We start from the raw sequence: 55,817 nt of genomic DNA, 5'->3' as shown, positions 1-55,817 counted from the left end.
TTGTTGCCTTGTTGGGTGCGCCCGATCTCGTCGCCGGCAGTGATCATGGGAACGCCGAAAGACAGGAGCAAGGTGGCCATCAGGTTGCGGACGGACAGGGCGCGGGCGGCGACGATTGCCTCGTTCTCGCTCCTTCCCTCCACGCCGTGGTTGTAGCTCCGGTTGTCTCCGTGGCCGTCGCGGTTCTGCTCCCCGTTGGCCTCGTTGTGTTTGCGGTCGTAGCTGACCAGGTCCTTGAGGGTGAAACCGTCGTGGGCGGTGATGAAGTTGACGCTGGCCAGGCGGGTGCGGCCCGATGATGCGAAGAGGTTGGCGGAGCCGGCCATGAGCTCAGCCAACGACGCCACCGAGCCGCCTTGGCCGCCGGCCTCGATCGCGGCCCGGTCAGACAGCCAGAAGCTACGGACTCCGTCACGGAAGTGGTCATTCCAGTCCGACCATCCGTGCGGGAACCGCCCCGTCTGCCACCCTCCATAGCCAACATCCCAAGGCTCGGCGATCAGCTTGACCGCTGAGAGTACGGGGTCCTCGGCAATCGCCTGCAGGAAAGGGTGCTGGGGATCGAAGGTGTTACTGGCATCCCGGCACAGCGTCACCGCGAGGTCGAAGCGGAACCCGTCCACATGGAAATCGTTCACCCAGTAACGCAAGGAATCCAGGGCGAGATCAACCACTACGGGATCACTGAAATCCAAGGTGTTGCCGCATCCGGTGGTGTCCAGGTAGCGCCCATGGGCGTCGTGCCGGTAGTAACGTTTCTCTGCCAAACCCCGGAAGCTCAGCGGCGGTCCGTCGGGCCCCGCTTCGGCCGTGTGGTTATACACGACGTCGAGAATGACTTCGATCCCCGCCGCATGGAGCAGTTTGATCATGCCCTTGAGCTCATCCTGCACCGCGTGGGGCCCGGCATTGCGAGCCGCCTCTGTGGCGTAGTCAGCGTGGGGAGCAAAGAAGGCAGCCGTGTTGTAGCCCCAGTAATTGGTCATGCCCAAGTCCTGGAGGTGGGACTCATCCAAGTGGAAATGAATGGGCAGAAGCTGGACGGCCGTGATGCCCAGTTCAGTGAGGTGCTGGATCATCACAGGATGCGCCATGCCCGCGTAGGTCCCGCGGAGGTGCTCAGGGATGTCCGGGTGCAGCATGGTTTGGCCACGAACGTGTGCCTCATAGATCACCGAGGTGCGCATGGGCGTTCGTGGCGGGCGGTCGTCGCCCCAATCAAAGCCTGTATCCACGTGGACGCTTGTGAGGAACTCGCCCCGCTGGTCTACGGCGCGGCCGTAAGGATCGAGCAGCAGTGGCTGGCCGCCGTCGTCGTCCAGGTCCACAGCCGGGATGGACAGCGGAAGCCCGCCCTCACCGGGGGCCTCACGGAAGCCATAGCGGGTGCCCGGCGGCATGCCGTTGACGAGGCTGAAGTGGACGCCGTTCTCAACGTTGGACAGAATGTGGGACTGCCACGGTTCGCCGGGTGCTTGGAACACCACCTCCACGCGGTCCAGATCCGGTGCGAAGACGGCCACGTTCACCGAATCGTTGGGTGCGGTTTGGGCGTCGAAAACTCCGGGCTGGGGCGCGCTCAGTCCGAGGGGCCTGGGCTGCGACGCATCCAGGGCAGCTGCTGTGTCAAAAATCGGCATAACCATTGCTTGCAAGTTTAGTTCCACGCAAAGTATGTACCGCGCGGGCCCGCCATGTGACGACGTTCAGCATCTCGATTTCATTACTTGCCCTAATATGGCGGGATTTGAACAGCCGCTCACGTGCTGGAACGCTCCCTCGGGGCGTGCTCGTTTGAGGTCTCAGGCCCCGATTGTGTCGCGACCCGCCGCCTCCGGGCCACCCGCTTGGCATACTGGGACGGAGACAACTGGAGGTTTTATCGTGCGAGTAGCACTTGCCCAAGTCATCACCGGCCGGGATCTGGCCGACAACCTGCGGCTCCTGGAGGAGAACGCCCGCCGGGCCAAGGACGGCGGCGCCGAATTGGTGGTTTTCCCCGAGGCGATGATGCGCGCGTTCGGAAATTCGCTGCTGGACATCGCTGAGCCCTTGGACGGGCCGTGGGCCAGCCGGGTGCGATCCCTCGCCGAGGAACTTCAGCTGGTGATCGTGGCCGGCATGTTCACCCCGGGCAGCCCCTCCGAGTCCGGATCCCCGCGGGTGCGGAACACGCTTCTGGCCACGGGACCTGGCGTGGAAACGAGCTACGACAAAATCCACCTCTTTGATGCGTTTGGTTTCGCGGAATCGGACACCGTTGAGGCGGGTACGGATCCGGTAACGTTCGACGCCGGTGGCCTCACCTTTGCTTTGGCTACCTGCTACGACATCCGTTTCCCCGCCTTGTTCACGGCCAATGCCCAGCGCGGAGCCGTGGTGAATATCGTGTCCGCGTCCTGGGGTTCCGGGCCGGGCAAGGCCGATCAGTGGCAGCTCCTCGCCCGCGCCCGCGCCGTGGACACCACCACGTTCGTGCTCGCCTGCGGCCAAGGCGATCCTGCCACCCAAGGTGTAGAGGCCAAAGGTGCCGCACCCACGGGCGTGGGGTACTCCGCCGTCGTCTCCCCGTTCGGCCAGGTACTGGAAGCCCTCACCGGCGAGCCGGGCCTCATTTTCTACGACCTCGATCCTGCTGTGGTGGAAGACGCCCGCCAAAAACTCCCGGTCCTTGCCAACCGCCGCGACATCTAACGCTCTCTCACATCCCCAGCCCTTCCAGCCATCCCTCTCTCACATCCCCAGCCCTCCCAGCCATCCCTCTCTCACATCCCCAGCCCTTCCAGCCATCCCTCTCTCACATCCCCAGCCCTTCCAGCCATCCCTCTCGGTGAGGCGATCGAGGTCGCGGAAAGCGCCCTAGGAAACTGGCTCTCGCGGGCCCGGAAGCGTTCTTCTGGCGGTCCGGCGCTGGCCCCGGTGCCCGTTCGTGGGCCCTTGGCATGGGAGTAGCATCAGTAGGCGCTGGCCGAGAGCGTGCGGATGAAAGCCGAGGTTGAGTTCCTGGGAAAGTAGAGGACTTCCAAGAGCGACGTGAGAGAGCGACCCGCCCAAACCCGAGGGACATGAGAGAGCGTCCGGCCCAAACCCGAGGAATGTGCGAGAGCGACCCGCCCAAACCCGAGGAATGTGCGAGAGCGACCCGCCCAAACCCGAGGGACATGAGAGAGCGACCCGCCCAAACCCGAGGGACATGAGAGAGCGACCCGCCCAAACCCGAGGGATGTGAGAGAGCGTCGGGACACCGTGCTGGGCATGCGAAAAGGCGCCGCAAGGGCCATCCGGAAGCGTGCGTCTAAGCGAAGAACGAGCGAGCACGCGGAGGATGGCGCTTGCGGCGCCTTCATGAGGACTGCTTGGCGCTTGCGGCGCCTTGGCAAGGGTTACTTAACGGCCCGCTGCCTCGACACTTCGTACAGCGAGATTCCAACGGCCATGGAGGCATTGAGCGACTCCATGGCGGAGTCGATGGGGATCGAGACGATCTGGTCGCAGTTTTCGCGGACGAGCCTGCTCAGGCCCTTGCCTTCGGAACCGACCACGATGCAGACGGGCTCGGTTGCAACAGTAAGGTCAGGCAGTGAGACATCGCCGTCGCCGTCCAGGCCTAGGACGTAGATGCCCATGTTCTTGAACTGCTTGAGTGCGTTGTTGAGGTTCGCGGCACGGGCTACCGGGACGCGGACAGCAGCACCGGCACTGGTCTTCCATGCGGACGCCGTGACGCCGACGGAGCGACGCTCGGGGACGATGACGCCGTGGCCGCTGAACGCGGAGACGGAGCGGATGATCGCGCCGAGGTTGCGGGGGTCGGTGATGCCGTCCAGTGCAACGAAGATGGGGGCGTTGGAGATGTGCCCCTTCTTCCACTTGGCGAGGGTTTCCTCGGCGAGGTCGTAAGCGTCCTCGTATTCGTACGGCGGGATTTGCAGTACGAGACCCTGGTGAACGGCGTCCTCGGTCATGCGGTCCAGCTCAACCTTGCCCGTTTCGAGCAGCGGAATACCGCGCTCGGCAGCGAGTTTGAGGGATTCCTTGACGCGGTCGTCCATCTCGATGCGGATGGCGACGTGCAAAGCCTTGGCCGGGATCCCGGCGCGGAGAGCCTCGACCACCGAGTTACGGCCCGTCACCAGCTCTTCAGTTGCACGGCCCTTGGGACCCGAGCGGGCGCCGGCGCCACCGGGACGGGTGCCCGATCCGCGCTTGGCAGCGGAGCGCTCAGCCAGCTGTTTGTTCTTGTATGCCTTGTGGTAGGTGCGTTCCTCCGCCTTGGGCGTGGGACCCTTGCCCTCCAGGGCCTTGCGGCCGTGGCCACCGGTTCCGGTGGTGGGGCCCTTCTTCTGCTTGACCGACCGGCGACCATTATTGGCCATGAGATTCCATCCTTGATTTTGTGAGTAAGTCTGGAATCAAGTCTACTGACCCGATGCAATTCGGCCGTCGCGCCGGTTTGTCAGTCGCGCTTGAGGCTCCAGGTGGCGCCGTCCGCACCATCTTCGACGACGACGCCGGCGGCGGCGAGTGTGTCGCGGATTGCGTCGGACGCGGCCCAGTCCTTGTTGGCCCGGGCGGCGGCTCGGGCTTCGAGTTGAGCTTCGATCAGCACTTCCAAGGCGGCGTGCTCGCGTCCTTGGACAGCTTCCGGACGCTTGACTGAATCCAGGCCGAGCACCTCGGTCATGGAAAGAACACTGTAGAGGGCCGCTTTGGCGCCTTCAAGGTCACCGGAAGCCAGGGCGGTGTTGCCGGCCCGCACAGTTTCGTGCAGCACACCCAGGGCTTGGGGAACGTTGAGGTCGTCGTCCATGGCTGCGATGAAAGCCGCGGGCATGTTGGCCTGCGGGGAAACGTCTGGCGCGCCCGTGCCCACCTTTGAAGACGCCTTGTGGATGAAGCCGTCAATGCGCTCGACGGCGGCGGCGGCCTCCTGCAGCGAGGTGGGCCGGTAGTCGAGGATGGAGCGGTAATGTGCCTGGCCGAGGTAGTAGCGAACCACGCGGGGTGAGGCGAGTTCGAGCATCTCGGCCGGGCTCACCGTATTGCCGATGGATTTGGACATCTTTTCACCCTCGTAGGTGACCATGCCGTTGTGCATCCAGAAGTTGGCGAACTCGTCGCCGGCGGCCTGGGATTGGGCCATCTCGTTCTCGTGGTGCGGGAAGCGAAGGTCCAGTCCCCCACCGTGGATATCGAACCGTGGGCCCAGGTACTTGGTGACCATGGCGGAGCACTCGAGGTGCCATCCGGGACGACCGGCGCCCCATGGGGACTCCCACTTGGCAGTGACGGGCTCACCGTCTTTGAAACCCTTCCACAACGCGAAGTCGCGCGGATCGCGCTTGCCGCGAGGGTCGGCGTCGGGCGCGCCCTGCATGTCGTCAATATTCTGCCGCGTCAGCGAGCCGTATTTGCTCCAAGAGCGGACGTCGAAGTAGACGTCGCCGGAATCGTCAAGTGCGGGGTAGGCATGGCCGCGATCGATGAGCCGCTGGATGAGCGTATGCATTTCCGGGATGTGGCCAGTGGCACGGGGCTCGTACGTGGGCCGTTGGACGCCCAGGGACTCGTAGGCATTCTCGAATTCCTGCTCGTAGCGGTACGCCAGGGCCCACCACTCTTCGGCTTGGCGCGCTGACGGTTCCGCGTCCCAGTCCGGCCCGAAGGATTGGGCGGACTTGGCCAGTATCTTGTCGTCGATGTCCGTGACGTTGCGCACCACGGTAACCCGGAGGCCGCGGAATTCGAGCCAGCGGGTCAGTTGGTCGAAGGCGATGGCCGACCTGACGTGGCCCACATGCGGCATTCCTTGGACAGTGGCCCCGCAGTAGTACACGCTGGCCTTGCCGTCTTCGAGGGGAACGAAGTCGCGGACTTCGGCGGAGGCGGTGTCATAGAAGCGCAGGGTCACCGCTCCAGATTAGCCGATGACGCGGCGTGACCTGCCTACTTGCAATATTCGCCGATCTTGTTGAACTGCACCTTGAGCTTCTCCTGCTGGTCTTGGGTGGCTGCCCCGAGCGATGAACCCGCTGCTTCGTCCATGATCGCGGCCATTTCCTTGATGGGATTTCCGATCTCCGGAGCGAGTTTGTCCGCGATCTCGTGATAGTGGGCGGCGATTTGCTTGGACTGCTGCTGCTGGTTGCCTTCGGGCTTGAAGGTGTCGTTGTTCAGGAATTCGCAGCTGGCTGTTACATCCATCTTTGGCGTCCCTCCGCAACCGCTCAGCAGGAGAGACGCGGCCAAGCCTGCAGACACCACAGCGGAACGCACGACGCCGGCGCCCGGCTTAACCATGAGGCGCACCTTTCGCGGGACCCGGCTCGGCTGCCGCCACCTCATGTCCGGAAACCGGGTAAACGAGGGCTGTGGCAACAGCGGAAATTCCTTCGCCCCGGCCCGTGAATCCCAGTCCGTCGCTGGTAGTGGCCGTGACGCTGACCGGCGCACCTGCGGCCTCGCTGAGGACCCGCTGGGATTCTTCCCGGCGCGGCCCGAATTTGGGGCGGTTAGCCACGAATTGCACTGCGACGTTGCCGATCTCGAAGCCTGCGGCGCGCACAATGCGTGCCGCTTCACTGAGGAGCTTGACGCCGGAGGCTCCGGCGAACTCAGGACGGTCCGTGCCGAAGTGCGTGCCCAGGTCACCGATTCCGCATGCGGAGAAGAGTGCGTCGGCGGCGGCGTGGGCGACGCAATCGCCGTCGGAATGCCCTGAAAGTCCTTGCTCGCCTTCCCAGAAGAGCCCGCCCAGCCACAGCGGCTGCGGGTGGTCTTCGGGGGCGAACGCGTGGACGTCTATGCCAACGCCGGTACGGGGAAGCACCATGTTCTGGTTCTGTGTCATCAGCCTTCCACCCAACGAATTCCCAGGGGACCTTCCAACAAGCCTTCGGCAATGATCAGATCCAGGGGCGTGGTGATCTTGAGTGACTGGCTGGCCCCACGGACAGCGTGGACGGGAACGCCCAGGAGCTCCACCAGCATGGCGTCGTCGGTGACAGCTGCGGATTGCTTGTCGTCGAACAGCCCGGCCGCTTCGTGTGCCCTGCGCAGGACGGCCAGTTCGAAGCCCTGCGGGGTCTGTACGGCCCGGAGCTGTTCGCGGGGAGCTGTTCCCGTGACCACTTCCGGGGCGATGGACGCGTCTGAGCCGTTCGTCTCGGCAACGGTCTTGATGGTGTCTACCACCGGCATGGTGGGAATGACGGCCTTAGCGCCGGAGGCCAAGGCGTCGGAGACGCGCTGGAAAACCCGTTCCGGGGTCAGGGCGCGGGCGGCGTCATGGACCAGAACAAGTTCCGTTCCGTCCTCCAAAGCAGCCATGGCGGCCCGGACGGAATCCGCGCGGGAGGAACCGCCGTCGACAACCGAAATCTCGGGGCCGCCGTCCACCAGGTCAATAGTGAACTCGGAGATCGACTCGCGCAGGGCGGTGTCCCCTTTGGGCACGGCGACGCAGATCTGGCGCGCAACATCAGAGGCAACCACACCGCGAAGGGCATGCATCAAAATGGTTTCGCCACCCAGCGGAACCTGGGCTTTGGGCATGCCGTAGCCGAGGCGTTCACCGGAGCCGGCAGCAACCACGATCACGGCCGTGACGGCGCGCTTGGAAGGAGTACTCATGCGCCCAAGGTTATGCGGAATGTGCATGGAATACCCACATGTCGGGTCATTCCTCGCTACTGGAGCCACAGCGTGGCAAAAAGAAACCCGGCGGCGCATTCGCACCACCGGGCTCAATTTTCTTAGGAAGCCAAGACCTCGTCGAGAACGCTTGCGGCCTTCTCTTCGTCTGTCTTCTCAGCCAGGGCCAGTTCTGAAATCAGAATCTGCCGCGCCTTGGCCAGCATCCGCTTCTCACCTGCGGAAAGGCCGCGATCGTGATCACGACGCCAAAGATCGCGAACGACCTCTGCCACCTTGATGACATCGCCCGAAGCAAGCTTCTCCAGGTTCGCCTTGTAACGACGCGACCAGTTGGTAGGCTCTTCAGTGAACTCGGCGCGGAGAACGTCAAATACGTGCTCCAAGCCTTCTTTGCCCACTACGTCCCGGACCCCAACAAGGTCAACGTTCTCTGCTGGAACTTCAATGGTCAGATCACCCTGAGCCACCTTGAGCTTGAGATACATCTTCTCTTCGCCCTTGATGGTGCGCATCTTGATTTCCTCAATTTTTGCTGCACCGTGGTGAGGGTAAACTACTGTCTCGCCGACCTCAAAAACCATGTGGACTTTCCCCTTTCCCGCAGATTAGTCTATCACGATTAAGGCATACGACTGGCATCACACAGGCCCTCCTGCCGCGCCAATAAAGGGAATAAGGCCTTAAACGACTTCCTCCAAGGTCTTGACGTATTCGGGGAAAGATGCTCATGGCAATCAAAGTGCGAGCAAGATCTCTTCCGTTGATGGCGCCACATAGCCTTCCCGAATCCTTATTTTGGCGGGTTTGCCGATAGGCTATGGCTGAAAAGTGTTCCAATGACTCTTGAGGAGTAGGTGTCGTGCGCAATACTGCGATGAACCCTGTCCAGCGCGGCAAGCTGGCAATTGCGGCGGCTGCAATCGGCGTCGGTCTTCTGTCCGTCACCGGCTGTGGATTCGTCAACGCCCAGCAGACTACCCACCAATACTCGGCATCGGACGGGATCAAAGCTGATCTCGGTCCCCTGCAGTTGCGCAACATCCTGATTGTTGCGTCGGGCGAGAACGAGCCCGGCCGCGTCATCGGCGCCGTCTTCAACACCTCCGGCACCGACGCCACCCTCACCATGAGCGGTGCCAACGGAGCCCAGACCGAAATCCCGGTCAAGGCCAACGCGGAGACGTACCTGAATGACACCGCGGATGCAGCGATCCTCAGCACCGCGGGTGTCATCCCCGGCGGCCTGACCCCGATCACCATCCGCAGTGGATCCGACTCCGCTACGGTCAACGTCCCCGTGGTTGACGGCACCCTGCCCGAGTACGCCAAGTACCTGCCCACCACGCCGACCCCGACGGCAACGCCGACGTCCACAGCTACGTCCTCGGAGGCCCCGGCCGCCGGACACTAGCAGGCAGGAAGCCACAAGCGACACAAACAAGGAAGGGTCCCGCCTCGGCGGGACCCTTCCTTGTTTGTTTGTGCGCAGCGCCGGTGCAGCGATCTTTACGGCTCGAACTTGTAGCCCAGGCCGCGCACAGTTACCAGGTATCGGGGAGCGGAGGGATCCGGCTCGATCTTGCTACGGAGCCGCTTCACATGGACGTCCAATGTCTTGGTGTCACCCACGTAGTCCGAGCCCCACACACGGTCGATCAACTGGCCACGCGTCAGTACCCGGCCTGAGTTGCGGAGCAGCATCTCCAACAGCTCGAACTCCTTAAGCGGCAGGGAAACCTGCTCACCGTTGACGCTCACCACGTGGCGTTCGATGTCCATGCGGACAGGACCGGCCTGCACCGTGGACGTGATGAGCTCCTCCGGCTCGCCCTGCCGGCGAAGCACCGCTCGGACTCGGGCCACGAGCTCGCGGGAGGAATACGGCTTGGTGACGTAGTCGTCCGCGCCGAGCTCCAGCCCAACAACCTTGTCGATCTCGGAGTCTTTGGCCGTCAGCATGATGACGGGGACACTGGAACGTTGCCGGAGCTGCCGGCACACTTCCGTCCCCGGCGTTCCCGGCAACTGCAAGTCCAGAAGGACGAGGTCGGCACCGTTCCGGTCAAATTCCACCAAGGCGTCGCTGCCGTTATCCACTACCTCGACGTCGAAACCCTCTTTGCCCAGAAGATAGGACAAGGGGTCGCTGAAGGACTCTTCGTCCTCCACTATCAAAATCCGGCTCAAGCGCTGGCTCCTTGCTCTTGGGCGCCGCTGGCGCCCCTATGGTGATTCACGTGATGGGGTTGTTCAATCGCGTGATGAGGCTCGACGGCGGTGGTCGCCGGAAGTTCGGAAGACGCGGCTGCCGTGGCAGCGGAAGTCTGGAGGCCGGCGTCGTCGTCCTGGCCTTCCATCTCCGGCAAGCGAATAGTAAACGTTGACCCTTGGCCGGGCTGGGACCACACGGTCACCTCGCCGCCGTGGTTGGACACCACGTGCTTGACGATGCTGAGCCCGAGGCCCGTGCCACCGGTGTGGCGGGATCGCGCCGCGTCCACGCGGTAGAAACGCTCGAACACGCGTTCCTGGTCCTCGGCGGTGAGGCCTTCGCCTTGGTCCGTGACCGAGATGGCGACGACGCCCTCGCGGGTCCGGACGCCGACACCAACCCTCGTGTTTTCGGGGGAATAGCGGATGGCGTTGTCGATCAGGTTGCGGAGCGCGGTCACCAGGAGATCGCGGTCACCGAAAACAAGCGAGTCGGAGTGTCCACCCACCACTATCTGGATGTTCTTGCTCTCTGCAGGCAGTTGCGAGCGGTCCACCGCTTCTGTGATCACGGTATTGATGTCCACGGCGTGCCCCTGCTGGGCGACGTTGGCGCCCTGCAGCCGGGAAAGTTCAATGATGTCCTGGACCAGGGCTGCCAAGCGGCCGGACTCCTTGTGCATGCGCTTAGCGAAGCGGCGCACTGCTTCCTCGTCATCGGGCGACGCTTCGAGGGCCTCGGCCAGGAGCGATATGGCGCCGACGGGGGTCTTGAGCTCGTGGGACACGTTGGCCACGAAGTCGTTGCGGATCTCCTCGGTGCGGGTGATCTCGGTACGGTCGTCGGCCAGCAACACGATGTATTCCCAACCGAGCATGGCTGCCCGGACCTGGACCACAATAGTGCCCTTGCCCAACGGACCACGCGGGAGCTCGTACTGCTCTTCAAGGATCACGCCATCGCGGCGGACCTTCGCGGTCATGTCCAGGAGTTGCTTGTGCACCACCGTGTGCCCGCGCACCAGGCCGTACGCGTACGCTGCGGGACTTGCACGGACTACGCCGTCGATCGCGTCCACTACTACAAAGGCACGCCCGACGACGGACAGCACTTCCGCGGCACCCTCAGGAAGCAGGGGTTCGCTGACGTCCAGGTCCACGATGCTCCGTTGCCGCTCGCTGATCCTGAAAGCGAGCATGCCAAAGACGCCCAACGACAGGCCTACGAGGCCAGCGACGACACCTATGAGCAATGGATCCACGTGTCCAGCTTATGCTGTGGAAACACGGCAATGCTGTGATCCGGCGCCAAACGCGGACGGTTCAACTAACGTTCATCTAAAGGAGCCAAACAGTTCACTGGTCCCTGACACAGTTACTGGTTGGACTGTCAATGGTTTTGAAATCCGACCCCCACCATGGGAACAGGATTTCCAAGGAAAGGACGCCTTAGTGCGCAAGGTTTTTCAGGAGGAGCTCACCCAGGTAGGTGACGACCTCATCGAGATCTCCAAGCTGGTTCACGAAGCAATCACGAAGGCTACTACGTCCTTCGAAGGCGCCGACGTGGATCTTGCCCAGGACGTCATTGCGGCAGATGCCCGCATCGACTTCCTGCAGAACAGCCTCGACGAGCGTGCCATCGACATCCTTGCCTTGCAGGGTCCTGTCGCGAGCGACCTCCGCATGATTGTGGGTTCGCTGCGCATGAGTGCGTCGCTGGAACGCATGGGTGACCTGGCCCGCCACGTTGCCCAGCTGGCGCGCCTGCGCTACCCGGCCACCGTGATCCCGTCGTCGCTGACCCAGACCTTCAAGGCCATGGCCCAGCACGACATCGAGATCACCGCCAAGGTCATTGAACTGCTGGAGACCCGCGATCTTGAGGTAGCCCGCGACATCCTCAAGATCAACATCGCCGTGGACGACCTCCACCTCAGCGTCTTCAAGGCCATCGCCTCCCCCGAATGGACTGAAAGCCCGTCCACCACCGTAGACGTCGCCCTGGCCAGCCGCTACTTCGAACGCTTCGCCGATCACGGCGTTTCGGTCGCGCGCAAGGTCACCTACTTGGTGACCGGCGAATGGCAGCCCGAGGGCTTCTAACACTGGAGCATTAACGACGACGGCCGGTCACCTGAGGTGACCGGCCGTCGTCGTCGTTAACTACAACGTCATTTCTTGCCCTGGTTGGCCACCGCGAGGATGGCCTGGGCTGCTGCGTCGGGATCCAGGTAGGTTCCGCCCGGGTTGATGGGCTGGAAGTCCTCATCCAGTTCGTAGACCAGCGGGATGCCCGTGGGGATGTTCAGCCCGGCAATGGCGTCATCGCTGATGCCATCCAGGTGCTTCACCAGGGCGCGCAGGGAGTTGCCGTGGGCGGTAACCAGAACGGTCTTGCCGGCCTTGAGGTCTTCCTTGATGTCCGATTCCCAGTAAGGGAGCAGGCGGACCAGAACGTCCTTGAGGCATTCGGTGCGCGGCAGTGCGTCGCCGAGGTCCTTGTAGCGGACGTCGTGTGCCTGCGAGAATTCGCTGTCGTCCGACAGGGGCGGCGGCGGGGTGTCGTAGCTGCGGCGCCATTCCATGAACTGCTCTTCGCCGAATTCGGCAAGGGTCTGGGCCTTGTCCTTGCCCTGCAGGGCGCCGTAGTGGCGCTCGTTCAGGCGCCAGTCGCGTTTGACGGGGATCCACCCGCGGTCGGCCTTGTCCAAGGCCATGTTGGCCGTGTTGATGGCACGCTTCAGGAGCGAGGTGTAGAGGACGTCCGGGAGGATCTCGTTCTCAACCAGGAGCTCTCCACCGCGCACTGCTTCTTCGCGGCCTTGATCGTTCAGGTCAACGTCCACCCAACCGGTGAACAGGTTCTTGGCGTTCCATTCGCTGTGGCCATGGCGCAGCAGAATCAGCTTGTAAGTCATGGTTTTCATCCTAGCCGAGCAGTTACGTGCCCTGCCCGTCGTTACGTCCGGCAACGAGCCCCGCGGACCGATGCTGGCAAGGATAAAGTGGGGGCCGTGGTGCAAAAAGCGGAACGGGTGGGCTCTCCCCGTAGTCGGGGCGGAAAGCCGGTTGGCAACGTCACTCGCGGCACCACGAACCCCAATCGCATGCGCCGCTTGGACCGCTGGTTGGCGGGACCCCAAGCGTGGCGGCTGCGCGCCGCCGTCGACCCGCTTGTGGTGGACCTTGGCTATGGCGCCTCGCCCACCACCGCCGTCGAGCTTTTTGAACGGCTTCAAGCCGTACGGCCCGATGTGCGGGTCTGCGGGATCGAGATTGAGCCGGAGCGCGTGCGGACCGCCAAAGCCCTTGAACGGCCCGGGCTGAGCTTCCACGTTGGCGGTTTCGAAATCCCGGTTCCGGGTGAACCGGTGTTGGTGCGGGCCTTCAACGTGCTGCGGCAGTACGAGGAAGCGGACGTCGCAGGGATCTGGAAACTGGTGCAGTCCCGGCTGGCGCCCGGCGGGTTGTTCATTGATGGCACATGCGACGAGATAGGGCGCCGTGTGACGTGGGTGGCGTTGGATAAAGAACGTCCGTTGAGCCTGAGTTTTTCCGTGCGGTTCGGCAGTTTTGAGTTGCCGTCCGAGGTAGCGGAGCGGCTGCCCAAGGCCCTGATTCACCGAAATGTCCCGGGCGAAGCGATCCACGCGTTCCTGCAAGCCATGGACAAGGCATGGTTGGAAGCGGCACCTCTGGCGTCGTTCGGAAACCGGCAACGCTGGACGGGTATGTGCCGTTTACTGCACGACGCCGGGTGGCCGCTTCAGGACGGTCCGGCACGGTGGCGCTTGGGTGAAGTGACGGTGGCGTGGGACGCCGTGGCTCCCCGCTAAGGCCGATCCAGAGGAACCGCGCCGGCTACCAGGGGCCGTATGGACCGACGTTGCGGTTGCCGCCGCTGCCGGCCTCGCGCAGAGCGGGGCGGACGTCGGCCAGGTAGACGCACGCTGCGGTGACGGCGGCGATCCCGAACAACCCCAGGCTGCTGCCGCCTGCCAGAACGGTCAAGCCGCCAATCGCAAGTGCCACTCCGGTGAGGGCCAGCCAAAAGGTCTTGGTGCGCTTGGAGGCAGCTACGAAGAGCGTCGGCTTGTGGCGCAGGCAGTCCGCAAAGGCCCACAGTTCCAGGGCAAGGGCCACCAAGCCAAGGATCCAGTAAACCCCGGTGGTAACGTACGCGATCAAAATTTTTCCGTCCACGCTCTTTAGCCTAGCCGTCCAGCGACTTCAGCGCTTGCTCAAGGTCGGACCAGAGGTCTTCCACGTTCTCGATTCCAACGCTCAACCGGACCAGGTTCTCCGGAACGCTGAGCGGCTCAGCCGTGTGCCGGCGTCGGCGTTCAATCAGCGACTCAACCCCGCCCAAAGACGTGGCGGGAAGCCAGAGCTGCAAGGCGCGGACCAAATGGTCTGCTGCGTCGGCACCGCCGCGCTGTTCATCGCCGGCGATCTGGATGCACAGGATGGAGCCAAAGCCCTTCATCTGCACCTTGGCGCGCTCGTGGCCCGGATCCGTGGCGAGGCCGGGATAGCGGATAGCTTCGACGCGGGGGTGGACGCGGAGGCGTTCGGCGAGCGTAGCCGCGGACGCCTGGGAACGCTCGATCCGCAACGCCAGGGTGCGGAGGCCGCGAAGTGCCAGCCAGGCCTCGAACGGTCCGGCGATGCCGCCGTGGATGATCCGGTGGTGGAGCAGGGTGGCGCGCAGTTCCGGGTTGGACGTCACCAAGGCGCCCAGGACAACGTCCGAATGGCCGGCAAGGTACTTGGTCACGGAGTGAAGGACGACGTCGGAACCCAGGCTGAGGGGCTGCTGCACCAAAGGCGTGGAGAAAGTATTGTCCGTGACCACGATCGCGCCGGCCGCGTGTGCGGCGTCAGTAAGCGCGCGGACGTCGGCGATGCCGAGCATGGGGTTGGTGGGGCTTTCCAGCCAGAGCAGGTCCGCCTTCTTGCCGCTTTCAGGGCTGATGAGGGCCTTCACGGCTTCCGTGTCCGTGATGTCTACCGTGCGAAGTTCCAGGAAACCCTTCTCCGCCAGCTCGGTGGCCATGACCAGTGAACCTGCGTAGCTGTGCGAGGGCATGACCACCACACCACCCGCGGGAACAAGGGACAGCGCTGAGCTGACCGCTGCCAGACCTGAGGCGTAGAGCAGGCCGGGCAGGGTGGCGCCTTCAAGTTTGGCCAGCGCATCCTCGAAGGGATCCCAGGTGGGGTTGGCGTAGCGTCCGTAACCGCGATCTCCATCGCCCAACGAACCAGTTCCGAAGTATGTGGAGGACAAGACGATGGGCGGATTCACGGGCTCGTCGTGGGCGCGCTCGGGGCGGCCGGCCGCAACTACAACGGTTTCCGGAGACAAATCGGCGGCGTGCTGATCGGAAAGGCTCATGGTTTCAGCGTAGTCGCGGGCAATGCTGTGGATGAAAGCCGTCTCGCATGCCGGTGATCGGTAGGCTAGACGAGTGAGTATTAAGAGTCCAGGCCTTTTCATCGCCTTCGAAGGCGGGGACGGAGCGGGCAAGTCCACCCAGGCCGCCCGGCTCTCCGACGCCCTCGAGTCACAGGGCCTTTCCGTGCTGCGCACCCGCGAACCAGGCGGCACACCCATCGGCGAGAAATTGCGCTCCTTGGTCCTGGACCACGGACACGGCACCATCGATCCCCGCACGGAAGCCCTCATGTTCGCCGCTGCCCGCGCAGCCCATGCCAGCCAAGTGATCCGGCCCGCGCTGGCTGGCGGAACAGTGGTCATCACCGACCGCTACATCGATTCATCCGTCGCCTATCAGGGTGCCGGCCGCGGCCTCGGCGCCGAAGGCGTTTTGTCACTCAATGAGTGGGCCACCGAAGGCCTGCATCCGGACCTGACGGTACTGCTCGACGTCGACCCCTCCGACGGCCGCCAACGCCGGACCGCCGGGGACGCCACCGAGGACAGGCTGGAGTCCGAGCCTGACCACTTCCATTCCGCCATCCGCCACGCATTCCTGGACCTCGCGGCGGCTGCACCGTCCAGCTATCTGGTGCTGGCTGCCAGTGCCGACATTGAAACATTGGCAGCACAGATCCTGGAACGAGTGGAGACGTTGTTGGGTGACCGGATTTCGGGCGAAACCGCTGCGGGCGAAGCCGTTTCGGGCGACCGCCCGTGAGCGTCTGGGACGACCTCCAAGGGCAAGCGCCCGTCGTCGCGCAACTAAGGCAAGCGGCGCAGGGCGAAACCGGCCTCACCCATGCGTGGCTTTTCACCGGTCCCCCGGGATCCGGCCGTTCCAACGCAGCCAAGGCATTCGCCGCCGCCTTGAACTGCGAGCAGGACGACGTCACCATGCGCGGCTGCGGCGAGTGCGCGGCGTGCCACACGATCCTCGGTGAAACGCACTCGGACGTGACATTCGTGCGCACCGAAAAGGTCACCATCACCATCGACGAAGCACGCGAACTCGTGTCCAAGGCCGGCGACCGGCCAGCCACGGGACGGTGGCGCATCATCGTGGTGGAGGACGCGGACCGCATGGCCGAGCGCACCACCAACGTCTTGCTGAAAGCCATCGAGGAACCCACTCCCAGGACCATCTGGATGCTGTGTGCCCCCTCACCTGCCGACGTACTGGTCACCATCCGGTCGCGATGCCGTCCTGTGAGCCTGCGGCTGCCGCCGGCCTCCGACGTCGCCGAGCTTTTGGTGAGGCGCGACGGCGTCGAACGCCAACTCGCGGACCGTGCGGCGCGCGCGGCTCAGAGCCATATCGGGATCGCCCGGCGGTTGGCCCGCGACGCCGAGGCGCGGCAACGTCGGATGGATACCGTTCGCATCCCGCTTGGCCTTCGCGGCGTCACTGCTGCCGTGATGATGGCCGAAAAGCTGGTCAAGATCGCCACCGACGAGGCCAACAGCTCCAACGACGAACGCGACGCCGCGGAGAAAATCGCACTGCTGGCAAGCTTGGGCGCTCCCGAATCCGGCACCCTCCCACCATCCATGCGCAGCCAAGTCAGGCAGCTTGAGGATGACCAGAAACGGCGTGCCAAGCGCTCCATCACCGACTCACTGGACCGCACGCTGACGGATCTGCTGTCCTTTTACCGGGACGTCCTCATCATCCAGTTGGGGAACGCAGTGGAACTGGTCAACGTTGAACTCAAGAGCGAATTGGAAGAATACGCGGCCCATTCAACCCCGGAAACCACCTTGGCCCGGATGGACGCCATCAACAAAGCCCGTGTCCGAATCACCACCACCAACGTGGCGCCGCTGTTGGCGGTCGAGTCCATGGCCACGAGCCTCATTCAGCAATAGGAGAATGCATGAAGTCCGCACCCCGCCGGTCCGCCGGTACCCCTTCACGGGACCGGTCTGCCCACGTTGATGCGGGTGGTGGATCGGCAATCCGGGGTGTTGCAATGCCAGTAAGGCGTGGCCGCGGAGTCGCTGCGCTCTGCGTTGCTCTGGCATCCATGCTGGTGCTCAGCGCGTGCACGCTCCTCCCAACACCACAGGCCAAGCCGTCCACCAGCACCGTGGATCCGTCCATCGCCGCATCAGCGCCTGAGGGCCTGGAGAAGTACTACTCGCAGTCTGTTGAATGGAGCCCGTGCGAGGACGGTCTGCACTGCGGCAAGGTCCAGGTGCCTAAGGACTACGCAAACCCGGCATCCGGGGACATCGCGCTTTCCGTCATTAAGCTGCCCAGCACGGGCAACAAGCAAGGTTCCGTGCTGATAAATCCCGGCGGACCTGGCGGCTCCGGCGTGGATTTCGTCAAGGACGCCGGCAGCACCCACTTCACCGAGAAGTTGCGGGCCAATTACGATGTTGTTGGCTTTGATCCCCGTGGAGTGGGCCGTTCCGCTCCGGTGACCTGCATGACCGACGCCGAACGTGACGCCGCCCGCGAAAAGGTGTTCCGCAAGAACACTGACGAAGGATTGGCTGCGGCGCTTGCCTTCAACAAATCATTCGCTGATCAGTGCGCCCAGCAGACCGGTGATGTTTTGGGACTCATCGATACCGTGAGCGCTGCCAAGGACCTGGACATCCTGCGCGCGGTAGCGAACGATGCCAAGCTCAACTACTTGGGCTTCTCCTACGGCACGCTCCTGGGTTCAACCTATGCATCGCTCTTCCCGGACAACGTGGGCCGCATGGTCCTTGACGGCGCAGTGGACCCGGCCAACAGCAACGAGGAACTGACGGCCGGCCAGGCACGTGCTTTCGAAAAGGCCCTCCGCACGTACGTGGCCAACTGCCAGGGACAGCAAAACTGCCCCCTCAGCGGCTCCGTGGACAACGGTGTCCAGGAAATCCGGGACCTCATCAATGCCGTAGACCAGAATCCCCAGACAGCCAAGGACGGCCGCTTGGTGACGGTCAATGACGTCGTCAACGGGCTCATCCTGCCCCTGTACAACGACCTCAGCTGGCCGGCCCTGACCCAAGCGCTGGAGACAGCTTTCTCCGGTGACGTCTCGCAGATGATGCGGCTTGCCGATCTGGGCGCCGACCGCGAACCCAACGGCACGTACAGCTCCAACTCCGCTTTCGCGTTCCAGGCCATCAACTGCCTGGACTACCCGATGGTTACAGACACTGCCGGCATGCGGGCCGAGGAAGTCCGCCTCATACAGGACTCCCCCACGTTCGGTGCATTCTTCGCGTACGGCGGCGTCACCTGCAAGGACTGGCCGTACGCCAACACCCGCACCCCGGCACCAGTGGACTACAACGGATCTGCACCCATTGTGGTGGTCGGTACCACCGGCGATCCCGCCACCCCGCTCGAATGGTCCCAGTCCCTGCGCAAGCAACTGGAAAATGCGTCACTCGTCACCTGGGAAGGTGAGGGGCACACAGCATACGGCCGCGCGAACACGTGCGTCAGCACCGCCGTCGACGACTACTTTGTTGACGGCAAGCTGCCGCAGGACGGGCTCAAATGCTAGAGGTGCCTGGCTTCCCGCTTCTCCACCAACAGCGGGAGCTGCTTGATGGAATCAACGACGACGGTGGCTCCGGCCGCGCGTAGCGTTGCCTCAGAATGCGAACCGGTCAGGACGCCCGCCACGAGGGACGCGCCGGAACGGACGCCAGAGAGCATGTCCGAGCTGGTGTCGCCCACCACCGCCACCTCGCGCACATCGTCCAGATCCAATGCGAGCACGGCCGTCAGGATCATGTCCGGGTAAGGCCGTCCACGTCCGGCGTCGGCCGGGCACAGACTGAGGTCCGCCAGGCCCATCCATCCCAGGGATTCCAGCACCATGTTTTGCGTGTGACGGCCGAATCCCGTGGCCAGGCAGATCTGCATGCCGGACTCGCGCATCCACAAAATGGCGTCCTCCGCTCCGGCAATCGCGCGGACACCCCCGTCTTCAATGAGCTCGTCATAGCTGTTCTCGAAAACCTTATTGGCGCTTTCGGCCACAGCGGAGTCCTCGAAAAGGTGGCTGAAAACGGTCATTTTAGAGAAGCCCATGGTGTCCCGGGCGTAGCCGAGCATGCTCTCGAACCGGCTGCTGCCCGGTTCGATGCCGTGTTCCGCAAGCGCCCGGGACATGGCCCGCTCCGTGCGGCCATCGTCGGTGATGGTGGTCCCCACCATATCCACGACGGCGAGCCTCAGCCGGTTCGGTGTGTGGCTGGCGTCCCTGGTCAATGCGTCCCCGGTCATGGAGCGGCTCCTTCGGCTTGTGTGCATGGCGGCTGGATCTCACCACAGCTAGTTCCCCAGCTTCCGGCTGCCGGGAAACCACCGTCTGAACCCGGCCCGACGGGCGGGTGAACATCCCCGCAACGGCCTCCCGCCCCCCTCGTTTTGACCCGAGCGCGCTGCCTCTATTACAGTTATGTCTTGCGTGATCGCCCGGGAAACCGGTGATGGACGCGGTGCTTCCTTAGCTCAGTCGGTAGAGCGTTTCACTCGTAATGAAAAGGTCATCAGTTCGATTCTGATAGGAAGCTCGGTAAAGAACCCCCGGAAATCTTGGATTTCCGGGGGTTCTTGTTTTCCCTGACCTGGCCGTGGACCATCAGGGAACTCTCCAGCGCACAGATGGTCGCATGACGGCCTTCAGAAGCGTGCCCGCCTCTGGATGGCGGAAGCGAGGGACCGCAGCTGACGGTTGCGGTCGAGGTCGCCGGTGCGGGTTGCCAAATACACGGTGTTCAGGGGTGCGAACTCGGGAGTATGCAGAGTGGTGAGGGCGCCGGTGGAGAGATCGTCTTCAACAAGGTAACTGGGCAATACAGACATCCCCGCGCCAGCCAGGATGGCTGCTCGCACGCCTCGAAGATCGGGCACGATGCAGCTTGTTCGGAGGTCATCGGGGCGACGATCGAACACGGTCCGCCAGTAGCGCCGAACGATGGGCAGGTTCTCCGCGTAAGCCACAACCGGGATAGCGGACAACTCCACATCGGCGGGGTCAACGCCCGTGATGCTCGCTTTCCAGAGCGGAGCAGCCACCAGGACAAATTCCTCATCGAAGAGTGGAATCCCCGTGACCCCTTGGACTCGTGGGCGGACAGCACTCACCACGATATCGAGGTCGCCGGACCGCAATTCATCGAGCAAGCCGTCCACCAAACCGAACCTGATTCGCAGCTTGGCCCCTATGGCCTCTGTGAGCTCCGGGGTGTGGGGCAGGAGCAAGGTGGTTATGAACTCCGCAGGACCACCCAAGTGGATTGACCCGTTGGCACCGGACGAAGAGGACATGAAGGCGAGGTCGTCCAAAGCGTCAATGTGCGGGCCAACGTCCCGGGCCAAACCCTCGGCCTTGGGGGTCGGCGCGACGCCCGTAGGACTTCGCTCAAAGAGGCGCAGTCCCAGGTTCTGTTCGAGGGAATGAACATGGGTGGAGGCTGTGGGCTGCGAAATGCCGAGCAACCTTGCTGCCTCGGTCAGGGACCCCACGCGGTAGACGGTGAGGAAGGTCCGCAAATGCTCAAGGTTGTGAGTGGCCATCGGTGCAATCCTCGCATGGGGCGGTCCAAGGTTTCCCGATGGGGGGCCACAGCTTTTCCTATGCAGGCCAAGTGCGCCGGCGGGGCACCATCGAATAACTATTTCACGAAAGGAAATCCCATGGCCCGCATCCTCATGGTCGTATCAGCAGCAGACTCCCTTGAACTCGCCGACGGCACCCAACACCCCACGGGCGTCTGGGCCGAGGAACTCGTGGTGGCCCACCGCGCCCTCAAAGCCACCGGCGCAGAAATTACTATCGCCAGCCCCGGCGGAAAGAAGCCCACCGTGGACCCTGGCTCGTTGAACCCGGAAATCGTGGGCGACGAGGAAAAGGTCCAGGACTTCAAGCAGTACCTTGAGGACATCGCAGGCGAACTTGAGACGCCAGAGCCCTTGGCCTCCGTCAATGTGGCCCAATTCGACGCTGTCGTCCTGCCGGGTGGGCACGGCCCTATGGTGGATCTGGCCACGGACGCGAACCTGGGTGCCTTGCTTATCGCGGCTGACCAAGACGGAACAATCATCGCTCCCTTCTGCCACGGACCCGCTGGCCTGCTCAGCGCCACCACCGCGGACGGGAACTTCGCCTTTGCCGGCCGCCAGCTGACGGTGTTCACGGATGAAGAAGAGCTCACGGGCGGGACCGGCGAGAACACCCCGTGGCTGGTTGCCACCACCCTCGCGGAGCGCGGTGCCATCGTGAAAGCGGCCCCGGCCTGGAGCAGCTACGTTGTCCGCGACCGTAACCTCATCAGCGGCCAGAACCCGCAATCCAGCGAGGCCGTCGCCGCAGCCGTGGTCGCGGCGCTCGCCGAGTAGACCTTCGACAGGAGAAGCAAAACGACGGCGACGCAACCGGTCAGGGGCGTCGCCGTCGTCACGCATCGGAGAATGCCGCGCCGTAGATGCCAGAGCAGAGAGCAGCAGTTCAGGCCTATCCCCACAACCAAACAATCGGAATACTGAGACTGTGAAAGAGCGGTCAGATCGAACGGTCGAGCGTCTCCAGAATTGGCTAAAGGCGTTGGCAGCTGTAGGCGCGGCCGTAAACCGAGGCGTCTCCCTCGACGAGTTGCTGAACATGGTGGCCAGAACATCCAGTGAACTGATGGGCTACGACTTTTGCTCGGTTACAGTCCCAGACCAATCCAACTCCGTGCTGCTGATCAAGGGTTCACATGGACTAACCGACGAATATATCCAGGACGTCAACGCCCTCCACCCGATCCGCTTGCGGGGTATGTCGTTGCCTTCACCATCCACTCAAGCCTTCACATTGGGCATCCCCGTAAGCGTCGAAGACACGGCGACGAACCCGTCGTTTGTTCCTTGGGCCGCGGCGGCACGTCACCAGGGTTTCACTTCCATGATTGCCGTACCTTTGAACGCCCCGGGCGGAACCCTCGGGACTCTGAACTGCTTCACTCGCCTTCCACACGCGTTCGAGAATGACGAAGTTTCGTTACTGACTGTTTTAGCCGATCAAGCTGCTGTCGCAATGAACACGGCTCAGCTCAGGGCGGATCAAGCACGCACAATTGCCGAGCAGAAGTCCCTCAATGAGTCGCTGGAGAAGCAATATGAGCTGCAACGCAAAGTGGCTGAGGTTCACAATCGCCTCACGTCGCTGACGCTAGAGGGAGGTGGCATTGCCGAAGTGGGCAATGCACTTGCCGAGCTGCTCGAACGGCCTGTGGTCATTCAGAGTGATCAGGGCAATGCGGTTTGCGGTTCTGAGTATGGAGCCAACGACTTCTTGGACGGAGTGGCTGGAGAAGCTGAGCAAGTCCAAGGCGAATCACCAAACAGCGACGCCATCAGCGGGCCGTCGGATATCCGGTTGCCGCTCCACAATGGGTCCACGGTTTCTGCCGTTCGAGCGCCAGTTGTCATCAAAGAAGAGGTTGTGGCCTGGATCTGGACAACTGGCCCATTGACCAAAATGGCGCCATTACACCGGCGCGCGATCGAGCACGCCGCAACCGTCATGGCATTGGAATTCCTTTACACTCGCAGTGGGGCCGCATCGGTGTGGTACCGAACAGGGGAACTTCTCTCACACATAATCAGGGGCCCGCGCCCTTCCACGTCCGTTCTCCTCGCGGAGACCCAGCGACTGGGGTATGACCTGTTGCAACCTCATGCCTTGATTGCTGCCCCACACGATCAGGTTCCAGAGGACGAGGTTCTACGACGACTCGCTGGCAAGGTAAACCGTTGGAATCATGACAACGTGCCAAAGCCCCTGGTTGGTTTACATAAGGACTACGTCGTCGCCCTGTGGCCTTTGGGGAGGCGGCCCTTGGAATCCGTTCGCGACATCGCCGAACAGATCCGTCAGAGTCTGACGGAAGCCGAGACCAGCCAGCTTGTCGCGCTGACGGGCCCGGTGACTGATCCGAACGCGTACGAAGAAGCGTTTTCCATAGCCCGCGGCGCAGTCGAACTCGCCAGACTCAAGGGAACGCCGAGCCAGACCCTGCTTCTGACCGATCTCGGGATAGCGGGGCTCTTTCTGCAGACGCAGGACTCGGCGGGCCTCCGTTCGTTCTGCGACCGAATCCTGGGACCGTTGCATCGTTATGACGCAACCAATGGGGCAGCACTCCTGCAGACCCTGACCGTTCTGATGAACAACAACCTCGACGCTCAAATGACTGCCGAACACCTGACCGTAAACACGACCACGATCACTCAACGACGAAATCTCATAGAGCAACTGGTGGGATTGGACTTGTCGAACGTGACCGCGTTGACACAGGTTTCTGCGGCGCTCCAGCTTGAGGAAATCATTGCGGTAATCCCCTCCCCCGGACACGGGTAGGCTTCCGGCACCCAACTGTGGTTTTGCCTTACCGGATTTGGACAGCCGTGGACAGCTGAGGCAGTGCCCGCACGAGCGAAGCGAGTTCTGCGGTTTCCTCGGCCGTTGCCAACGCCTGTTCAAGCGCGATGTCGTGAGCGGGGCGGGCTGAAATGAGCAGCTCGCTCCCCTCGCTTGTGAGCTCGGTGTAGATACCGCGTCTGTCGTCTGAGCACAGAATCCGCTGAAGTAGCCCTCGGCCCTCCAGCCGATTCACGAGGCGCGTCGTTGCGCTGGGCGAGAGCGCAGTTGCCCGCGCCAATTGCTGCATTCTCATATGCCAGCCATCCTGCCTGGCAAGTGCGTCGAGAACCGTATATTCGACCACGGACAAGCCTGCCTCTGCCTGGAGTGCCTGCTCGAGTTCACCCTCAATGAGGCCGTGCAAAGCGGCCAGCGTTCGCCAACCTCGGGCCCGTACTTCCAGGGCGTCATCTTCGATGCTCACGGGACAACCTTTCGTTCGCGCCGTCCATGCGACGGCAAAAGTAGTTGCTTGCGCACTGTATCTTCTTGTGCAAGGATATTAGCAAGCGTCTGCAACTAACAGCTTACGCGCACTATCCTCTTCCGTATAGTATTTTTAGGAGATTCTTATGCCCATTGGGCTAATAGCCTTGGCCTTGGGAGGCTTTGGTATCGGGCTTACAGAGTTCGTCATCATGGGACTTCTACCCGAGGTCGCATCAGATTTCGCCGTGAGCGAGGCGACCGCGGGCTGGTTGATATCTGGATACGCCCTGGCCGTGGTGGTTGGGGCATTGCTGCTAACCCTGGCAATGTCACGCATGGACCGGAAGGCGGCCCTTGCCTTACTCCTCGGAGTCTTCGTCATAGGAAACGTCCTGTCGGCACTGGCCCCGGACTACTGGACCATGATGGCTGGACGGATCATTGCAGCCCTCGCGCACGGAGCCTTCTTTGGTATCGGATCGGTGGTAGCGGCGGGCATGGTGGACCGCGCCAAGAAGGCCGCTGCCATTGCCATCATGTTCACCGGCCTGACCGCTGCCAACGTCCTGGGAGTGCCATTCGGCACCATGCTGGGACAAGCAGCGGGCTGGCGCTCCACTTTCTGGGCCATCAGCGTCATCGGCATTCTTGCCCTGATTGGAATCCTGACCCTGGTGCCGCGCACCACAAACATCGATTCCACTCCATCCTCAGGTCTTCGCGGCGAACTCAGCGCGTTCAAGTCGGGCCAGGTTTGGCTGTCCATCGCCGTCACCATCCTGGGATACGGCGGAATGTTCGGAGCCTTTACTTACATTGCCTTCACGCTGACCGAGATCTCGCACTTCCCAGCCGCAACCGTACCTTGGCTGCTGATCCTCTTCGGCGTTGGACTCTTCGTGGGTAACGCCCTTGGAGGAAAGGCCGCTGACCGCAACGTCGACCGGACCTTGCTGGTTGTCCTGTCCGTGCTGCTGGTAGTTCTGGTGGCGTTCGCTTTGACCGCGGACAACCAGCCCCTCGCAATCATGTCATTGGTACTCATGGGCGGCTTCGGCTTTGCCACCGTCCCCGGGCTGCAGATGCGCGTCATGACGTACGCAAAGAGCGCCCCCACCTTAGCGTCCGGGGCCAACATCGGCGCATTCAACGTGGGCAACGCCCTGGGAGCCTGGCTAGGCGGCGTCACCATTACGGCAGGCCTGGGCTACACATCCCCCATTTGGGCAGGTGCTGCCATCACACTTCTTGGCCTCATCGTCATGGTGTTCGCTGCAACGGCCGCCCGTCGCGCCGCTCAGCGAATGACGCAGTCCGGCGATGAGCAGTCCATGGTGCAGCCAACATCCGAGAAGCAGCCCCTCGCAGGATCTCCGCTCTAGCCCCGAACGAAAGACGGTCATGACCTTGGCAACAGCCCCGTTAACCTCTCCATCACCTGCCTTGGCGACCCTCAGTCGGAGCGGCTTGAGTATCGGCGTCGAGTTTCCCTTGGACAACGACTTTGCCCGGCAAGGCCGGGCAAAGTCCTCCACTCAGTTCGGCATTCCGGACCTGACCCACCATCGACGCCGGGCCGAACTGGCGGATCAGTTGGGCTTCAGGGCCCTCTGGCTTCGCGACGTCCCCCTTTGGGTTCCGGCTTTTGGTGACGCCGGCCAGGTGTTTGATCCGTTCCCCTATCTCGGGTATCTGGCCGGGGTAACAGATTCGATTCTGTTGGGAACGGCCGCAGTGGTCCTGCCGCTGCGGCATCCACTGCACGTGGCCAAGATGGCTGCCTCCATCGATCAGTTGTCTGGAGGCCGCCTTATACTCGGGGTTGCTTCGGGCGACCGGCCCATCGAATATCCAGCGTTCGACGCCGATTTCGAGTCCCGCGGGGAGCGGTTCCGTTCGTCAGTGGACACCATCCGGACGGCATGGCGGGACAGTTCGGATCCCGAAGATACCGTGAAGGTTCTGCCGCCGCCGGCCCAGAACCCAATCCCGCTGGTGGCAGTGGGACGCGCCCAACAAACCACTGACTGGATCGCCTCCACCATGGATGGCTACATGACCTACCACCGGCCCGGGGGGCTCATGAAACCAGTTGTGAACCGATGGAACCATGCAGTCCCGGACGGGCAGGGCAAGCCCTTGTTGACAACCATGCTCGTCGACCTGGCCGAGGATCCCGGGGCGCCGCCCGAGCCGATCCGCTTCGGCGCCCGCTTAGGGCGCAATTCCCTTGTCCGCTACCTCGGAGAGCTGGAAGAATCCGGCGTTGGCCATGTGGCATTGAACTTCCGGCCCAGCACGCGCCCCATTGAAGACGCCCTGGAAGAAGTGGCGAAACATGTCCTTCCAGCCTTCTCCTAAGGGAAGATCGAGTCGACATATCCGCCGTCGACCCTCAAGGCGCCTCCCGTGGTGGCAGAGGCCTGGGGCGAACTGAGGTAGACCACCATGTTGGCAATCTCCAGCGGGTCGATAAGCCGCCTGATCAGGGAGGCAGAACGCTCCGTAGACATGAATTTGCCCTCCGCCTCCTCCCACGGCATATCCGGGCCGAACTTCTCCCGGATGAAGCGGACTGCACCATCGGTCCTGGTTGGCCCGGCAATGACAGAATTGACCGTGACGCCAGAGCCTGCGGCAACCTTGGCGTAGCCCCTGGCCGCAGCTACCAAGGCGGTCTTGGAAACGCCATAGTGCAGCATGTCGTGGGGGACGGCAATGGCCGCATCACTGGCAAGGTAAAGAACCCTTCCCCAATTTTGCTGAAGCATGGCTGGCAGGAGGGCCCGCGTCAGTCGAACAGCGGAGAGCAGGTTGACGTCGAGGTACTCCTGCCAGTCCTCGTCCGTAATGTCCAAGGCATCCTTCGACTCGTAGATACCGAGATTGTTGACCAGGATGTCAACCTGCCCTGCTTCGCTGACGAGTTCCGCAACCCCCCGCTTGGTGCCGAGGTCCGCCGCCACGGTCCTGGGCTTGCGCACATCAGCGAGTGCGGAAATGTCGGCAGCCGCACTGTCCAGTGAATCCTGGCTGCGACCACTGAGCACCACTGTCGCTCCCGACTTTGTCAGCTCCTTGGCAATGGCCAAGCCTATGCCTTGGGAAGAGCCAGTAACCAATGCTGTCTTACCGCTGAGATCAATCTTCATGGTGAACGAAATCCCTTCGAAACGACTGACGAGTAAAGTACTCTATTTTCTATGCTACGGACAAACTGTCTGCATTGCGATAATTATGCCCGGCCGTTTCTTGACTTTACGGCGCTTGGCTCGATGAAAGATGGAGTAGGACATGGATCAGAATCGATTCTTGGGAAAAACAGTCATGGTGACCGGGGCGGGGTCCGGGTTGGGCGCCGCCGTCTTCAAGAGGTTCCTCCTCGAAGGAGCAAACGTCATCGGAGTGGACCTTAGCGAAGATTCGATGGCACGGTTCCGTGACCGGAACTCCGTGTTGTCCGGCCAGATAACGCTCAAGGTCGCCGACGTGGGTGATCCCGATGCCATCGAGGCAATCATCAATGAAAGCGTGGAAGAACTAGGGGCGCTGGATGTCTTGGTTAACAACGCTGGAATCGCTCCGACCGGCCCCGCAGCAACTACATCGAACGAGCTGTGGCGGTCCGTCATGAAGGTCAACGTTGACGGTTTGTTCTACGCAACACGGGCGGCGCTTCCCCACCTGATCCAGTCCCAAGGCAACATCGTCAATACGGCAAGCGTCTCGGGCATCGGCGCGGATTACAACTACGCCGCCTACGACGCCTCGAAGGGTGCCGTCATCAACTTCACGCGCAGCGTTGCGGTGGACTACGCCCAACGGGGTGTGCGCTGCAATGCTGTGGCCCCAGGACCGGTCCTCACGCCCCTGCTGCAGAAGAACCTCGACTCCACCGCGGGGTTGAAGGAGGCTTTCGGACGCTCCATCCCCTTGGGCCGCATAGCGGCACCCGAGGAAATAGCACCGGCCTTCACCTTCCTGGCCTCGTCCGATGCCTCGTATATCAACGGACACATCCTTGCGGCAGATGGTGGTGTGACGGCCTGGAACGGCCAGCCCAATCCCAACGACCTTTAGAAGCGTTGCCGGCCCCCGGAATCGCCTGGTTTCTCCGGGACGGTTTCCGGGCGGCCCCGGAAGCAGGCCTCCCAGCCCGTTGGGTGAGCGAACGAAAGCTCCCTGCACAATTCGCGCAGGGAGCTTCGCCGGTTAAGTGGGTGCATCAGGTCCGTTTGAGAGGGAGATTGCCGCGGTCGCTGATCACCGCCAGCACAATGACCACTCCAATCACCACAGGCTGGAGATTCGGGGACACGTTCAGGAGCGTGAGCCCGTTATTGAGTACTCCGATGATGAGCAGCCCTATGAACGTACTGAACATCGAACCAACACCGCCCGACAGGCTGGCCCCGCCGATGACTACCGCCGCGATCACGCTCAGGAGATCTGAAGCACTGCCCGCGGTTGGCTGCGCTGAATCCAGCCGGGCTCCCACCGCCAGTCCCGCCAAGGCGGCCAGGAAGCCGGCAATGACATAGACGCGCGCTTGGGCAAGCCTCACGCTGATGCCCGAAAGGCGGGCAACCTCTTCATTGCCACCAATGGCATACAGCTGCCTTCCGGAGGGCCTATACCGCAACCAAAGCGCTGCGAGGACAAAGACCAGCAGCATCAGATACACCTGCAGTGGTATTCCGAGCATGCGAGTCCGCGACAGGCCGAGGAACCAATCAGGGAAGCCGATAACAGGGTTTCCGTTGGTGATGTACAAAGCAAGCCCAGCCCCGGCGAACATGGTTGCCAGCGTGGCGATAAATGGCTGGACGTGCCCGAACGTCACCAAGAGTCCGTTCACCAGGCCAATGAAAGCCCCCAAAATGAGCCCGCAAACCATGGCGAGCCAAAACGGCAAGCCAATTTCCTTGTAAAGGAACGCGGTGGCCATGAACGACAATGCCATGGTGGAGCCCACGGAAAGGTCAATACCACCGAGGATGATGACCAAGGCAGCGCCTACTGCCATCATCCCGATGTACGAAACCTGGCTAAGGACGTTGATGAGGTTGTTAGGCGTCAGGAAGTAGGGCGAGAGCAGTGACATTGCAATGCAGATGACCACAAGCCCTACCACTGGCCCCGGAATATTCTTGGCGAGCTGTTTGATTCTCGTTTGCACTGACTCCTGGCCAATACCTGAGGCGGGATTCGCCCGGGCTCCTGGCTCGACTTTGGGGCCGACGGTGTTTGTAGAGGGCACAGTCTTATCTTTCTTTTGTGAAGGTTGTGGGTGCGCTAGGGCACTGAGAGTTCCATGACCCGGTCCGGGAGGGCTTCCTCGCGGTTGAGGATTCCGCGCTGCTGCCCTCCCGCCATGACGAGTACACGGTGCGAGAGGCCGAGAACCTCTTCGAGTTCGGAAGAGACAACAATGATGGCCACCCCGGAAGCGGCCAGCTTGCGGACAATTTCATAGATGGCGGCCTTTGCACCAACATCCACTCCACGCGTGGGCTCGTCGAGGATGAGGACCTTTGGTTTCCGGACCAGCCACTTCGCCAACAGGACTTTCTGCTGGTTTCCTCCAGAGAGAAAAAGGACAGGAATGTCCAGGTTCCCTCGGATATCCAACTCCTGGGCCTGCTCTCGCTCGACGCGCTTCACTGTCCTGTTGGACACGAATCCGCTGGGGGTCAGCGTTTTTTCCCACGGCAGGACCATGTTCTCTCCTCCGCTCCTGCCCAAGTTCAGTCCTTGGCCTTTGCGGTCCTCAGGAACCATGAAAATGCCTTGTCGAATGGCACTGGCAACGTTGCTGATCTTCACGGGCTTGCCGTCCACCGCGATGGTGCCCGCGTCGGCACGATCGGCACCGGCAAGGGTCCTGACAACTTCGGTGCGGCCTGCTCCTACAAGGCCGGACAGCCCAAGGATCTCCCCCTTGCGCACAGAGAAAGAGATATCGCTGAAGACTCCCTGACGAGCCAGGTTCTTGACCTCCAACACGACATCCGGCTCAGCCGGCTTCGGAGCTTCGTGCGCGTAAACGAACTCGCGGCCCACCATGGCGCGGATCATCTGGTCCTTGCTGACTTCGCCCGTCTCCCATGCCATAGCTCTGTGCCCATCACGGAGGCAAAGAATTTCGTCAGCGATAGCCGAAATTTCATCCAGGCGATGGCTGATGTAAATGACGCCCGCACCCCGGTCACGAAGTACCCGGATTTGATCGAGGACCTTCTCCGTTTCCTCCTGTCCCAAAGAAGCTGATGGTTCGTCGAAGATCACGTAGGACGGATCCCGCAGGATGGCTTTTGCGATCTCTATTTCCTGCTGCGCCGCCATGGAGAGTCCGGCAACTGCCCGACGCGGGTTGATCTTGGCTCCCAAAACGGCCAAGGCTGCCTCGGCTTGCTCAGCCATGGAAGTCGTGTCCACGCGGCCCCGTTTTTTCGGCCACCGCCCCAGAAACATGTTTTCGGCAACGCTTAGCCGCGGGACCATCTTGATTTCCTGGTGAATAATGGCCACCCCGCTGTTTAGCGCAGAAGCCGGGCCTGTAGGGGCGTAGGGAAGCCCATTCAGGAACATCTCTCCGGCATCTGGAGACTTGATGCCTGCCAGTATGGAGCTCAGGGTGGATTTACCTGCGCCATTTTCCCCGATGAATCCAAGAACCGTGCCTGCTCTCAGGGTGATGTCCACTCCATGCAGCACAGTGTTGCCGCCGTACTGTTTGGTGAGGCCAATGCCCTTGAGGGCGTTGGGCTCCTCGGTCAGCGATCCTCCGTTGAGAGGGGCCGGTCCCGTGCTCAGGATTGACATGATTTCCTTCTTAGTTTGGTGGAGTCCGGCCTGCCCGAGCTCCGGGCAGGCCGGACTTCTGCTATTTCGCGGGGCCGTAGTATCCGGCGGAACGGGCCTCTTCGAGGTTTTCCTTAGTGACCAGGACGGTGGGCTGCAACTGTTCCTTCTGAATGGACCCGGCCTCGCCGCTCATGGCTTTGATGGCAGTGCGGACGGCAAGCTCGCCCATTTGATACGGTTCCTGCGACATCGTGGCCAAAACCTGTCCGGACTCGATGGCGTCGTAAACCTGTGGGAAACCGTCCACGCTGACGATCTTGAGGTTGGAGCGGCCGGCTTGGGCTGCGGCCTTGGCAGCACCGAGGGCCATTCCATCGTTTTGCGCGAAGATTGCCTGCAGCTCCGGGTTGGCAGTCAGCACGTCCTGCGCCACGTTATAGGCCTTGTTCTCGTCCCAGTCAGCGTTGGTAGTGGAGACCACCTTGATGTCCGGGTTCTTCTCCAAAATGCTTCCGCATCCCTTGGAACGCTCAATTTCCGTAGAAGACCCGAGAACACCCTTAATGATGGCGAGGTTACCCTTGCCGCCCATCTGCTTGGCCAGGTAGTCACACAACTCGGTGGACGCCTTAACGCTGTCGCTGCCAATGAACGTGGTCACATCGCCTTGAGGGCGCTGGTCGATGGCAATGACGGGGATATTGGCGCCCTTCGCCTCCGCCACTCCCGCTGCGCCGGCTGTTGCATCCTGCATGGCAAAGATGACTGCCCCGACTTGCTGTGTCACCAGGTTCTGCACCTGGTTGACCTGCTGCGACGAATTGCCATTCGCATTGAGGACCACGAGCTCGTAGCCCTCGTCAGCAGCGGCCTTCTTCATGCCGTCAACAGCTGCGACATAAAAGAGGGAATGAAATTCAGGCATCGAAACACCGATTGTCTTCTTGCCCGTCCCGCCTGCATTGGCGGCGTTGTCCGCGCTGCAACCAGTCAGAGCCAAAGCGGCTGTGGCAAGCATTGCCAAGGCGACGCCCAGGGGGCGGCGGGAACGCGGCTTCCTCTGCTGTCCAAGGTGGACTGGTTCTGTTTGGGTTGCGCGGCTTGATTCGTTCATCACGATGGGCCTTACCTCTCTGTAAGAAAATCTCGAACGGTGATGAGGGTTGGGGAGTGTGGCTCTTCGCAGTGTGGGTTGGTAGCGGGGTTTACCGCGGTGCCGGCCACTATGCCGGGAACCTGCGAAGTTATTTCCAGTCTGTGAGGACCGTCACGATAAGTCCAAGTCAAAGATTCTTCAGACCTGATAACCCTGGGTTATCGACCCCGAGGCTAGAGGGGCTCACCAAGCGGTGAACCCTCCATCCACCACGAGGTCCGCGCCCGTGCAAAAGCTGGCGGCAGGAGACAGGAGAAACAGTGCTGGCCCTGCCATTTCGAACGGATCCGCGGGGCGCCCCAGCGGTGTGTTGCGGGTGACGGCCTCATCCAGAATGCTCGCCACTTCGGCGCGATCGTTCATAGGCGTTCGCGTAAAACCGGGAGAGATGGAGTTGACGCGTATGCCGTACTGCGCCCATTCGGTAGCCAGCGATTTCGACAGGTGCGCAACAGCGGCTTTGGAACTGTTGTAGTGCGACTGCAGCATCTCTCGATGGGAAACAATTCCGGAGATGGAAGCCAAATTGACGATTGCACCCCCTCCGTTCTCCCGCATAGCCCGCGCTTGCGCCTGGCAGCTAAGGAAGACCCCGGTGACATTCACTCGAAAGACGCGCTCGAACTGCTCAGCAGTCATATCCTCCGCTGGAACCGCATGGGCTATTCCCGCGGAATTCACTGCTGTAGTCAGGGGCCCCAATGAGCCCTCTGCCCGTCGGACGGCAGCCTCCATCTGCTCAGCGCTGGTCACGTCGGCCGCAATAAACTCAGCACTTCTTCCCTCTGCTTCGATTGCTTTTAGAGTTGCCGAAGCATCACTGGAAGGCAGGTCAACCAATGCCACATGACTGCCCATTTCGGCTAACGCTATGGCTATGGCACTACCTATGCCGGACGCCCCACCGGTCACCATCGCCACGCCGTCGTCGAGCCTGAACGAGAGTTTGCTCATCTCAACGTCCTCCTGCGTCGGCGATTGCCAACGGTTGGCAGGCAGAGGGCTGCTTGGGTAGCAGCGGAAGCGACGGTCTGGAGGTGGACTGGGCAGGCCTGTAGTGCGCAGGGCCTCCCAGCGTGGCTGCGATGCGGTCCAAGGCCCGCCGTGATGCATGGACCTGCGAAGACCTGACATCTTTGACGCCGTCCACCTGCATCAGGCGGGACCGGACGAGGCCGGCGAACGTCACCGAAATAGCAGGGCATGAGTGGCAGGCATTGTGGAAGTCAACGGTGACCACACCGTCGTCAACAGCTGCGATTGTCAGGTCGCCGGAGTGGCCCTTAAGCAGGGGCCGAATATAGGACAGTGCCTCTTGAAGGTCCTCTTCCAAAGGGCCCGCGTTCTGGGTGGTCGTCACAGCAACCCCAGTTCCTTCTTCTTGACCTCAAGATCGATCCCAAGTCCCCGGGCGAAGTTCAGGCCAAAGACCTGCTCTTTGATCTCAGGGGTCAGCTCCGGGTAGCCATATTTGTCCTGGAGTTCCTCAGGCATCTCAAGGTTGGCCCACGTGTCGATGTACGTCTGCATGTGAGGCCACAAGAACCCCTCTGATCCGTAGCAGAGCTTGTCCGCTCCGACGAACAGCAGAGTCTGGCCGAGGCGGTGCAGCATGGGATAGGGCTGGAGGTAGTACTGGTTATGCCACAGCGGAAGCATCAGGTAGATGTTGGGGAAGCGGGACGCGATGCTAACCAGTTCATCAACATAAGGATCGCCGAGGTGGTGGATGCCGAAGTTCAATTCCGGGAAATCATAGGCTGCCATTTGGATGTCGTTGGGACGGAACGCTTCCACTGGCTGCATGCCCAAGGGGTATCCCTTGTGAAACTGAACCATCTTGATTCCGAGCTCAATGGCTTTTTCCCACAGCGGGTAGGCGATCTCCTTGTCGTCTGCCCGCCAATGGTGGTTCTCGTCGTGGTATTGGTAGAACTTGAAGCTGACCGCTCCCCATTCCTTGACCTGCCGCTCCATCTCTTCCAACGCGAAGTCCAGGCCCTGCCACACCGGATCAACCCCGCCGGTGAAGTAGAACCGGGAAGGGTTCGAAGCAGCCAGCTGATAGTTCAATTCTGCCGGGCCCAAAGAGTTCTGCCACTGCCCAAAAAGCGGCACGGTGCACACCATTGCAATATCGGTGTCGGACTCTTCAAAAAGCGTCTTGTTGGCCCAGTCAACGTCCACTGGATCATAGAAGTCCGGCTTGTCGGCGGGGCCCTTGGTTGCCATGAGCCTGTTGAACTGTCCCTGGTTGGTGCGGTGGGCCCGGACCTGCCGGCCGTCCCCGCCGGGCCGTACCTGCCGATCGGTGAAGTCCTGCGTGTGAACCACGCAGTCGAAGACGAACATACCGTTTTTCATCGTTTTTCCTCCAAGGATTGATGCAGAGCTGCAGCAATGGCGGCACTCGGCACTCGGGCGGTTGAACTGCGGACGCCAAGCCGCTTTGCATGATCTGACGCCTCCAGCTTGTGGCGTGGCGCACAGGAAAGTCCAAGAGCTATTTCCAGCCGCTCACATAACCTATGCTTATAGCGTGACTTTGAGGCAGATGGAGTATCTACTGGTAGTGGCCGAGGAGGGATCCTTCACGCGCGCCGCTGAAATCCTTCGCGTTTCCCAGCCGGGACTCAGTCAACAGATCCGTGCGCTTGAGCGTGCAGCAGGTGGGGAGCTCATAGAGCGAACTACGGGAACTGTGCGCCTGACCCCCGCCGGGCGGGCTTATGCCGAGCATGCCCGGATCGCGTTGAAGGCAGCCGAAGATGCGCGGAAGGCCGCCCGCGAGGTCCTCAGCGGAGAAGCGGGGGAACTGGTGATCGCCACCGTACTTTCCATCGCCGCCGGAATCCTTCCCCCGTCCCTGCTCCGTTGGCACACGGACAATCCCAAAATCCCGGTCACACTGTTGGAATACGCCCACAGGAGAACGCTGGAAGAGTCCGTGGCATCCGGTGCCGGCGATCTCGCCGTAGGGCCCACTCCCAAGCAGTGGGGTGGACCCGTCATCGATCTCGGACATGAAATTTTCGTGCTGTACCTGGCTCCGGATGACCCTATCCTGAAGAAAGTCCAGCCCTACGAAGGCGAGGTGCCCAAGGGTGCGCCGCAGTCGCGGGGAGTCCTTCCAGTGAGCGCACTCCATGCGCATTCGTGGATCACTTTCGAGGGCAACCATGGACTGGGCGAGTTCATCCGTGAATACATGCAATCCGCCAATGTGACTCCGGACTTCGTGTTCCACACCGGTCAAATAGACAGCGCTGTGAAACTGGCCGGTGCAGGGGCCGGGGTTGCCCTGCTCCCGGCAAATGCCCTGCCAATGGACGGTCCTGGTGTCGCTGTGGAACCTTTTCCGGCGTTGACCCGCGATCTGGCTGTGTACAGCCGCACCAAGCTCTCACCCACGGCCAAAAGATACGTGGAACTTCTACAGAAACTTCCCGCCGTTCTTGAGCCTCCCGAAAGCCATCGCCGCAGGCAAAGCCACGATCAGCCATAACAAAAGCTCATGGCGGCCTAAACGGAGTTCTATTAGAGGCCCGGCATTTACCATGAAACGATGTTGGCGGGCGTACAGTGCGGGATCCGAAGCGTCTGGTAGACGTTCAGCCGAAAGGAACAAGAATGTCTGTACTCGTCACCGGCTCAACCGGATACGTCGGACTGGCCATTGCGTTGCGGCTCAAAGCGGCGGGCCACGAAACATTCGGGCTAACCGACACCGTGACAGGGACGAAAGTCTTGGAGTCCAGGGGCATAACTCCGATTCTGGCCACGCTTGAAGACGGAGAAACTATCCGGAACGTAACCCAGCTGGTTGATGCGGTGGTGGACGTCTCCGGTCACTTGCCAGCTGCCAAACTATTCCTTGCCACGTTGGAGGGGACCGGCAAACGATACATCCGAAACAGCACCGCCAGGGTGTACGTGGACGCCTCGCTCGGTTCACTGAGCAGGATTGTCCACAAAGAGGGAAAGGCCGTATCTCCCATTCGCGGACTGGCTGAAATTCTCGAAACGGATTCCCAGGTCCAGCAGGCTTCCGAAAGAGGCATTCACACCACCGTCTTACGTCCTTCCATTCCCTACGGAGAGGCCAGCGGGCCGGTGATCGGTGGGCTGATCAAGCGCGCCATCACCGCAGGGCGAAGCCTCTACGTTGGTCTTGGCGCCAACAGGCAATCACACGTGTACCTCGCGGATCTCGCGGAGTCATTTGCCTTGGCGATAGAGAAGGCGCCCTCAGGGAGTTTGTACAACATTGCTGCCGGCGAATCTTCCCTCGCTGACATTGCCCAGGACATCGCCACAATTCTGGGGTACCCGGACGCACAGTCATGCACCATGGACGCTGCCTACGAGGCGTACGGCGTGAAATTCGTCGACGGCGTCCTGGCCGGCAACTGCCGTGTTGATGCAACCAAGGCCAGAATCGAGCTTGGATGGCAGCCCAAAGGTCCCGGCCTGCAGGACGAACTCCGCGAGGGATCATACGCCCTGATGTGGTCCTGAAATCCAGGCCAGCCGCCCAAAAGCGGCGAACCAAAGCCATAAGCAGCGCTTTGGTCCGGCATTGCATTCTGGTCTTGGACGCCCCGCCCGCCTTCGTGGAACCATTGAGACAAGCCCCATTCGAGGGCTTCAGGATTCTCCAACTCCCACTAACGCAAGAACTCACAGCCGATCCCTGACCCTCGAACCCGAGATCCGCCGCCACTTGGCAGCTAGGCTCGGTGTCCTCTGCGAACATCTGATTTGCACGAACAGAGGAAGGCAATTGGACCCATGAACAGAACATTCAGTGGCAAAACTGTCCTCATTACAGGTGCGAGCCAAGGAATCGGGCTCGCGGCCGCCGAACATTTCCTCAAGGAAGGAGCGAACGTTGTTGGAGTCAGCCGCGAACCTGCGGACATGGCAAGCACAACCAGCACGAATGCCGACCATTTCCTCCATATCTCCGCGGACCTATCCCTTCCCGGCACCCCTGGGACCGCAGTGCGGCAGGCCTTGCAACGCTTTGGCGGGATCGACGTCCTGGTCAACAACGCCGGGGCTGTAGCCGTCCGGAAGGGCTTCCTGGATGCCACCGATGAAATGTGGGAATCCACTATGGAGCTCAACTTCATGGGCTACGTGAGGATGAGCCGGGAGGTTCTTCCCCACATGCTTGAAGCCGGTTCCGGATCCATCATCCACGTTGGATCGGAAGCAGGACGAACCCCGTTGGTGGACGCTCCGGATTACAGCGTTTCAAAGGCAGCAATTTTGTCCTTGTCCAAGCTCCTGTCGCGGGAATTCGGGCCAAAAGGAATCCGGTCCAACGTTGTAGCTCCGGCGCATATCTACACACCAATGTGGGATCGGCCCGGAGGTTTCCTTGACTCCCAAGCCCGCAAATTCGATGTGCCACGGGAAGAAGCAATCCAGGCCTTCGTGGAAGATTCAGGACTCCCGGTAGGGAGACTGGGGACAGCCGACGACGTCGCACCGGTGATCCTCTTCCTCGCCTCACCGGCCGCAGGCTTTATCACCGGGGCCGAATACACCGTCAACGGAGGCGTCACGACGTTCGTGTGATCCTCCCTCGCCCCATATCGAGAGGACACTTCGTGACAACCCAGGAAAACCAAGCCACCCTTCCGCAGGGAAGCCGGCGGGCAGGGATCGTCGTAGCCCGGAATTTCAATGGCTGGTCCGCCGAAACCCTCAAGGACTTTCATGACAACGCCTACAACTACACGGTGGGACAGCGCATAGTCTCCGAAACGAAGGACGTGAGGGTGTGGGAGATCAGGCTGGATCCCGGTCACCGGCTCCCCGCCCACCGCCACGTCCTGGACTACTTTTGGACCGCTGTCAGCGCCGGACACAGCAGGCAGCACGAAGACGATGGAACCACCAGGGAAGTGGACTACGCAGTGGGTGATACCCGTCATTTTCAGTTCGGACCCGGCGAATACCTACTTCACGATCTGGAGAACATCGGCCAGTCCCAGCTGGTCTTCGTCACCGTTGAACACAAATCCAATACCGAACAACTGAAACAACAACAGAGATAGGGCGCAGGAAACACGATGTTCTACCAACTCGTCAGCTTCACCTTTCCCGAGGACATCACGAGTGAAGCACGGACCTCCTTTGAGGACGCTCTGCGAAGCCTTCCAGGAAAGATCCCGGAACTGGAAGACGTACGGGTCATCCGCGCATTCGACGATGTCAACGTCACCGGTTACGTGTCTGTCTTCGCTTCGGAAGAGGACTACCAACGGTACCTCGAACACCCCGATCACGCCCCGATCGGAGTCCTGGCCGAAAGCGTCTGCTCACGCATTCGACGCCTCCTCCTGGACGACGACCGTCCCAGCATCCTGGCCTCGGGCCAGCAGGATGAGCAGCTAAGCCAACTGGCCTGAAAAGTCCCACCAGAGAAACTACGCAAACACTAAGGAACCCCATGCATATCTTCGTCACTGGAGCCACTGGATACATCGGACAGGCCGTTTCCCAACGGCTGCTCCAAGCGGGCCACACGGTCAGCGGCCTCGTCCGGAGCGAAAGCGGCGCAAAGGCGCTGCGTGCCCGCGGGATCGCTCCTGTACTCGGAGGGCTCGACGATACTGCGGTCCTCCGGGAAGCAGCTTTGGCTGCAGATGCAGTTGTCGATACGGCAACGGCCGATCATGCTGAATCCACCCAGGTGTTCCTCTCGGCGTTGGAGGGAACCAACAAGAAATTCATCCGCACCAGCGGAACGGGTATCTACACGGACCTGGCACAGGGCGAGCTGAACCCGACAATCTACACCGAAGAGGTCCAGCATTCCCCTGCTGAGATTGTTGCCACGCGGTATGCCACGGACCTTGCCGTGATCGGCGCCGCCAGCAGAGGCATTCACACCGTAGTCCTGCGTCCCTCCATGATCTTTGGCGATGGCGCCAGCGAACAGTTGCCATTGCTCATCCGCCAGGCCATCACATCCGGACGCAGCCTCTACGTAGGCCGGGGTGACAACCGTTGGTCCAATGTGTACATCGCTGACCTGGCTGAAGCCTACTTCCTGGCCTTGGACAAGGCTCCGGCCGGCAGCGCCTACAACCTGGCGGCCGGTGAAGCCCGCATGGGAGACATAGCCGAAACCATCGCCCGGCTGGTTGGGCTCCAGGCCGCCGAATCGTGCACGCCCGAGGTCGCGTACCAGGCATTGGGCCAGCGCTGGGTGGACGTGGCAATTTCCAGCAACAGCCGCGTTGACTCGGCGAAGGCTCGCACGGAGCTGGGTTGGAATCCCGTAGGACCTGACCTCCTGGACGATCTCGGATCCGGCTCATACAAGCGGATCTGGGCTTACAAGGGAGACCCGCACGATCACGTCCAGGCCGTGGCGATCGACGATGCGCTGGAAGGCGTCGACTCGCACTAAGGGCGGGGCCGCCGTCGAACGCTACAGCAACAACGCGCGCACGACGCGTCCATAACGGTTTGGGCCGGGCCTATGGCCCGGCCCAAACCATTTCAGATGAAAACAGCAGTGTGGAATGGAATGTGATGGAAGAAGTTCGGAACGTGAGCCAAGGCCAGGTCATGGTGGTTGGAGCGCACGGAGTCATAGGGCGGGCCGCGGCTTTGCACCTCGCGGACGCAGGGTGGGATGTGGTGACAGTTGCCAGGCGTGGACCCTTGGCGGAATTGAAAGAACGGAGCAACGTCCGGCACGTAAGCGTAGACCTCCTCGATCCGGAGTCAGTGAAGGAGCGTTTCGCATCCCTGACGGCAGTCACGCACGTGGTCTACGCCGCCTACCTGGACATGCCGATGCGGACAGCCGTGGCACCGAACACCGCCATGCTGGTGAACACACTGGATGCCCTACAGTCCCTGGGTGCCATCCTCACGAGAGTGGTCATGGTGGGAGGCGGAAAGTCCTATGGCGAACACCTCGGCCACTACAAGACACCCGCGAAGGAATCGGATCCGCGCTTCCTCGGACCCATTTTCTACAACAACCAGGAAGACGCCCTGAAACAGCGCGCTATCGACCGGCATTTCTCCTGGACAGTCCTGCGCCCCGATGGAGTGTTCGGCTTCAGCGCGGGATCTCCCATGAACATCGTTAACGGATTGGCCGTTTTCGCCGCAGTCAGCAAGGAACAGGGCGTGCCGTTACGATTCCCTGGCCTCCCGGGAACGTGGAACGCCCTGCATCAAGCCACAGACTCGGCGCTGCTGGCACGCGCCATTTCGTGGGCGCTGACCGCTGACAGCGCACATGCAGAGATCTTTAATGTCACCAACGGCGATAATTTCCGTTGGAGCCAGCTTTGGGCGGACCTGGCGGGCTTCTTCGATATGCCGACGGCGGAGCCCCAGCCGCTGCCGCTGGTTGAGCACATGGGCGATAAGGATGACCTCTGGCAAACCATGGTCAGCTCGCACGGACTCCTTCCAAGCTCTTGGGAGACCATTGCCTCGTGGCAATTTGTCGAGGGCTGGCTGGCGTCCGACTTTGACATGGTTCAAAGCACCATCAAGATCCGGCAGGCCGGCTTCCACGACTGCATAGACACCCACCAGAGCCTCCTGAACCACTTGGGCTTCCTGCGCAGCAACCGCTACATCCCCTAGCCGCTATTCATTGGCAAAAGGGAAGCCAGGGCCCGTGGTTGCGAGGCTCGGGCCCTGGCGGTTTGTGGCCGGCAAGTCACAGCGGGCTTACCGGGAGAGCAGGTAGTCGGGGTCAGGTGCGGAAACGGAGATGCCCTCTGGAAAGAAAACGACTCTTGGGAGGATGGTGGTGGGTTCCTGGACGGCGAGCGCACCCCAGGCAACCGCTCGGGCAAGTGCCTCACGAACCACCTCACGTGTGTAGGGGGCAGCTGAGGCGTGAGGCAGCGCGCTGAGATATCCAGCCAAGGCAGCGTCACCCGCCCCGGTGGTGTTGAGGACTTTGGCGGAGGGTCCCCGTGCCCAGAGAACCTCGTGCTCGTTCACCTCAACGAGTCCGTCACTGCCCAAGCTGGCCAAGACTGTCCGAACTCCCCTTTTCCGGAGCAGGTTTGCGGCGTAGACAACATCCCGCATGGTCCTCAACTGGGTACCGGTGATATCAGCGAGTTCCTCTTTGTTTGGTTTCACGAGGTCCACCGGATTTGCTGGGGATGCCCAGGCCTTGAGAGCGTCGCCTGAGGTGTCCAGGCAGGTTGAGGCACCAGCCCGTCGTGCCGCCCTGAACAGATTCCCGGGATCGACTTCGCGGCCGGTGGAGATGTCCGCCGGGAGCGATCCTCCGAGGACGAGCCAATCCGCCTTGACCCGTTCGACTTCATGAAGCGTTGCCGCGCAGAGTTGCTGCCACTTTGCGGTGGACAGCGGTGCCGCACTCTCATTGAAGTTCGTGGTGGCACCGTCTGTGTCCACAATAATGGCGTTCACCCGTGTGGGTGCAGTGACCTCCACGGTTTTGAAGACCTTCTTGCGAACGCTTTCGCTCCCCTCGGCCAGTTCGAGGTCCTCGGCGTTGATGGGTACCACGGCAGTGGCAACATTCCCGGCGAGGCTGAGGGCGCGAGCAACATTGATGCCCTTGCCTGCGAGGTACGTTTCCACCCTGGTGGCTCTGTTGACGTGGCCCTCGACCATTCGGTCAAGGAAATAAACCCTGTCTATCGCCGGGGCGGGAGTGAGGGTGACGATACGCGACGCAGATGCCGGCGTGGCCTGATTCACTGTGCCACGGGGGCTCAGGGTCTGGAGTGGCTTGGACATGGTGGCCTTCATTCACTTCCGCGTGTTCAGGCTGGCCTTGATCTGCTGGGCCACCTTGGCCGGAGACAACCCGTACTTATCCAAAAGGAAATCGTTGGGTGCAGACTCGGACCACCTATCCGCGAGTCCGATCCGGGACACGTGCGCGGGTTCTTGTGAGCCGGCAGTAAGCTCGCAAACGAGTCCGCCAAGTCCACCCAGCACGCTGTGCTCTTCCACCGTGACAATCAGCTGTGCTCCGCGGAGTTCATGCAGCAACTCTTGCTCATCCAGGGGCTTCAACATCGGGACGTGGACGTGCTTCGCCCGAATGCCTTCCAGCTCAAGAGAATCCAAGGCTTCCGCGACCCTTGAGGTTTGCACCCCCGTAGAAACAACAGTGAGATCGGAGCCGTCCCGCAGGACCACAGGCTTCTGCGGGGTAAAGACGTAGTCTTCTTCAAAGACGGCCTGAACGGCGTCCCGCGCGAAGCGAATGTAAACGGGTCCGTCGTGCTCCGCTACCCACTTGATCGCTGCGCGAGCTTCCACTGCGTCTGCGGGAGCGATGACGGTCATGTTGGGCATGGCTCGCATAATGGCAAAGTCTTCGATGTCTTGGTGTGTTTTGCCGCTGGAACCGTTCAACAAGCCGGAGTAGGCCGCAGCAATACGGACCGGGGCCTTGGTTTGTGAAACCAGCATTCTCACTTGGTCAAGGGCCCGGTGGGTGAAAAAGACGCCGAACGAGGACAACCAAGGTCGGTATCCCAGGGTGCTCAGGCCGAAAGCCATGCCAACAATGTTCTGCTCGGCAATACCTACTTGAATGAACCTGTCGGGGTGGGACTCAGCCAGGATATCTGCCCTGGTTGACGTCGCAAGATCGCCATCCAACACGAGGATGCGCTCATCCAGATCCGAGAGTTCAGATAATGTCTCACCCCAAACCTGACGCTGCGCTTTGGTGCTCACTTGGCTGCCTCCATGCTCTGACCGAGTTCTTCGCGGGCGATCCGCAGTTGTTCTTCAGTGGCTATACCGTTGTGCCACTTGTAGGTTCCTTGGGTAAATGAGACGCCGAACCCTTTGGTGGTGTTCGAAATTATCGCTGTCGGTTTGCCAGAGACTCCGCGGAATGACTGCGCAAAAGTGAGGGCGTCGGAAATCTCTTTCAGGTCGTGCCCATTGATGCTGATCGTGTTCCATCCAAAGCCGGTGAACACGGCCTCCAGGTCCACGTGCCCCACGGGTTCGCTGCGGTCGAACCGGTCCCCCGGACCAGCTGGCCAGCCATATTGCTGGAGTCCGTTGACGTCCACGATCGCGGTGAGATTGTCCAGCCCGAACCTTGGCGCGGAGAGGACCGTCTCCCACACCATGCCTTCTTCGATCTCGCCGTCGCCCAGCATGACCCAGGTATGGAAGTCCTTTCCCAGCTTTTTAGCTCCGAGAGCCATACCCGCACCGCTGGAGAGACCTTGGCCCAATGATCCGGTGGACGCATCCACTCCGGGGGTCAAGAGCATGTCCGGGTGGCCTTGAAGCCTGGAGTTTCCGTGATCAAAGCTGGCCAGCTCGTCCACCGGAAAGTACCCGCGCAGGGCAAGCACGGTGTAGAGGCCGATGGCGCAGTGGCCTTTCGACAGGATGAATCGGTCCCGGTCCGGGTCTTGGGGGTTGTGTGGATCTATTCGCAGATGCCTGAAGTAGAGGGAGACAAGCACGTCCATGGCGGACAAGGGTCCACCGATGTGGCCGGCTCGGCTGGATGCAACGGTGTCAATGACCCGCCACCGGGCTTCCTGGATGATGCCGCTCAATTCAAGGTCCGTGAGGACCTCAGTTTTCGTGTTCATGGATAAACCTCTCTCAACGAAGTATGAATTCAATTTACCGTCAAGTGGACATCTTGTCTATGGCATGAGAATTCAGAATGGAGGTGCGCGATGAGGCCGATTGATAGGGGGGGCAGGCTGCCGGTGACAAAAGGCGCGACGACACACGCCTATCAGGCATCCGAAGTCAGGGGCTTGGTCGTCAACCCTTCAAGGGGGACGCCTGACAGGCTGGCAAGCATGCCGGGAGGGGATGCGAGCACGAGCACAGCCCTGCTGGTGGATGCCAGGCCTAACCGGAACTTGCCTCGTTGGGTGCCTTGTTCCACCCCGCCAATTTCGTCCAGCGAAGAAAGCAACCTGTACAGCGAACCCATAGGCTCCCCTGTCGCCTCGGGCGGCTGCCCGACAGTGCTCACGCGAAGCGGCGAGTGCTCGGCGAGTGCTCTAAGAACAGCAGCCGACTTGGTCAACGGACCTTTCCTCCGACGGAAGCCTCCGCATTCTCACTCATATTGCAGGAAACTATTTTTCCCACACTGCAGACATGTTGTCCACCAACCGATAGAATCGGGATCACATCACATAGATCACATCACATAGCAAGGAGAACAAGATGACTTTTGCCCTGAGTGAGAGCGAGCTGCGTGAGAGCGAGCTGCTCGCCTCAGTACCCACCGGCCTTCTGATTGGCGGCGAATGGCGTCAGGCCGCCTCCGGAGCGACATTCGACGTTGAAGATCCCGCCACTGGCAAGGTCTTGGTAAGCATCGCTGACGCTGCCGCCGAAGACAGCTTGGCCGCCCTCGATGCAGCCGCTGCCGCCCAGGAGACATGGGGGGCCGTGGCACCGAGGGAACGCGGTGAAATCCTGCGCCGCGCGTTCGAGCTGGTCACAGAGCGAGCCGACGACTTTGCCTTGCTGATGACGCTCGAGATGGGCAAACCGCTGGCCGAAGCCAAGGGCGAAGTCGCCTATGGGGCCGAGTTCTTGCGCTGGTTTTCAGAAGAGGCAGTCCGGACATGGGGCCGTTATTCGGTGTCTCCCGATGGGAAGTCACGGCTTCTGGTTCAAAAGAAGCCGGTGGGTCCCTGCCTTCTGATTACTCCGTGGAATTTCCCGCTGGCGATGGCCACGAGGAAGATCGCCCCCGCCGTGGCCGCAGGGTGCACCATGGTGCTCAAGCCCGCCAGATTGACTCCCCTTACGTCCCAGCTATTCGCTCAGGTCCTGCAGGAGGCCGGCCTTCCCGCCGGGGTTCTCAACGTGGTCCCATCCACGAGGGCTGGCGCCACCACCGGGCCGCTGATCAAAGACTCCAGGTTGCGGAAACTTTCCTTCACCGGCTCAACCGAAGTCGGCAGGCGTTTGCTTTCCGATGCCTCGGAGACAGTGCTGCGCACCTCGATGGAATTGGGTGGGAATGCGCCGTTCGTTGTCTTCGGCGATGCGGATATTGATGCCGCGGTAGACGGCGCCATGCTTGCGAAGCTGCGCAACATGGGCGAAGCCTGCACCGCAGCGAACAGGTTCATCGTCCAGGACTCAATTGCTGACGAGTTCACGGAGAAGTTTGCCGCACGCATGGCCTCGCTGAATACCGCCCGAGGTACGGAGCCCGACTCGCAGATCGGACCCATGATCGATGCCAAGAGCAGGGACAAAATTCACTCACTGGTGACGGACGCGGTAACCGCCGGCGCCACTGTAATAACGGGTGGGACCCCCGTTGATGGGCCAGGTTACTTCTACCCGCCAACTATTCTCACGGGAGTCACCGAAGGATCGCCCATTCTTTCCGAGGAAATATTCGGCCCTATCGCACCTATCGTGATTTTCTCAACGGAGGAAGAAGCGGTCCGGCTGGCCAACAACACGGAGTACGGGCTTGCTGCCTACGTTTTCACCAGGGACCTGAACCGTGGGCTGAGGGTGAGCGAGAAGCTTGATACCGGAATGCTGGGCTTGAATGCAGGCATCATCTCCAACGCAGCAGCACCCTTTGGCGGAGTGAAACAATCCGGGCTCGGCCGCGAAGGTGGACTCGAGGGCATTGAAGAATACCTTTCCACCCAGTACGTCGGCATAGCCGTTCCGGCTGAGGCTTAGGAAGTCCGATAGTGGCACGACTGCGGTCCGTGGATGCGCTGCCGGGCGACCATGGGCCGCAGTCACGTCCGATCTGATGCGATGAGATGGGCAAAGAGCGACCGGGACGGCAGAGAGTGGGAAGCTGAGGAGTTTGACCGTCAGGAACCGGAGTTACAACAGAATCTGCGACCCTCGTTGATTTGTCTCGGATGCGGCGCCCCGGCATCATTTCAGTCCTCTTCGGCCAGGCGGAGACCTACGTTCGGGGCACGCCACCGACCAGGTTGCGTCGTCTGCACCCCAGGGTGGGGAGTTTTTAGATACCTGACCTGAAATTCGCCAGCGCGGTTCGGCGCTCACCATTGAAGCAGGTCCTGCCACATAACCTTCCGACAAGAAAGACCCCAGCATGCAAGAAGCACGCGGGAAGCGAAATTCAGTGAGTGTAATTGCCGATAGTCGTGAGGAACGTGACGACCGACTTGAGGCAGCCGTCGCATCATTGCGCGACGTGGCCACAGAACTCCGCATGGGGATCTTGGTGACACGGGAGCTGGACGAATCCGTAGGCATGTGATGTGATGCGGGTTTGTCTTGCCCGCTATCAGCCCACGGGGAAGATCCCGATAAACCACAATGAACCCGCAGCAAAGAAGGCGAAAGCGGGAATCAAACAGCCACCCACCACTTTGGACTGCGTCACCATTTGATAGGACTCACTGGGATCTGCCGGGTTAAAGGCCACAGCCAGCGGCGACCCTGGTTCAGTTTCGACCGCCGTGGAGATGTCCGACTCTCCGCGGAAAACATCGCCGCGGGCGTCGCTGAATTGGTAGTACGGCCAGAAACGGCGGTTGCGGCTGGAGTTGCCCACGCCGGTGGTCCAGCCGTGCCGGCTGCCTGTCACGGTCGCGAGGACTTTAGGCCAATCCGCCATCAACGTTTCTCGCCGCCTCATGTCTTTGATGGTGCGGCAAAGCGCCCATACGACGGCGACGACAAAGAGAGCCCAAACTACGTAAAGCACGATTTTCACAAGTGTTCCCCCACGCCAAGTCCTCACGATCACATCAGCCGCGGGTACTCCGCATCTTACTTGGCAGCCAAGGACCAACATCTCCAAGCGGGACGCTTCGCTCTCAGCGGTCTGGTCACACGCATCGCAGCCGCAGATGAGAAACGGGAAATCGTGGCCGTCTTGTAGGAAAGCGGTGACGGCAATCCAGATGCGGGCCCGGATACTTGGACCCGCATCCAGGGCGTCAGTTGCCCAGCCGGGAAAGGAGGACGGCGACGGCGGCAGAGACTCCCCCGGCCAGCGACCCTTCCAGCTCGGGAGCGAAGAACGGCGAATGGTTAACCGGAGTGGGACCAGGTCCTTCGTGTCCGGCCGCGGGCGTGCCGCCGAACATCCAGAACACTGACGGCACTCCGATGGCGGTACCCAGGTGCCCGAAGTCCTCGCTGCCCATCATCGGTGGGGTGATTTCGACTGCCTCATCCCCCAACGCAAGCCGCAGTGCCCCGATAACGGACGGAACGGCGTCGGGATCGTTGAAGCATTGCGGGAAGCGGTACATTTCCTCGATGGTCGGCTTCGGCGCCCCGGACGCGACGGCCTCTGCCTCGATGATGCGGCGGACGGCGGCGAGGACCTGGCCGCGGACGTCCTGATCGAACGTGCGGATATTGAGGGTGAACTCGGCGGAGGCCGGGATGATGTTTTCCTTGAGGCCGGCATGGAATGTCCCCACCGTCACGACGGCTGACTTCCGCGGGTCCAGCTCGCGGGACACGATCCCCTGCAGCCGCGTGACCATGTGCGCGGCCATCACGATGGGGTCGATGGAATCCTGTGGCTGGGAGCCGTGCGACTGTTGGCCGTGCACCGTGACCCTGAGCGAGTCTGCCATGGCGGCTACCGGTCCGCTGGAAATCGCAACCGTTCCCACCGGCCGGGGCATGACGTGCTGCCCGAAGACCACTTCCGGCCGCGGTGCTCTATCCCAGAGTCCGTCGTCGAGCATGGCGAGCGCGCCGGCCGCAGTCTCTTCACCGGGTTGGAAGATCAACACCAGCGTCCCCGACCAAGCGTCCAGGCTGCCGGCGAGCACCTCGGCGGCACCCAGCAGGCTGGCCACATGGGTGTCATGGCCACAGCCGTGCATGACCGGAACTACCGTGCCGTCCGGCAGTGTGCCTGTATCCGTGCTGGCGTAGTCCAACCCGGTAGCTTCCTCGATGGGCAGACCATCGGAATCGGCGCGGAAGGCCACCACGGGTCCGTCGCCGTTACGCAGAATTCCCACCACTCCGGTGCCGCCGCAGCGGAAGTGCTCGATTCCCAAGCCGTCCAGTTGCTTCTCGATCAAGCTGGCTGTGGCGAACTCCTGCATGGAGAGTTCCGGATGTGCGTGAAGGTGCCGATACAGGCTGTGGAGCTTGGTGGTCTGTTCGGAATCGAGCTGGAGGGCGGTAGCTGTTGACGTCATGGGTCCTGTCTTCCTGGTGGATGCGGGCTTGTTCCGGGTACTGCTATTCGATGTGGATGGGCTTCGATTCAGTGATGGCGGCTTTCCCTCGGAAGAACCACGCCAGCAGGATGGTGCCCAGAACGGCAATGGCGGTTGACACCATCGCGAGCGACGGCACCAGCGGCAGCACAACGAACACGACGACGGCTGAGACCAGCAAGGCGAACACGGTGGTGCGGGGTTGCTTCATGGATACGATCGCCTGTACCAGTACGGCGCCAAGAACGGTGGGCAGCACGTAAAGCCGGGTGACGAGCAATACCGACGGTGGGATGACACTGATCAGCCAGCTACCCAGCAGGCCAACAAAGATCGCCAGCGAGATCAGGTGGACTACGGCGGCTCCGCAAATGGCGACGACGGCGGCCAGTTCCGCCCGCTTGCTGCCCGGCTTTGCGCCGATGTTGGTTTGGGCGATCAGTGCCGCCGGCAGGAGCTTGTTGGAGATGTTGCCGATCATGAACGCCTGGTACATCGCGGCAGGTCCAAGGATGGGGTAGTACGTGAGTGGCTCGACGATCCAGATGATGCCGAACGTGGCAGCAACGGCTGCGAACGCGATCCAGAGTTGGGCCGGGCCTATGTCCAGGCCGGTGGCGAAGACCAGGTACAAGGGACCGGCCACGGAGATGAGCAGGCCGCCAATCATGGTGATCTGGCCCCAGCGGGAGGTGGTGCGGTTGAAGTCCGCCATGGCGGTGCTAGTGGTGGCGGGAGCGGAAGTGATGGAAGACATGAAGGGTGTTCCTTTCGAGCTCAGGGGATGACGACGGATGCCGATTGAGTGAGGGGCGATGTCGTCAGGAGCCGACGGCCGGACCGACGGCGAGGTAGGCGGCGGTCAGGCCGATGACAATGGAGATGCCGAGTCCCCATTCACGCAGCCAGCTCTTGCCGAGTTTCTTGGCCAGCAGCAGGCAGGTGCCCATGACCGCCGCGGAGACAACGAAGGACAGCACGTGAATCGCGGATTTGGGCAGTTCGGTGAGCCCCAGGCAGGAGAAGGCGCCGATCAGGGCGGCTGCCGGAACAATGGCCATGGCAGCGGGGTTCACAGAGCGGATCTTGGCGTCTCCCTTGCGCAGCAGAGGGGTCAGGATCAGGGTGGCGAGCATCCACATCGCTCCGCCGATGCTCATGGCGAAGAACGCCACGGCGAAGACGCTCTGCGTGTAGCTGGCGTCGCCCAGCTTGGCACCCATGGAACCGGCGGCGATGCCTGCGGCCGAAACGTCATAGGCAGCGGAGCCGATCAGGCCAATCCTGGACAGGACCGCCGGGGCGCCGAAAAGGCCTAGGAGGGCGATGGCCACCAGCGATACCGCCAGGGAGGGGCCGATGGCCGAGACTGCCCCGGACCGGAACGAGGTCTTGATGTCTTGGGTGCTCATGTCCACGGAGGGAGCAGCACGTCGGGCGGCCTTCATGAAGATGACGGACTGAATGATGATGACGCCGAAGACGCCCGCCACGCAGATCCAGAGGACGGGATTGTTGGCAATTGCCGTGATGTCAGTGGGGGCGAGTGGTTGAAGTGCTAGGGGTTGGTGCATGGGAACCTCCCAGGTGTTGGCCCCTTGGCAAGTCCGCATCCGGACGACGCTGTGCGGTATGTGGCGCCGCGGGGCAAATCTTCTCCCATCGACCAGATCGGCCAGTGGGTTACCATCACCCTCTGCTATGAGCCGGATCACACACAATAGCTGACGGAATCAGCCACGTTGCTGGCTGAATCAGTCAAAGCCTGCCTGCGGTGGCGACAGAGCTACCCCGGCACAGTGTGACCCGACACACTTTCAGGGAGAAGCAATCCAGCAAAGGAGCACCATGCCTGACACCATTGGCGAGCTGTCCGCCGTCGAACTTTCCGCAGCGATCCGTGAGAAGAAAGTCTCCGCGCGCGAGGTCTTGGCCGAACACCTCAATCGCATTTCCGAAGTAAACCCCGTAATCAATGCCGTGGTGACCCTCGATGCCGATGGAGCCCAGGCCGTGGCGCACCGCGCCGACCAGCTGACGGCCTCGGGCGCCCTGCTCCCTCCGCTCCACGGCGTTCCCATGACGCATAAGGACACCAACAACACTGCCGGAATGCGCACCACCCAAGGCTCCCTCGCCTTACGCGACTTTGTTCCCGACGCCGACGACCTCATCATTGCGCGGCTGAAAGCGGCCGGAGTGATCAGCACAGGAAAGTCGAATGTTCCCGAGTTTGGAGCCGGATCGCACACGTTCAACGATCTCTTCGGAACCACCACCAACCCGTACGCACCCACCCTGAGTGCAGGCGGCAGCAGCGGCGGGGCGGCCGCCGTCGTCGCCTCCCGCGTCCAAAGCATCGGCGACGGCAGCGACATGGGCGGATCGCTCCGCATCCCGGCTTCCTTCTGCAATGTGGTGGGCTTCAGGCCGTCGACGGCGGTCATCCCCATGCCGTCCGACATCAACGCCTACTCGTGGCTGGGACGGACAGGACCAATGGCACGGAGCATTGAGGACATTGCCCTTTTTATGTCCGTGACCGCGGGCAAGGATCCCCGAATCCCGCACCCGGCCGGGCTCGATCCGGAAGTTTTTCGGTCCAGCCTGGAGACTGACATGCGTGGGGTTCGTATTGGCTGGTCCCGTGACTTTGGCATCGGCGTTCCCGTAGAAGCGGAGATCCTGGACCATCTGGAACGGCAACTGGCGATCTTTGAGGACCTGGGGGCGATCGTGGAGGAAGCCACTCCGGATTTCAGCGAAGCAGACCTGGTGTTCGGCAATACCCGAGCCATGGACTTCGCCGCGGGACTCGGGCCTATCCTTGAGCGGGCCGGGGATGTGGTCAAGCCGGAAGTGCACTGGAACGTCAATAAGGGGTTCGCTTTGACTGCCCGTGACCTCATTGAAACTGCGGCCGCCCGAAGCCGCCTTGAACGCAGCGTCCAGGAGTTCTTTGGACGCTACGACCTTTTCGCCAGCCCTTGCGCCCAAGTGCTCCCCTTCGACGCGACGCTGCGGTATCCCACAGACGTGGCAGGTGTCCCTTCGGAGACGTACCTGGACTGGATGCGATCAGCCTGCCTGCTGTCTGCCACCGGACTGCCTGTGCTCAGCGTGCCGGCGGGCTTCAGCTCCATCGGATTGCCCATAGGCCTCCAGCTCGCGGGCAACCACTACACGGATATGCAGCTGCTCCGTTACGGACGCGCCTTTGAGCAGCAGACGGGGTACGCCGCCGTCGCTCCTGTCATGACGGCGAGGCCTGCACCCCTTACGACGATGAGCGCATAATCCGTCCGCCGCGCTTCCGCGCATCGAGAAGAATGGACACATCCACTCCGGTGGCCTCCTGCGCCCACTCCGAGTCGGTGATGAAGCGGTAGAGGGACGACATGTCCTCCACAGTGACGTCAGCCACGATCTGGTAGTCCCCGGCAATCGCCGCGGCATAGCGAACCGTGGGAAGCTCAGCGAGGCTCCGTCCCACGCGCTCAACATGCTGCGGCGATGCGCGGATCCAGAGAAGGGCCTCAACGCCAAGTCCAAAGGCAGCCGGTTCAACGATCGCCCGCAATTGGATGTGATTGTTGGCCAGCAACCATTCGCTGCGTCGCCGGGCAGTTGCTTCCGAAACGCCAACACGGCGCCCAAGCGCTTCGAAGCTCGCCCGGCCATCGGCGCACAGGGCATCGATGAGTTCATTATCCTGGCGGCTCAGGTCCTGCAGCGGCACCAGGATTCCGGAATCCTTGGTGAGATCCGACCGGAGCGCTTCGGCTTTGTCAGGGGCGAGAACCTCCGGCCGCCACCCTCGGATGGTCCTGAAGTAGCGGAGCACGGGATAGCTGGTGGAATCACGCAAGCCGATGGTGGAGGGCAACTCATCGGAAAGAACATCGCCCATCCGGGACGGTTCCGTGAGTATTTCCGCGACGCAGTCACCGGTGCCGGTGGTGGTGTAAACAAACGTGGTGTCGGCACGCTGCGCGAGGGCGTTGGACGCCGCCCGAACCGTTCCGGGCATGCAGCGCATCTCCACCAGCACCACGGCGGGCCTGGGCCGGATACCCACCACAGCCACGGAGCCGGACTCCAACAACAGCGATCCCCGGCGGGCGACAGTTCGCTCGGCTTCGCCGAGGACGGCCGCTATCTTCCGCCAAGGGCAGCGGGGATCCTGTTGGAGGGCAGCCACGATCTGCCGCTCCAATGCGTCAAACACCACCATGCAAACTCCGTCCGTCTGGGTCGATCAATTTCACCACGGACTCGGGGGGCTGTGACACGACGGCGAGTGCCGCCGTCGAGCGTTAACGGCAGGTGCCCCGCCCCCAAGGAAGGGGACGGGGCACCGTGGTCAGGCGTCGGGTTAGGCGAAGTCGGAGACTGCCGGGTCCGGGCCGATGCGGCCTTCAGCACCGCGGTCCAGGCCGTTGATGGCCTCGACGTCGGTGGCGTCCAGTGTGACGTTGAGAGCCTCGAAGTTCTCCTGAATGCGGGACTGGGTGACGGACTTGGGGATCACCACGTTTCCGATGGCCAGGTGCCAGGCGATGATGACCTGGGCCGGAGTTGCACCGTGCTTGGCCGCGATCTCAGCCACGGTGGCACTCTCCAAGAGCTCGCCACCCTGGCCCAGCGGGGACCAAGCCTGCGTCAGGATGCCCTTGGAAGCATTGAACTCACGAAGGTCGGCCTGGTTGAAGAACGGGTGCAGCTCTACCTGGTTGATGGCCGGAACAACGCCGGTTTCATCGATGATGTGCTGCAGGCCTTCCTTGGTGAAGTTGGAGACGCCGATGGACTTGACCCGGCCGCGCTTCTTGAGCTCGATCAGGGCCTTCCAGGTATCAACGTACTTTTCCTGCTTGGGCTGCTGCCAGTGAATCAGGTAAAGATCCAGAGTCTCGATGCCCAGGCGGTCCATGGACTCTTCAAAAGCCGCGAGTGTGGATTCGTAGCCCTGGTCAGCGTTCCACAGCTTGGTGGTGATGAAGATTTCCTCGGCGGAGAGGCCGGAGGAAGCAATGGCACGGCCGACGCCAGCCTCGTTGCCGTAGATTTTGGCGGTATCGATGTGGCGGAAGCCGGCCTCGAAAGCCTGGCGCACCACCTTTTCGGCTACATCGTCTTCAACTTGCCACACCCCGTAGCCGAGCTGGGGGATGGTGTTGCCGTCGTTGAAAGTAAGTGTTGGTGACGAAGTCATGTCTGCCATCCTGCCAGCAAACGTTTGTCAAAACGGCCGAATGTTACGCGGATCAGCTATGCGCTTAACTTCTTGCAAACAGGGAATAAGGGCGCGCGCGGGTAGTTGCGCACGCGCGGCTTTAATGTGCTGCTGCTTAGGCGTTGAGTTGGCGCTCCGCGTCAGCAACCTGCTCAAAGACCGATTCGGCCCGTCGCCGAACGGACAATGCGCCTACTGGAACGGGTCCCACGGCCAACCTCAACATGGCTGCGGCCTCGGCTGTGGTCGCCAGGGAGTTTCCTGCTTTGGACAGGGCTCGGTGCACGCCGGCCAGTGTTCCCGGGACATCCAGTCCATCGCTTGGAGACCTCTTCTGCGCCTCGACGCAGACAGTCCTCACGCGTGGCGATAGCTCGGCAAGTTCGTTAGCTATCTGAACGAGCTCGTTATAGAGCTGCTCATCATCAACGCCCTCGAGGACTTGGTGGTATCGGTCCAGCCCCCGGTGAAAACGGTCATGGGCACGGCGCCACAGTCCCTTGCCCAGCTCCAGATCGTCCTTCCGCCCTTGCCGGACGGCCCCAAAGAAACCCACCTGGGAACTCAGAGGTACTGGCCCGGGCCGTGGTCGGGGTCTTCCCTGCGGCCCTGGGCAGCAGCGCCGGGTGCACCGGGTGCAGCCGCCCGCTGCGGTTGGCCATTCTCGCCAATGACGATACCCGGCGCAATGACAGTCCCCGGCGGAAGTTGACGGAGTTGCATCTGCGCGGCCGCGTGTTCCTTGGCAGCCTGCTGAGCGGCGATCGCGGCCTGAATGCCATGGAACAAGCCCTCCAGCCAGCCGACGAGTTGTGCCTGCGCGATCCGAAGCTCCGCATCGGAGGGCGCTTTCTCGTCAGGGAAAGGCAAGCTGATCCGTTCCAGCTCCTCAATGAGTTCCGGAGCCAGCCCATCTTCAAGTTCCTTGATGGACCGCTCGTGGATCTCGGCCAGTCGACCCCGGGCAGCATCGTCCAAGGGCGCAGCCTTAACTTCCTCCAGGAGCTGGCGGACCATGGTGCCGATCCGCATCACCTTGGCCGGCTCATCCACGAGTTCGTGAAGGTTCCCGCCCTTGGGCTTGGCTGACTCCTTCGCGGACTCCCCCTGCGGGGCTGGTTGCTCCTCCGGGCTTGCCGTACCCTCGTACAGCGTGGTTCCTTCCACGGGGGTGTCGTCCGAAGCCTCATCCGTGGGCTGAATGTTGTTCAGATCGCTCATTCGTTCATACTCTCATGTGCTTTACGCGAACCACTGTCCAGGCCCTGAATTTGGACTTCGTTCGTAGCGAAACTCCCTTCCGGGTGCTGCCTCAGCAGCACCTGCCCTGCGGGTTGCTGTCCTGCCGGTCCATCCGGTCCCGCCAGAACTCGCGTTCAGTCATGGCGGGACCGGAATGGCCGCTTGCTTCGAAATGCTCAAGGTACTTCCGGTACGCGTCAGCACCCATGAGCGAGCCCATGTAGGTGGCGAAGCCCCGGAGGCCTTTAATGACGGTGTTCATTGGTAGCCTTCATCAGTGATGGCCGGCCTTCTGGGTCCGTTTCTCCGCAGGCAAGGCGTTCCACTCCGCGAGCAACTTCTTCTCAGCAACCGTCGGGAACAGCCCCGCCGGTGCGTACACCTTGGAAGGAACCGGTGGGTCCTCGTGGTCCTGACCGCCGCCGGCACGGATGGCCCTGATGGTGGCAATCAGCGCAGCAACGATCACGATGATGCTCAACGTCACGAAGATGACCGAAAGCACGCCCTGGATCATGGTGTTGCGGACCACGGCCTCCATGGCAGCGACGGTCTTGGCCGTGCCGAACTCCGTCTTGCCGTCAGCGAGTGCTTTGGAGAAGGCCTGGTTGTTCGCGAAGTAGCCCACTGCGGGGACAGGCGAGAAGATCTTGTGGAAGCTGGCAGTGATGGTCACAACCGCCGCGAACGCCAGCGGAGCTGCCACGATCCACAGCCATTTGAACACGCCACGCTTGGCAGTGATGGCCATGCACACCGCCAGCGCAATGGCAGCGAGAAGCTGGTTGGCGATGCCGAACAGCGGGAAGAGCGTGTTAATGCCACCCAGCGGATCAGTGACGCCCATCAGGAGCACGGCACCCCACGCACCCACCATGATGGCGGTGCACAGCCAGGCTCCGGGGCGCCACGAGGCCTCCTTGAACTTGGGAACAAAGTTGCCGATGGAGTCCTGCAGCATGAAGCGGGCAACACGGGTGCCTGCGTCAACGGCGGTAAGGATGAAGAGGGCTTCGAA

General features: G+C 61.7%; 58 protein-coding genes and 1 tRNA gene (2 of these 59 running past the window's edge). 23 read left to right on the top strand and 36 right to left on the bottom strand.

The annotated features are described in order from the left end of the window. Positions 1-1,646, bottom strand: the 5' portion of a protein-coding gene (gene glgX, locus AC1RJY_RS14430; protein ID WP_043805813.1) for a glycogen debranching protein GlgX. Its footprint begins 469 nt before the window's first position; only the first 1,646 of its 2,115 coding nucleotides appear in the window; the start codon lies at positions 1,644-1,646; its stop codon lies beyond the left edge, outside the window. 238 nt (positions 1,647-1,884) lie between these two features. Here glgX and AC1RJY_RS14425 point away from each other — a divergent pair, with 238 nt between their 5' ends. After that, positions 1,885-2,694, top strand: a complete 810-nt coding sequence (locus AC1RJY_RS14425) for a carbon-nitrogen hydrolase family protein (protein WP_498602581.1) — start codon at positions 1,885-1,887, stop codon at positions 2,692-2,694. Between the two features lie 689 nt (positions 2,695-3,383). On the opposite strand, the gene rlmB is transcribed toward AC1RJY_RS14425, so the two are convergent. The 6 genes from rlmB to AC1RJY_RS14395 form a co-directional block, all read right to left on the bottom strand. Continuing rightward, a complete protein-coding gene (gene rlmB / locus AC1RJY_RS14420; RefSeq protein WP_011773643.1) occupies positions 3,384-4,376 on the bottom strand; it encodes a 23S rRNA (guanosine(2251)-2'-O)-methyltransferase RlmB in 993 nt (330 codons plus the stop codon). A gap of 80 nt (positions 4,377-4,456) precedes the next feature. Continuing rightward, a complete protein-coding gene (gene cysS, locus AC1RJY_RS14415; RefSeq protein WP_014920842.1) occupies positions 4,457-5,911 on the bottom strand; it encodes a cysteine--tRNA ligase in 1,455 nt (484 codons plus the stop codon). 35 nt (positions 5,912-5,946) lie between these two features. Next, entirely contained in the window at positions 5,947-6,300 is a 354-nt protein-coding gene (locus AC1RJY_RS14410) for a hypothetical protein (RefSeq protein WP_011773641.1), read from the bottom strand. Further along, entirely contained in the window at positions 6,293-6,850 is a 558-nt protein-coding gene (gene ispF, locus AC1RJY_RS14405; protein WP_014920840.1) for a 2-C-methyl-D-erythritol 2,4-cyclodiphosphate synthase, read from the bottom strand. Before ispF ends, AC1RJY_RS14410 begins: the two co-directional genes overlap by 8 nt. Next, complete coding sequence (gene ispD, locus AC1RJY_RS14400) at positions 6,850-7,632, bottom strand: 2-C-methyl-D-erythritol 4-phosphate cytidylyltransferase (protein ID WP_043469801.1); 783 nt, start codon at positions 7,630-7,632, stop codon at positions 6,850-6,852. Before ispD ends, ispF begins: the two co-directional genes overlap by 1 nt. Before the next feature lie 122 nt (positions 7,633-7,754). Next, the gene (locus AC1RJY_RS14395; RefSeq protein WP_011690592.1) at positions 7,755-8,237 is read right to left on the bottom strand and encodes a CarD family transcriptional regulator; all 483 of its coding nucleotides are present in this window, start codon (positions 8,235-8,237) and stop codon (positions 7,755-7,757) included. A gap of 293 nt (positions 8,238-8,530) precedes the next feature. Between AC1RJY_RS14395 and AC1RJY_RS14390 the strand changes: the two genes are divergently transcribed. Continuing rightward, entirely contained in the window at positions 8,531-9,067 is a 537-nt protein-coding gene (locus AC1RJY_RS14390; protein ID WP_011773638.1) for a hypothetical protein, read from the top strand. Between the two features lie 95 nt (positions 9,068-9,162). On the opposite strand, the gene AC1RJY_RS14385 is transcribed toward AC1RJY_RS14390, so the two are convergent. Both AC1RJY_RS14385 and AC1RJY_RS14380 read right to left on the bottom strand, forming a co-directional pair. After that, positions 9,163-9,843, bottom strand: coding sequence for a winged helix-turn-helix domain-containing protein (locus AC1RJY_RS14385; protein ID WP_020608526.1), 681 nt, complete (start codon positions 9,841-9,843; stop codon positions 9,163-9,165). Next, positions 9,840-11,120 (bottom strand): sensor histidine kinase, encoded by a 1,281-nt coding sequence (locus AC1RJY_RS14380; RefSeq protein ID WP_238324625.1) that lies wholly within the window; start codon positions 11,118-11,120, stop codon positions 9,840-9,842. Before AC1RJY_RS14380 ends, AC1RJY_RS14385 begins: the two co-directional genes overlap by 4 nt. A gap of 199 nt (positions 11,121-11,319) precedes the next feature. Between AC1RJY_RS14380 and phoU the strand changes: the two genes are divergently transcribed. Beyond that, entirely contained in the window at positions 11,320-11,973 is a 654-nt protein-coding gene (phoU, locus tag AC1RJY_RS14375) for a phosphate signaling complex protein PhoU (RefSeq protein WP_011773635.1), read from the top strand. Positions 11,974-12,041: 68 nt separating this feature from the next. Here phoU and AC1RJY_RS14370 read toward each other — a convergent pair whose 3' ends face one another. Next, the gene (locus AC1RJY_RS14370) at positions 12,042-12,788 is read right to left on the bottom strand and encodes a phosphoglyceromutase (RefSeq protein ID WP_043469799.1); all 747 of its coding nucleotides are present in this window, start codon (positions 12,786-12,788) and stop codon (positions 12,042-12,044) included. A gap of 96 nt (positions 12,789-12,884) precedes the next feature. Between AC1RJY_RS14370 and AC1RJY_RS14365 the strand changes: the two genes are divergently transcribed. Further along, the gene (locus tag AC1RJY_RS14365) at positions 12,885-13,706 is read left to right on the top strand and encodes a class I SAM-dependent methyltransferase (RefSeq protein WP_498602580.1); all 822 of its coding nucleotides are present in this window, start codon (positions 12,885-12,887) and stop codon (positions 13,704-13,706) included. A 25-nt stretch (positions 13,707-13,731) separates the two neighbouring features. Here the strand turns inward: AC1RJY_RS14365 and AC1RJY_RS14360 are convergent, their stop codons facing one another. Both AC1RJY_RS14360 and AC1RJY_RS14355 read right to left on the bottom strand, forming a co-directional pair. After that, positions 13,732-14,073, bottom strand: a complete 342-nt coding sequence (locus tag AC1RJY_RS14360; RefSeq protein WP_498602579.1) for a DUF2516 family protein — start codon at positions 14,071-14,073, stop codon at positions 13,732-13,734. 10 nt (positions 14,074-14,083) lie between these two features. After that, complete coding sequence (locus AC1RJY_RS14355) at positions 14,084-15,268, bottom strand: trans-sulfuration enzyme family protein (RefSeq protein WP_498602578.1); 1,185 nt, start codon at positions 15,266-15,268, stop codon at positions 14,084-14,086. Positions 15,269-15,341: 73 nt separating this feature from the next. On the opposite strand from AC1RJY_RS14355, the gene tmk reads away from it, so the two are divergent. The 3 genes from tmk to AC1RJY_RS14340 are packed head-to-tail and all read left to right on the top strand — an operon-like array spanning position 15,342 to position 18,822. Next, complete coding sequence (gene tmk / locus AC1RJY_RS14350) at positions 15,342-16,031, top strand: dTMP kinase (protein WP_498602577.1); 690 nt, start codon at positions 15,342-15,344, stop codon at positions 16,029-16,031. After that, positions 16,028-17,179 (top strand): DNA polymerase III subunit delta', encoded by a 1,152-nt coding sequence (locus AC1RJY_RS14345; protein ID WP_498602576.1) that lies wholly within the window; start codon positions 16,028-16,030, stop codon positions 17,177-17,179. The genes tmk and AC1RJY_RS14345 overlap by 4 nt, the downstream gene beginning before the upstream one ends. An 8-nt stretch (positions 17,180-17,187) precedes the next feature. Next, positions 17,188-18,822: an alpha/beta hydrolase gene (locus tag AC1RJY_RS14340; RefSeq protein WP_498602575.1), complete on the top strand. Its 1,635-nt coding sequence runs from the start codon at positions 17,188-17,190 to the stop codon at positions 18,820-18,822. Here AC1RJY_RS14340 and AC1RJY_RS14335 read toward each other — a convergent pair. Continuing rightward, positions 18,819-19,550: an HAD family hydrolase gene (locus AC1RJY_RS14335; RefSeq protein ID WP_014920835.1), complete on the bottom strand. Its 732-nt coding sequence runs from the start codon at positions 19,548-19,550 to the stop codon at positions 18,819-18,821. The two genes, AC1RJY_RS14340 and AC1RJY_RS14335, sit on opposite strands and share 4 nt — an antisense overlap. A 217-nt stretch (positions 19,551-19,767) precedes the next feature. On the opposite strand from AC1RJY_RS14335, the gene AC1RJY_RS14330 reads away from it, so the two are divergent. Next, a tRNA-Thr gene (locus AC1RJY_RS14330) sits at positions 19,768-19,840 on the top strand. Positions 19,841-19,949: 109 nt separating this feature from the next. On the opposite strand, the gene AC1RJY_RS14325 is transcribed toward AC1RJY_RS14330, so the two are convergent. Beyond that, positions 19,950-20,846: a LysR family transcriptional regulator gene (locus AC1RJY_RS14325; protein ID WP_210064541.1), complete on the bottom strand. Its 897-nt coding sequence runs from the start codon at positions 20,844-20,846 to the stop codon at positions 19,950-19,952. Between the two features lie 120 nt (positions 20,847-20,966). Here AC1RJY_RS14325 and AC1RJY_RS14320 point away from each other — a divergent pair, with 120 nt between their 5' ends. Together AC1RJY_RS14320 and AC1RJY_RS14315 are read left to right on the top strand one after the other, a co-directional pair. Next, the gene (locus AC1RJY_RS14320) at positions 20,967-21,668 is read left to right on the top strand and encodes a type 1 glutamine amidotransferase domain-containing protein (protein WP_043469797.1); all 702 of its coding nucleotides are present in this window, start codon (positions 20,967-20,969) and stop codon (positions 21,666-21,668) included. 151 nt (positions 21,669-21,819) lie between these two features. Beyond that, positions 21,820-23,673 carry a helix-turn-helix domain-containing protein gene (locus AC1RJY_RS14315; RefSeq protein ID WP_498602591.1) on the top strand — a complete coding sequence of 618 codons (1,854 nt, stop codon included), beginning with the start codon at positions 21,820-21,822 and terminating at the stop codon, positions 23,671-23,673. 28 nt (positions 23,674-23,701) lie between these two features. Here AC1RJY_RS14315 and AC1RJY_RS14310 read toward each other — a convergent pair whose 3' ends face one another. Then, positions 23,702-24,160: a MarR family winged helix-turn-helix transcriptional regulator gene (locus AC1RJY_RS14310; protein ID WP_011773623.1), complete on the bottom strand. Its 459-nt coding sequence runs from the start codon at positions 24,158-24,160 to the stop codon at positions 23,702-23,704. Between the two features lie 148 nt (positions 24,161-24,308). Here AC1RJY_RS14310 and AC1RJY_RS14305 point away from each other — a divergent pair, with 148 nt between their 5' ends. Then, entirely contained in the window at positions 24,309-25,547 is a 1,239-nt protein-coding gene (locus tag AC1RJY_RS14305) for an MFS transporter (protein WP_498602574.1), read from the top strand. Positions 25,548-25,632: 85 nt separating this feature from the next. After that, on the top strand, positions 25,633-26,526 hold the full coding sequence (locus AC1RJY_RS14300) for an LLM class oxidoreductase (RefSeq protein WP_238324511.1): 894 nt from the start codon (positions 25,633-25,635) through the stop codon (positions 26,524-26,526). Here the strand turns inward: AC1RJY_RS14300 and AC1RJY_RS14295 are convergent. Beyond that, the gene (locus AC1RJY_RS14295; RefSeq protein ID WP_011773620.1) at positions 26,523-27,317 is read right to left on the bottom strand and encodes an SDR family NAD(P)-dependent oxidoreductase; all 795 of its coding nucleotides are present in this window, start codon (positions 27,315-27,317) and stop codon (positions 26,523-26,525) included. The two genes, AC1RJY_RS14300 and AC1RJY_RS14295, sit on opposite strands and share 4 nt — an antisense overlap. A 142-nt stretch (positions 27,318-27,459) precedes the next feature. On the opposite strand from AC1RJY_RS14295, the gene budC reads away from it, so the two are divergent. After that, positions 27,460-28,245 (top strand): meso-2,3-butanediol dehydrogenase, encoded by a 786-nt coding sequence (gene budC / locus AC1RJY_RS14290; protein WP_011773619.1) that lies wholly within the window; start codon positions 27,460-27,462, stop codon positions 28,243-28,245. A gap of 145 nt (positions 28,246-28,390) precedes the next feature. Here the strand turns inward: budC and AC1RJY_RS14285 are convergent, their stop codons facing one another. The 6 genes from AC1RJY_RS14285 to AC1RJY_RS14260 all read right to left on the bottom strand — a co-directional run bounded on the left by AC1RJY_RS14285 (position 28,391) and on the right by AC1RJY_RS14260 (position 34,492). After that, the gene (locus tag AC1RJY_RS14285; RefSeq protein WP_210064545.1) at positions 28,391-29,425 is read right to left on the bottom strand and encodes an ABC transporter permease; all 1,035 of its coding nucleotides are present in this window, start codon (positions 29,423-29,425) and stop codon (positions 28,391-28,393) included. Between the two features lie 35 nt (positions 29,426-29,460). Then, positions 29,461-30,990, bottom strand: coding sequence for a sugar ABC transporter ATP-binding protein (locus AC1RJY_RS14280; RefSeq protein WP_011773617.1), 1,530 nt, complete (start codon positions 30,988-30,990; stop codon positions 29,461-29,463). 61 nt (positions 30,991-31,051) lie between these two features. Further along, positions 31,052-32,086: a substrate-binding domain-containing protein gene (locus AC1RJY_RS14275; RefSeq protein ID WP_014920828.1), complete on the bottom strand. Its 1,035-nt coding sequence runs from the start codon at positions 32,084-32,086 to the stop codon at positions 31,052-31,054. Between the two features lie 225 nt (positions 32,087-32,311). Then, the gene (locus AC1RJY_RS14270; RefSeq protein ID WP_011773615.1) at positions 32,312-33,082 is read right to left on the bottom strand and encodes an SDR family oxidoreductase; all 771 of its coding nucleotides are present in this window, start codon (positions 33,080-33,082) and stop codon (positions 32,312-32,314) included. Position 33,083: 1 nt separating this feature from the next. Then, entirely contained in the window at positions 33,084-33,488 is a 405-nt protein-coding gene (locus AC1RJY_RS14265) for a NifU family protein (protein ID WP_014920827.1), read from the bottom strand. Further along, positions 33,485-34,492: an amidohydrolase family protein gene (locus AC1RJY_RS14260; RefSeq protein ID WP_011773613.1), complete on the bottom strand. Its 1,008-nt coding sequence runs from the start codon at positions 34,490-34,492 to the stop codon at positions 33,485-33,487. The genes AC1RJY_RS14265 and AC1RJY_RS14260 overlap by 4 nt, the downstream gene beginning before the upstream one ends. Positions 34,493-34,667: 175 nt before the next feature. On the opposite strand from AC1RJY_RS14260, the gene AC1RJY_RS14255 reads away from it, so the two are divergent. From AC1RJY_RS14255 to AC1RJY_RS14225, 7 genes are all read left to right on the top strand, one after another. Continuing rightward, positions 34,668-35,633, top strand: coding sequence for a LysR family transcriptional regulator (locus AC1RJY_RS14255; protein ID WP_286140256.1), 966 nt, complete (start codon positions 34,668-34,670; stop codon positions 35,631-35,633). A gap of 125 nt (positions 35,634-35,758) precedes the next feature. Next, entirely contained in the window at positions 35,759-36,646 is an 888-nt protein-coding gene (locus tag AC1RJY_RS14250; protein ID WP_498602573.1) for an NAD-dependent epimerase/dehydratase family protein, read from the top strand. 273 nt (positions 36,647-36,919) lie between these two features. Next, positions 36,920-37,714: an SDR family NAD(P)-dependent oxidoreductase gene (locus AC1RJY_RS14245; RefSeq protein WP_011773610.1), complete on the top strand. Its 795-nt coding sequence runs from the start codon at positions 36,920-36,922 to the stop codon at positions 37,712-37,714. 32 nt (positions 37,715-37,746) lie between these two features. Next, entirely contained in the window at positions 37,747-38,196 is a 450-nt protein-coding gene (locus tag AC1RJY_RS14240; protein ID WP_187329919.1) for a cupin domain-containing protein, read from the top strand. 15 nt (positions 38,197-38,211) lie between these two features. Next, the gene (locus AC1RJY_RS14235; RefSeq protein ID WP_011773608.1) at positions 38,212-38,550 is read left to right on the top strand and encodes a Dabb family protein; all 339 of its coding nucleotides are present in this window, start codon (positions 38,212-38,214) and stop codon (positions 38,548-38,550) included. A gap of 41 nt (positions 38,551-38,591) precedes the next feature. Continuing rightward, positions 38,592-39,557 (top strand): NAD-dependent epimerase/dehydratase family protein, encoded by a 966-nt coding sequence (locus AC1RJY_RS14230; RefSeq protein WP_014920824.1) that lies wholly within the window; start codon positions 38,592-38,594, stop codon positions 39,555-39,557. A gap of 125 nt (positions 39,558-39,682) precedes the next feature. After that, positions 39,683-40,759 (top strand): SDR family oxidoreductase, encoded by a 1,077-nt coding sequence (locus tag AC1RJY_RS14225; protein ID WP_498602590.1) that lies wholly within the window; start codon positions 39,683-39,685, stop codon positions 40,757-40,759. Between the two features lie 87 nt (positions 40,760-40,846). On the opposite strand, the gene AC1RJY_RS14220 is transcribed toward AC1RJY_RS14225, so the two are convergent. From AC1RJY_RS14220 to AC1RJY_RS14205, 4 genes are all read right to left on the bottom strand, one after another. After that, positions 40,847-41,899, bottom strand: a complete 1,053-nt coding sequence (locus AC1RJY_RS14220; RefSeq protein ID WP_238324509.1) for a 1-phosphofructokinase family hexose kinase — start codon at positions 41,897-41,899, stop codon at positions 40,847-40,849. 12 nt (positions 41,900-41,911) lie between these two features. After that, positions 41,912-42,853 carry a transketolase family protein gene (locus tag AC1RJY_RS14215; protein WP_011773604.1) on the bottom strand — a complete coding sequence of 314 codons (942 nt, stop codon included), beginning with the start codon at positions 42,851-42,853 and terminating at the stop codon, positions 41,912-41,914. Then, entirely contained in the window at positions 42,850-43,737 is an 888-nt protein-coding gene (locus tag AC1RJY_RS14210) for a transketolase (protein WP_498602572.1), read from the bottom strand. Before AC1RJY_RS14210 ends, AC1RJY_RS14215 begins: the two co-directional genes overlap by 4 nt. A gap of 152 nt (positions 43,738-43,889) precedes the next feature. Beyond that, positions 43,890-44,189, bottom strand: coding sequence for a hypothetical protein (locus AC1RJY_RS14205; protein WP_498602571.1), 300 nt, complete (start codon positions 44,187-44,189; stop codon positions 43,890-43,892). Positions 44,190-44,332: 143 nt separating this feature from the next. On the opposite strand from AC1RJY_RS14205, the gene AC1RJY_RS14200 reads away from it, so the two are divergent. Both AC1RJY_RS14200 and AC1RJY_RS14195 read left to right on the top strand, forming a co-directional pair. Further along, positions 44,333-45,826 (top strand): NAD-dependent succinate-semialdehyde dehydrogenase, encoded by a 1,494-nt coding sequence (locus AC1RJY_RS14200; protein ID WP_011773602.1) that lies wholly within the window; start codon positions 44,333-44,335, stop codon positions 45,824-45,826. Between the two features lie 421 nt (positions 45,827-46,247). Next, on the top strand, positions 46,248-46,385 hold the full coding sequence (locus tag AC1RJY_RS14195) for a hypothetical protein (RefSeq protein ID WP_210064554.1): 138 nt from the start codon (positions 46,248-46,250) through the stop codon (positions 46,383-46,385). 27 nt (positions 46,386-46,412) lie between these two features. Here AC1RJY_RS14195 and AC1RJY_RS14190 read toward each other — a convergent pair whose 3' ends face one another. From AC1RJY_RS14190 to AC1RJY_RS14175, 4 genes are all read right to left on the bottom strand, one after another. Then, a complete protein-coding gene (locus AC1RJY_RS14190; protein ID WP_498602589.1) occupies positions 46,413-47,030 on the bottom strand; it encodes a DUF3592 domain-containing protein in 618 nt (205 codons plus the stop codon). Between the two features lie 40 nt (positions 47,031-47,070). Then, entirely contained in the window at positions 47,071-48,300 is a 1,230-nt protein-coding gene (locus AC1RJY_RS14185) for an amidohydrolase (protein ID WP_498602570.1), read from the bottom strand. A 43-nt stretch (positions 48,301-48,343) separates the two neighbouring features. After that, positions 48,344-49,078 (bottom strand): hypothetical protein, encoded by a 735-nt coding sequence (locus AC1RJY_RS14180; RefSeq protein ID WP_011773599.1) that lies wholly within the window; start codon positions 49,076-49,078, stop codon positions 48,344-48,346. 64 nt (positions 49,079-49,142) lie between these two features. After that, complete coding sequence (locus AC1RJY_RS14175; RefSeq protein ID WP_498602569.1) at positions 49,143-49,895, bottom strand: DUF5058 family protein; 753 nt, start codon at positions 49,893-49,895, stop codon at positions 49,143-49,145. A gap of 274 nt (positions 49,896-50,169) precedes the next feature. Between AC1RJY_RS14175 and AC1RJY_RS14170 the strand changes: the two genes are divergently transcribed. Next, positions 50,170-51,618 carry an amidase gene (locus AC1RJY_RS14170; RefSeq protein ID WP_014920816.1) on the top strand — a complete coding sequence of 483 codons (1,449 nt, stop codon included), beginning with the start codon at positions 50,170-50,172 and terminating at the stop codon, positions 51,616-51,618. Here the strand turns inward: AC1RJY_RS14170 and AC1RJY_RS14165 are convergent. The 6 genes from AC1RJY_RS14165 to AC1RJY_RS14140 all read right to left on the bottom strand — a co-directional run. After that, on the bottom strand, positions 51,599-52,555 hold the full coding sequence (locus AC1RJY_RS14165; RefSeq protein WP_210064557.1) for an Lrp/AsnC family transcriptional regulator: 957 nt from the start codon (positions 52,553-52,555) through the stop codon (positions 51,599-51,601). The genes AC1RJY_RS14170 and AC1RJY_RS14165 overlap by 20 nt on opposite strands. A gap of 141 nt (positions 52,556-52,696) precedes the next feature. Beyond that, a complete protein-coding gene (locus tag AC1RJY_RS14160) occupies positions 52,697-53,536 on the bottom strand; it encodes an aldo/keto reductase (RefSeq protein ID WP_498602568.1) in 840 nt (279 codons plus the stop codon). 136 nt (positions 53,537-53,672) lie between these two features. Further along, entirely contained in the window at positions 53,673-54,113 is a 441-nt protein-coding gene (locus AC1RJY_RS14155) for a hypothetical protein (RefSeq protein ID WP_011773594.1), read from the bottom strand. An 8-nt stretch (positions 54,114-54,121) separates the two neighbouring features. Beyond that, on the bottom strand, positions 54,122-54,778 hold the full coding sequence (locus AC1RJY_RS14150; RefSeq protein WP_498602567.1) for a bacterial proteasome activator family protein: 657 nt from the start codon (positions 54,776-54,778) through the stop codon (positions 54,122-54,124). Positions 54,779-54,869: 91 nt separating this feature from the next. Then, positions 54,870-55,061 carry a YbdD/YjiX family protein gene (locus AC1RJY_RS14145; protein WP_498602566.1) on the bottom strand — a complete coding sequence of 64 codons (192 nt, stop codon included), beginning with the start codon at positions 55,059-55,061 and terminating at the stop codon, positions 54,870-54,872. A 12-nt stretch (positions 55,062-55,073) separates the two neighbouring features. Continuing rightward, positions 55,074-55,817 carry the final stretch of a carbon starvation CstA family protein gene (locus AC1RJY_RS14140; protein WP_011773591.1) on the bottom strand. 1,527 nt of this gene lie beyond the right edge of the window, so only the last 744 of its 2,271 coding nucleotides appear in the window; its start codon lies off the right edge, out of view; the stop codon is at positions 55,074-55,076.

Source organism: Arthrobacter sp. GW822-FHT05G07, assembly GCF_058799755.1.
The sequence above is the reverse complement of the archived record's forward strand: the minus strand, read 5'-3'. Positions and strand labels throughout refer to the sequence as shown.

Bases quoted from the DNA above. Each gene is read 5' to 3' on its own strand.
- ispD (WP_043469801.1), bottom strand. From the start codon at position 7,632: ATGAGTACTCCTTCCAAGCGCGCCGTCACGGCCGTGATCGTGGTTGCT.
- AC1RJY_RS14225 (WP_498602590.1), top strand. From the start codon at position 39,683: ATGGAAGAAGTTCGGAACGTGAGCCAAGGCCAGGTCATGGTGGTTGGA.
- AC1RJY_RS14355 (WP_498602578.1), bottom strand. From the start codon at position 15,268: ATGAGCCTTTCCGATCAGCACGCCGCCGATTTGTCTCCGGAAACCGTT.
- AC1RJY_RS14395 (WP_011690592.1), bottom strand. From the start codon at position 8,237: ATGGTTTTTGAGGTCGGCGAGACAGTAGTTTACCCTCACCACGGTGCA.
- AC1RJY_RS14410 (WP_011773641.1), bottom strand. From the start codon at position 6,300: ATGGTTAAGCCGGGCGCCGGCGTCGTGCGTTCCGCTGTGGTGTCTGCA.
- AC1RJY_RS14280 (WP_011773617.1), bottom strand. From the start codon at position 30,990: ATGTCAATCCTGAGCACGGGACCGGCCCCTCTCAACGGAGGATCGCTG.
- AC1RJY_RS14250 (WP_498602573.1), top strand. From the start codon at position 35,759: ATGTCTGTACTCGTCACCGGCTCAACCGGATACGTCGGACTGGCCATT.
- AC1RJY_RS14370 (WP_043469799.1), bottom strand. From the start codon at position 12,788: ATGACTTACAAGCTGATTCTGCTGCGCCATGGCCACAGCGAATGGAAC.
- rlmB (WP_011773643.1), bottom strand. From the start codon at position 4,376: ATGGCCAATAATGGTCGCCGGTCGGTCAAGCAGAAGAAGGGCCCCACC.
- AC1RJY_RS14170 (WP_014920816.1), top strand. From the start codon at position 50,170: ATGCCTGACACCATTGGCGAGCTGTCCGCCGTCGAACTTTCCGCAGCG.
- AC1RJY_RS14260 (WP_011773613.1), bottom strand. From the start codon at position 34,492: ATGAAAAACGGTATGTTCGTCTTCGACTGCGTGGTTCACACGCAGGAC.
- AC1RJY_RS14145 (WP_498602566.1), bottom strand. From the start codon at position 55,061: ATGAACACCGTCATTAAAGGCCTCCGGGGCTTCGCCACCTACATGGGC.
- AC1RJY_RS14160 (WP_498602568.1), bottom strand. From the start codon at position 53,536: ATGACTTCGTCACCAACACTTACTTTCAACGACGGCAACACCATCCCC.
- ispF (WP_014920840.1), bottom strand. From the start codon at position 6,850: ATGACACAGAACCAGAACATGGTGCTTCCCCGTACCGGCGTTGGCATA.
- AC1RJY_RS14390 (WP_011773638.1), top strand. From the start codon at position 8,531: ATGAACCCTGTCCAGCGCGGCAAGCTGGCAATTGCGGCGGCTGCAATC.
- AC1RJY_RS14200 (WP_011773602.1), top strand. From the start codon at position 44,333: ATGACTTTTGCCCTGAGTGAGAGCGAGCTGCGTGAGAGCGAGCTGCTC.
- AC1RJY_RS14185 (WP_498602570.1), bottom strand. From the start codon at position 48,300: ATGACGTCAACAGCTACCGCCCTCCAGCTCGATTCCGAACAGACCACC.
- AC1RJY_RS14295 (WP_011773620.1), bottom strand. From the start codon at position 27,317: ATGAAGATTGATCTCAGCGGTAAGACAGCATTGGTTACTGGCTCTTCC.
- AC1RJY_RS14165 (WP_210064557.1), bottom strand. From the start codon at position 52,555: ATGGTGGTGTTTGACGCATTGGAGCGGCAGATCGTGGCTGCCCTCCAA.
- AC1RJY_RS14220 (WP_238324509.1), bottom strand. From the start codon at position 41,899: ATGTCCAAGCCACTCCAGACCCTGAGCCCCCGTGGCACAGTGAATCAG.
- AC1RJY_RS14175 (WP_498602569.1), bottom strand. From the start codon at position 49,895: ATGCACCAACCCCTAGCACTTCAACCACTCGCCCCCACTGACATCACG.
- AC1RJY_RS14320 (WP_043469797.1), top strand. From the start codon at position 20,967: ATGGCCCGCATCCTCATGGTCGTATCAGCAGCAGACTCCCTTGAACTC.
- AC1RJY_RS14245 (WP_011773610.1), top strand. From the start codon at position 36,920: ATGAACAGAACATTCAGTGGCAAAACTGTCCTCATTACAGGTGCGAGC.
- AC1RJY_RS14335 (WP_014920835.1), bottom strand. From the start codon at position 19,550: ATGACCGGGGACGCATTGACCAGGGACGCCAGCCACACACCGAACCGG.
- AC1RJY_RS14235 (WP_011773608.1), top strand. From the start codon at position 38,212: ATGTTCTACCAACTCGTCAGCTTCACCTTTCCCGAGGACATCACGAGT.
- AC1RJY_RS14150 (WP_498602567.1), bottom strand. From the start codon at position 54,778: ATGAGCGATCTGAACAACATTCAGCCCACGGATGAGGCTTCGGACGAC.
- AC1RJY_RS14340 (WP_498602575.1), top strand. From the start codon at position 17,188: ATGAAGTCCGCACCCCGCCGGTCCGCCGGTACCCCTTCACGGGACCGG.
- AC1RJY_RS14275 (WP_014920828.1), bottom strand. From the start codon at position 32,086: ATGAACGAATCAAGCCGCGCAACCCAAACAGAACCAGTCCACCTTGGA.
- AC1RJY_RS14180 (WP_011773599.1), bottom strand. From the start codon at position 49,078: ATGTCTTCCATCACTTCCGCTCCCGCCACCACTAGCACCGCCATGGCG.
- budC (WP_011773619.1), top strand. From the start codon at position 27,460: ATGGATCAGAATCGATTCTTGGGAAAAACAGTCATGGTGACCGGGGCG.
- AC1RJY_RS14270 (WP_011773615.1), bottom strand. From the start codon at position 33,082: ATGAGCAAACTCTCGTTCAGGCTCGACGACGGCGTGGCGATGGTGACC.
- AC1RJY_RS14305 (WP_498602574.1), top strand. From the start codon at position 24,309: ATGCCCATTGGGCTAATAGCCTTGGCCTTGGGAGGCTTTGGTATCGGG.
- AC1RJY_RS14210 (WP_498602572.1), bottom strand. From the start codon at position 43,737: ATGAACACGAAAACTGAGGTCCTCACGGACCTTGAATTGAGCGGCATC.
- AC1RJY_RS14325 (WP_210064541.1), bottom strand. From the start codon at position 20,846: ATGGCCACTCACAACCTTGAGCATTTGCGGACCTTCCTCACCGTCTAC.
- AC1RJY_RS14230 (WP_014920824.1), top strand. From the start codon at position 38,592: ATGCATATCTTCGTCACTGGAGCCACTGGATACATCGGACAGGCCGTT.